The sequence below is a fragment of the Marivirga arenosa genome, from assembly GCF_030503875.2.
Taxonomy (GTDB): domain Bacteria; phylum Bacteroidota; class Bacteroidia; order Cytophagales; family Cyclobacteriaceae; genus Marivirga; species Marivirga arenosa.
Genome location: NZ_CP129968.2, coordinates 692,059 through 749,729 on the forward strand (window position 1 = coordinate 692,059; position 57,671 = coordinate 749,729).

Consider the following 57,671-nt stretch of genomic DNA (forward strand, 5'->3'; position numbering starts at 1 on the left):
ATTATTACCCAGATACTCTAGGTCCACAATTAAAAGGAGTTCCTTTAATTATTGGTATAAATTGGTTTATCATCACTTTTTGTGTTGGAGCAGTGATATTTAGATTGTCAAAAATCCCTTTGGTAGTTAAAGTTTTATTGGCTACAGTTTTAACTGTTTTAATAGATGTTTTGATAGAACCGGTTGCCATGAAAATTGATTTTTGGAATTGGAGTAATAATGAGGTGCCTTTTCAGAATTATTTAGGTTGGGCCGTTATTTCCTTGCTGATTTTTTCTTTTTATGCCTTAATTAAAATTCCATTTAAGAACATTGTGGCAGTTGTTTTACTTATTTGGCAGATTTTATTTTTTGGTGTGTTAAATCTGTTTCTAGATGTAATTTGAGAGAATAAAAAAGCCGACACATGGTCGGCTAATATTATTATGCTGAAGTTTTAACGTATTGATTTTCTTGAACTAACTCAAAATATTCGTCAAACAAGGATTTTGAGATTAATTTACTGTCCGTTCCTGAACCCCATTTGGCATTAATTTCAAATAAGCCGTTAAATGACCTACCTTCATAATTTTCGCCAATTCTAAAACCCTCCAATCCAGTTTTTTGGTCAGGCAATTTATTACATACGAAATTTATTCTGTACCTATCCATGTTTAAAAAGTTTACATAAAACTATAAACTATAGACCAAGATGCGTGCCAAAAGGTTGGTATTTTTAAATTAATTATCGACCAATCCTATATATTTTAAGACGAGTGCAATGAGAATCATATCATTTAAGGATTCAAAACTATTTCCATTATATGGTAGGTAATTTCTTTATTTTGTAATGGATTTAAGTTTTGAAAATATCCTATAAATCTTCTAAAATAGATCAATTTCGGACTTGGATAGCTTTATAATTATTTACCTTTGCAAACATGAAATTTAAATCACTCTTACTTAAGTTTCTTATTTGGCGTGTAAAACACGTAAGTACCACAAACTTTGTGATTTTCACCAGTGGTATAATTGGTATTATTGCTGGTTTAGCCGCAGTAAGCTTAAAGGAGAGTGTTCATGTCATTCAAAATTTCCTAACTAGAGATTTCCAACAAGAATTTGGTAACTATTTATACTTAAGTTATCCTCTAATTGGTATAATTCTTACTCTATTGTTGTCTAAATATATTTTGAAGGAAAAGTTAGGGCATGGCATTACGGACATACTGTATACAATTTCAAAGAAATCAAGTATTGTTAAAAGAACCAAAACCTTCTCTAGAATGCTTACCAGTTCCTTGACGGTTGGTTTTGGAGGTTCTGTAGGATTGGAGGCACCTATTGTGGTAACGGGTTCGGCAATTGGTTCTAATATTGGAAGGTTAGTTCACTTAAATTATAAGCAAAGAACTCTTTTGATTGGTTGTGGTTCTGCTGGAGCTATTTCAGCAATATTTAATTCGCCTATAGCAGGAGTAATTTTTAGTATAGAAGTGATTTTAGCGGAGGTAACAATTAATACCTTTATACCACTATTGATAGCCTCAGTTTGCGGGGCTCTAGTTTCTTTAACTTTGTTAGGCGATGACGTATTATTTTCATTTAACCTGACTGATGATTTTGTAGCTGCAGATACTCCCTTTTATATCTTTTTAGGAATTTTTACCGGTTTAGTTGCTCTTTATTTTACAAGAGTAGTTAGTAAAGTTGAAGGATTAATTCATAATGTAAAGGGAGATTTAAATAGAGCAATTCTTGGAGGTGTTGCACTGGGTTTCTTAGTTTTTATTTTGCCACCACTATACGGTGAGGGTTATGATACTATTACAAAGTTATTGGAAGGGAATGCTCAAAAGATATTGAATAATAGCCTTTTCTTTGATGAAATAGAGTCATTTTTCTTAATTGTTTTATTTGCTGCTGGTATAATATTAGTGAAGCCAGTTGCTACAGCCCTAACTATTGGTGCTGGAGGTAGTGGTGGTATATTTGCCCCTTCTTTGTTTTTGGGAGGCGTCACTGGATTTTTGTTTGCTTATCTGGTTAATAAATTAGGAATTACAGCACCTATAAGTTTAAGTAATTTTACTTTGGTAGGAATGAGCGGAGTTATGAGTGGAGTATTACATGCACCTCTAACAGCTATTTTCTTAATTGCAGAGATCACTAGTGGTTACACTTTATTCGTGCCGCTCATGATTGTATCAGCAATTTCCTATAGTACCATATCTTATTTCGAAAAATATTCAATGTACACTAAGCCACTTGTTGAAAAAGGTGACTTAATCTATCATGATAAAGACCGACAAGTTTTAAGCTTAATCGATTTAAAAAAAGTTATTGAAACGGATTTATTAACCATAGATCCAGATGCAACTTTGGGAGAATTAGTTGATTTAGTAAGATTTTCCAAAAGGAATATTTTTCCAGTAGTGAATCAGGATAAAGAATTAATGGGAATAGTAACATTGGATGATATTCGTGAAATTATGTTCGATGAAGAATCCCGAAAAAATATTATTGTTAATACTTTAATGCATACCCCACCTACAAACGTTACTGGTAAAGAAAATATGAGATCCGTGATGATGAAGTTCGAAAAAACAGGTGCATGGAACTTGCCAGTGTTAGAAGATGGTAAATATGTTGGCTTTGTTTCTAAGTCAAGAATTTTCAATGCTTACCGTAAAAAATTGATCAGACAGCAAATCGAATAGGTTTACATTTTTGCAAACCTTACATTCTTTACTTCTGTAAGAAAAAGTAGTGTGTTTTGGCTTAAATGCTTGATCTTCTGAGGATTGTCCACATTTGTAAATTATTAAAAATATATATAACATACTGATTAACAGTCTCTTGAAATTTATGTGTGGATAAGTGTGGATAAGTATAGCTATTTGTGGATAAAAAATTGTTTGATAACTTGAATCTTTATTTTGTTAAAATACACTGCTAAAAGTGTGGTTATATGTAAGGTTTCATTTGAGTAGTAAAGTGTTTTACAAATTGTACTAATTATTAAACAAAATAGGTCTAAGTAATATTACGTAGATTAATATTAATTGATTATTAACTGTATAAGTTGAATGTATACTTTAAGTTAACTTGAGGATTCAATAATTATTCAGGAAGGATCATTTATTTTTTAATAATTCAACTTTAGCCTGTTGATTTTAGTTTATTAGAATAATACAATTTAGTTATTCTTTATAAAATTAATTGCAGCTTCAATCATGCTGTCTTTTCCATTAGCAAGATCAATTGAATCTAGAGCTACTTCAACATCTGGTTTAACCCCAAATTCAATATTATTCCCATTTGCATCTATTGTTCTTGTAGAAGAAAAACGATAACGCCAACCATTAGGTAATTCATCATTAATTGGCAATCCACCACCCCCGCCAGTTTGATCTCCAATTAAAGTAACGTTAGGTAAGAAACTCATCATGCTAGCAAAGAAGTTTGCTGAACTGTAACTGCTTCTATTTATTAAAACAACGATTGGCTTGTTGAATTTATAATCATCATCTCCGTCAAACTCAATGAATTTCTCTTCAGCTATGGAAAAATCTTTATGGCCAGGCCCTGTTTTATAATACCAGTCTGCCACTTTTATTTTATCATCTGCAAAGCGATTGGCTATAGTGAATGCATTACTAATACTTCCACCTCCATTATTTCTGATGTCAATGATAAGACCAGCAACAGGACCATCAAGGCTATTAATTTCAAACCCACCTTTTCGTTCGTTAATTAGGAATTTCTGAACGATATAATTCATTAGTGAAGTGCTTACATTGTCTGAGAAGCTTTCATAATACATATAACCGACTGAATCAATAATGGTATTATGTATTGGGCCTGAGATTTGATAATCCTCACTTGGAACTAAGTAATTTCTTTCAATTATATCGAAATTAAAATTGCTTGGGTATTCTAAAAACCATTCCCAGTTTCGGGAAAAATCTATACCTGCTGATATGTTAACATGTCCATCTTCAAGAATAAATAAAAGCTCGGATAGTACCTCAAATAGCTCAATGCTATTTCTAGCCGCAATAGCTTTAGGTCTATAAATGCTTCTTGCAGAATCCCAATCAATATTTTTATCATCAAAAAACGAATATTTTTCATCTACAGTAGTCCATAAATGATCAAATACTTCAGCGTTTTCAGGCTCTGGATTTTCTTCAATAAATAATCTTTCACATGAAAGATTAAAAAATGCTAATAATATGATGATTAGGCGGATTCTCATAATTGAAAAAATGTACTTATCATGATAGCATGCTCTGCTGTTTTGATCGGGTTCTGTGATTGATAGCTTTCAAAACTCCAGAAGTAATCTAGTCTTAAGCCATTACCATTTTTTAAAGGATAGTATAAATACATTTGATTTGACCATTTGAAATACTTGTTAAATGAGATGATATCTCCTTCTAAAATATAATCAAAAAACTCAACCTCTTCTTTATTTATGGATGCTGGAAATTTGGTTGAAGCAAATAGCGGTCTAGTGGCATAGGTAACAACTGGTATATTTACAAACATCCCAATGTCAAATTTTCGCTTCCATAAAGTAAAGCTTTTATCTATTAAAATTGCTGGAGCAACGGATATTCTGGTCTCTATGTGCTGACTATTATTAGTATAACTTAAGTGTTGTCTCAATGCCCACTTTCCTGATAAATCAAAGCCTAAATTTAGATTTATGAATTTATCATTTTCATTAAAAACATTCCAATATTGCTGATAATGTCCTTCTAATCTGAAAGTGTACATTTCAGCATTGCTAATACTGCTGTTAGGATTATTAAAATCAAACTTTAAATGTGATGTATTAAGTTTGCTGTCCTTCTCAGTCAAATGGCCTAAGATTACACTTCCACCAATTCCATTGTATAATAATGGTGAAATGCCTTCATCCAGAACATTTACATAACTACCTCCAACACCGGTTATAAAGTGAGAGATAGGCTTTTCAGTTTCACTAATTATTTCTTGAGCTACATTTTTATTGAGTAACCCTAAGCATAATATGGCAAGTATGAAGTATGCTTTATTCAAAATCAACAATGACTTGGTTTCTTAGAAGGTCATCTAAGGACTCTCTTTTTCTTATTAATTGATCTTTTCCTTCATGTACTAATACTTCTGCAGGTCTATAGCGTGAATTATAATTCGAGGCCATAGAAAACCCATAAGCTCCAGCATTTTTGATTGCAATTATATCACCTTGTCTAACCTCAGAAAGTCTTCTGTCAGTACCAAAAGTGTCTGTTTCACAAATATATCCAACAACCGTGTATACTCTTTGTGTATCAGATGGATTTGATATATTTTCAATTTGATGGTAAGCATCATACATCATAGGTCTAAGCAGATGGTTCATTCCTGTATCTAAACCTACAAATACTGTGGCAGGGGTAGTTTTGATTACATTTACTTTAGATAAGAAATAACCTGCTTCGGAAACTAAGAATTTTCCAGGTTCGAACCATAATTCTAAATCCTTGCCTCTGGATTTGCAGAAATCCTTAAATCTTTTGCTTACTTCTTTTCCTAATTCCTCAATGTCAGTTGTTACATCGCCTTCTTTATAAGCTACTTTAAATCCACTTCCAAAATCAATAAAATCTATATCAGGGAAGTCTTCAGCAGCTTCAAAGATTATTTCAGTTCCTCTTAAAAAGACTTCTGAATCTAAAATATCTGAACCAGTATGAATGTGAAGTCCAATTACATTAATGTTATAATTTTCAATCACCCTTAACAAGTGCCTCATTTGTAGAATAGAAATCCCAAATTTTGAGTCGATATGACCGGTTGATATTTTTGAGTTTCCACCCGCCATTATGTGTGGGTTTAATCTGATACAAACCGGAACACTGTTATGATATTTGTGACCAAATTGCTCCAAAATTGAAATATTATCAATATTGATCATCAGCCCTAAATCAACAGCTTCAACGATTTCATCTATAGAAACACAATTAGGAGTATATAAAATATCCTTTGGTTCAAATCCAGCTTTTAATCCTAAATAAGCTTCTTGTATAGAAACTACATCAAGGCCAGTTCCGTGCTTTTTCATCCATTTCAAAACTGAAATATTGCTTAAAGCTTTGGTAGCATATTTTAGCTTCAGATTAATGCCAGAAAAGGCATCATTTAAACGTTTGATTTGAGAAGCTATTTTGTCGGCATCATAAACATATAATGGAGTGCCGTATTTTTCAGTTAATGAGGTTAAGAATTTATTATCCACTCGATTGTTATATTAAAATTTAAAAGCGATTATTGAATGCTAATTTTTTCGTAAAAATGTTCCAAATCTTCGGGTTTACCAAATACAAAAATAACATCTCCTAATATAGGTGTGGTTTCTGGTCCAATTTGAGTATTAAGTTCACCATCTCGTTTAATTCCAATTACGGTAACACCAAAATTATGACGAATGTTAGTTTCTGCTATAGGTTTTCCTGTTATTTGGCTGTTTTCACGCTCAATTTCATAACAAGCAGTCGTAAGATTTGGAAATTCTTCTGTCAGCTTCATCATTGGGTTTCTTTTAATGACACCCCTAAGCATTTCGTAATTATCTGCTCTAATGTTTCTAACAAACTCTTTTATTCTTTTTTGAGGAATAAAATACTGATTTAGTACTCTTGTGAATATTTCAACAGAAGTTTCAAATTCTTCAGGTATTACTTCGTCTGCCCCAAGTCTAAGATTTTCTTCTGTTTCCGTAATAAAGCGAGTTCTAACTATAACATGAATAGTATTACTTATCACTCTAATTTGAGTAACAATTCTCTTAGTAGCCAATGGATCAGAAATTGCAATTACTACCACCTTAGCTTTATGAACCCCTAGTGATTTCAAAACTTCAGCCTGAATAGCATCTCCAAAATGGATAGGCTCGCCTAAAGCTTTATATTTTTTTATGGTATCTGGATTCATTTCACAAATCACATAAGGAATACCAGCACTTTTTGCTGCTTTAGCCACATTTTGACCATTCAAACCAAAACCAATAATAATAATATGATTCTCTAATTCTTTATCGGCTAATTCCTCACTTTCTTCCACGTTTTCAGGAAATGAAAAGAACATTTTTTGAGTGTGATTGCCAATAGTTGTTGCGAGTTTATTACTAGAGAGAAAATCAGCTAATTTTGGAGATATACTTATAATATAGGGAGTAAAGCCCATTGTGAATAGTGAAACAGATAAAAAATATTGGTAAGTCAAATCTGATATGAGACCATAAGTAATGCCTACAGTTGATAGAATAAAGGCAAATTCACCTACTTGAAATAAAGAGAATCCTATTCTGTATGATGTCCTTCCAGGATAACCTAAAACAGCCCCAGAAAAAGTAGCGATTATAGTTTTTGCTACCATGGTAGCTACCATTAATCCTAATATGATAAGGAAGTGATCTGCTACAAAAAATATATCCAATAACATCCCAATTGAGACGAAGAAGAATGAAGTGAATAACTCATGAAACGGTAGAATATTACTTGCTGCCTGATGACTATATTCTGATTCGGAAACAATTAATCCCGCTAGAAAGGCTCCTAGAGCCAATGAAAGTCCTAAAGATGAACTTAACCATGCTATTGAGAAGCAGATTAAAACAATGACTAAAATGAATAATTCTTTACTCTTTGTTTTAGCAATTTGATAGAATAACCAAGGCACTATGTAGCGGGCACTTACTAAAACAAATGCAATTAATAATGCCGCCTTTAAAAGCATCATTAGTATTTCAGTCCAAATATTTTCTCCTTGTCCAGCTAGTAAAGGCGTAAATAACATCATTGGAACTACAATAATATCTTGAAATATCAGTATAGCTAATATAGTTTTACCATGTGGTGTGGTGGTTTCACCTTTGTCCTGAATTAATTTGAGAACAATAGCCGTACTACTTAATGAAAATAAGAAACCCAGGAATATTGCAGCATTTAAATCAAAACCCGTGTTAAGAGCAATCAAACTTACTAATAAGATAGTGCCGATTACTTGTACTGACCCCCCTAAAAAAACTGCTTTTTTTATTGATATTAAACTTTTAATTGAGAATTCAATACCAATAATAAATAACAATAAGATAACACCGATCTCAGCAAATACTTTAACGCCTTCAGTCGCATCTATTAGTTGAAAACCGTATGGGCCTGCAATAATTCCGGTAATTAAGAACCCGATAATTGGAGGTACTTTTAGCTTTCTAAATAATAAAATAACAAAAATGGATAGACCTAATATGATAACTATATCACTTAAAATGGGTATATCAACGCTCGCGGCTAGTATCATGCACAATTTACTTTAAATCAAAATTAATCATATATGACAACTATTTATCTTGATTTAATAAATCTATTATAATTATTTTTAAATAAGGGTTTTGTAGTGTTTTACATTACTAATTCGCTATGGATGTTTAGTAAAAAGTAAAAGCCAGTACAAGGGAATGATCTGTCATAAAAAAGTATTCTCTAACCTTATGGGGTCTTTACAAAATATACTGGCTATTAATTATCAAGCTGTCATACCACCATCTACAGGGTTAACAGTTCCAGTGATGAAGCTGCTTTCATCACTTCCTAAAAACAACATGAGCTTTGCCACATCTTCGTTTGTTGCATATCGCTGAAGTGGAATACTTTGCTCAAATCCTTTTTTAGCTTCAGCTCCTGCTCCTGGTGCAAATCCTTCTTCTAAAGAGCGCATCATTCTATTATCCACCGGTGATGGGTTAACAGTATTAACTCTAATTTTATGAGGAGCTCCTTCCAATGCAGCAGATTTCATCATTCCTATAACAGCATGTTTACTTGTTACATATGGCAGTACATTAGGCGTACCCATAAGCCCAGCCACTGATGAAGTAATGATAATGCTTCCACCCTCTTTGTTTTGTTTCATAATAGGGAAAACATGTCTTAATCCATAATAAACCCCTTTAATATTTACATTTATCAGCTGGTCAAACACTTCTAAGGGATATTCATCCAAAGGAGCTACCTTTCCCTCTATACCTGCATTATTATAAAATATATCTATCCCTCCTAATTTGTCTTTTGCGAAGGCAACATATTTTTCTACTTCCTTTTCATTACTTACGTCAGCTGCGAAAGTAAACAGATTGTCTGATTTTAATTCTTCTTTCGTTTTTTGTAACTCACTATCTTTTAAATCAGTTATTAACACTTTTGCACCCTTTTCTAATAAAAATTTAGCTAAGGTTTTTCCAATTGCTCCAGCACCTCCAGTGATTATAATTCTTTTATTTTTCATGATATTAGGTTTTAGCTTTTCTCTATTTTAACGTAAGCTGTATTTGGAAGTTGGTGATATAAGTTACTCTATAAGATGATTTAAATTTAGAATGTGACTAATATTCATCATGTTACTAATACTTAATTACTTAATTTTGAATTTATAATCTAAGACTTCCAATAGCCCAAATTCATTTTAAATGCAGGATAAATACTTTAATAATTTTCAAACAGATGTCTCAGAAATTGTATTGCCAAAGAAATTCACTTTTCCTTTTTCTTACGAACCTCATTCTTTAACAAAAATTGCTGCAAAGGAACTGCAACAACTACTAAGTAAAAAATCACTGGAAAAAGAAATCAGTGGTAAGATGTATGGTGTTTTGGTAGTTAAAAACAAGAATAATGAATTAGGCTTTTTAGCTTCTTTTTCTGGTCAAGATTACGAAGGAGAGGAGCCAGCTAATTTTGTGCCGCCTATTTTCAATAGGCTAAATAAAGAAGGGTTCTTTAAAAAAGGAGAGGAAGAATTAAGACAAATAAATTCCAGAATTGAAAATATAGAGAAGGATACTGAGTTTATAACCTTAAGAGAAAAATTAAAAGACCAGAGTAAAAAGGCTGATTCAGAAATTAAAAATAGACAACTCGCTAAGCATAAATCCAAAGCAAAAAGAAAGGAACAAAGAGAAGAAGCAATGATTAGCTTAAGCCCTGCAGCATATGATCATCTTAATGAAAAACTAAGTAAAGAAAGTAGGAAGGAGGATTTTAACTATAAAAAGTTCACAAAGGATTGGAAGAGAAAAATTGCTACTATCCAGAAAGAGCTATCTGTTTATGAATCTAAAATTCAAAAATTAAAAAAAGATAGAAAACAAAAGTCTATTCTATTACAGAAAAAGATTTTTGATCAATATCAGTTCTTAAATATCAAGACTGAAAAGAAAGGACTTGAGACCATATTTGAACCAATAGGCAATCCGCCATCTGGAGCTGGTGATTGTGCATTACCGAAGTTACTTCAATATGCATTTCAGAATAATTATGAGCCAATTTCAATGGGAGAGTTTTGGTGGGGTAAAGCGCCAAAGTCAGAATTACGTAAAGAGGGTAGGTTTTATCCAGCCTGCAGTGGCAAATGTAAGCCTATTTTGGGTCATATGTTAGAAGGTCTGAATTTGGAAGATGATCCCTTGAAGCAGTATACGGCTAAAGATAAAGTAATTAAAACCTTATATGAAGATGATTTTATAGCAGTGATTGTTAAGCCTGCTGGTTTGTTAAGTATCCCTTCGAAGGAAATTAAAGATTCTGTTTTATTAAGGATGCAAAAAAAGTATCCCAAAGCTACAGGGCCACTGTTAGCTCACCGATTAGATAAGATGACTTCAGGGATTATGCTAATAAGTAAAGATTTGGAAAGTCATAAATACCTACAAAAGCAATTCATGGATAAAAGTATTTCAAAGCGTTACTATGCAATACTTGCTGGAGAATTAAAAAGTAATAGTGGGGAAGTAAATCTGCCTTTGACTGTAGATGAAGATAATAGGCCTATGCAAAAAGTATCATTTGAAGATGGGCGAAAAGCTAAAACCAAATGGGAAGTTATTGATTGTAAAAATGATAGAACATTAGTCAAGTTCACACCGATTACAGGAAGAACACACCAATTAAGGGTTCATTCTGCACATCCTGAAGGTTTAAATGCTCCAATTGTGGGAGATACATTATACGGTGAGAAAGATGAGAGATTAATGCTGCATGCGCAATTCATTGAGTTTTATCATCCTAAAACTGAAGAGAAATTGAGCTTTGAGGTTGATCCAGATTTTACACTATAGAAAAGCCCTATGGATTTCCATAGGGCTTAATCAATGGGTTATTCAATAATTATTTTTCTTTGTGCTTGTTGATCCCCACTAAGAATTTTGATGAAATATAATCCACTTTCAATTCCTTTTAAATCAATAGACTTTTTCTCATGATATCTATTTTTTTTGAATCTTTTAGATAGAATTTTTTTTCCGTCTATAGAATGAATTGTAACTAAATAACTACCGAAGATTTTATTTTCAAAAGAGTAATTTAATTCTTTAGCACCATCAATAGGATTTGGGAAAGCTATAAAACTTGTATTTAATGGTGAGTCATTTGATAACACAGTTATATTTTCAGAAACGCCTTCGCAACCATTAATTAAAACTGAAACTTTATAGTCGCCACTATTCTGAACCATAATAGATTGACTCGTGGCATCCGGTAATATTGCGTCTTTATAAAACCATTGGTATGCATCACCTTCAGTGGAGGTCAAAGTAAAATTGCCATTTTCATCAGGATCGCTTACTGTAACAACAGGAGTATGATTTTCTTGAATGATTATATACGAAAATTTTTCTTCTACTACTAAATCTTCATTAATATCAGTTGCAGTAAGTTTTACATTATATTCTCCAGCAGTATTATAAACCACTTGGTGTGGACCTACACCTAATGCTGTTCTTGGTTCAGCACCTTCTCCAAAATCCCATTCTAAGGCAGTAATTGAGCCAGATGATTCATTAATAAAGGTTATGGTAGTTTGCTCACAACCTTCCTGAATATTAGAAATAAAATTAGGAAAAGCAGGGCCGGGCTCTGGTCCAGATATTTCAAAATTATCAAAGGCCATACCAGCATCAATTTCTGCAGCATCAGTTAAAAACTTGACTCTGAATCCAACTGTTTCATTTCCACCTAAGAAGGAAATATCAGTAAATTTTCTTTCGAATGAATTATTTGTGTTACCGCTAAAAATTGGAACTTGGGCTCCAAATACTGATAAAGGATCACTAATCTGATTGTACCAACCTTCAGCCTGTTCTGGGTTTAGTTTTGTCCAGTTTTCTCCCCTATCGGTAGTATACTCCACTATAAAACCATCCCAATTTGGCTCAAAGCTATAATTAGTTTCAAAGGAAAGCTCATAATTACCTAAACTTGCGAAATTAAATTCCGGACTATAAATATAAGCTTCAGAATCATTTTCATATTGGCTTTGATTTATACCTGTAACAATTGCATTACTGCCACTCGCAGTACCAGCTTTTCCTGGAATAGAACTTTCGCCAACTTGAAAGCCAGTTCCAGCTATGTTTTCTATTATAAAATCTATGTCTGTACCTTCTAAGTCTCCACCATCAGATAGGGTATAAGGTATATCTTTGGGCTTTATTACTGTCAAATAATTTTCTTTAACTACTTCTGCTTCACCATCAGCTGAAGTAATAGTTAAACGTACATCATAAATTCCTCCTTGTGAATAAATGTGGCTTGGGTTTTCTAAGGTTGAAGTGCTGCCATCTCCAAAATCCCAGCTGTAGGTACTAGCTCCAGTTGATAAATATTGAAATTGAACTTCATCACCTACAAATATAAATCTTGAATCAGCTGTAGTAAAATCGGCAGTAGGGCTACTTTTTAATATCTCAAAATCATCTATCAACACACCATCAGCATTGTATCCTTCTGCTCTAAATCCTCTTTTAGCATAAAATACTAATCTGAAATTAACTTGGCTATTTCCAGTTAAAAAGCTAACGTTATATTTAGCTTTTACAGGTATGAAGGTAGTATCTCCATCAATTACTTCAATGGTTTGTTGTATCCAACCTGCATTAGCTTCTTCTGGAAAAATTTGAGGGGAATCTTCTGATACATTATACCAGTTGCTACCTGCCTCATCTCTTATATCTCCTAATAGTTGCCAATTTTTACCGTTATCTATACTATATTGAACATGGAAACCGAAGGGGCCGGTTCTAAATAACCCTATTGATTGAGTGAAGGCGTTTTCCATGCTGAAATTGAATGATAATTCATGGTTTTTATTTACATCAGAAAAATCAAAAGTAGGGCTTAAAAGTGCGCCACTGATATTTTGGTCTAAAACTCCAATGTCGCTATTTAAATTAGTTTTCCATACATTACTCCCAGATGGCGCTTGATTTAATCTATTTCCCGGAGTCCCTAATTCCCAAATTTCATTATTTCCATCTATGGGAATAGCTTGAAAATCGTCAGGATTTGACTCGAAGTCACCGCCATCCAAAACTGAATACGGAACAGGTTTAGATTTTAAGTTAACTATGTTAATTTGGTAGGTATTATTTGGTGAATTGACAGGTAATCTATACTCTCTACCTGCTTGATCAATTATATTTCCAAAATAATACTTGATACTCAAAAATGTACCAGGGTTTGGGATTTTAGCTGTAAAGGTTATTCCATCACCACTATCTGTCATATTAATGGTTTCAGTAGTTTGAAAACCATCTGTAGAATAAACAACCACTGGTGATAAACTCTCAAATGTAGTATCACTATTAATACTTAATTCCAAAGAAAAAGGATCTGCGATGTTGTCTGTAAGTTGATTATTGTTGGTATGATCCAAATAGGTATGAACCCATCCCATATCTGCAAATATTTCATAAGTTATACCAGGATCATGGATGGCTTCGCCAGATCCAAATTGTGGAGACATTAGTGAATTTGGATTTCCTGCTCTGTAAGTATTTTCATCTAAATGAGAATAACTAGAACCTTGATTCCAAGTTGAAGGTGCAAATAATTTCGGCCTAGTTCTCAGTGCTGAGACAGCATTAGTTCCGTTAAAAAATAAATCATCACTTGTTAAAGCATCAGCTGTTTCTGGTGAATTATCTGGTAATGAAATAATGGGGCTATTATCACCTAATTCAACAAATTGAGTAAATACAGATGGATATACTGTATTAAATAATGTCCATGAACCGGATTGTTGCTCAAAAGATACTCCACCCGTAAAGCCAAGGCCATGTCCAAGTTCATGTAAAACAATTGACACAAAATCATATTGGTTTGCAGGAGGATCACCGTCCAAACCGAAATAGAAGTCGAAATCACTATTGAAACTTGAAGAGATATCTGCATCACCTGAGCCATTTAAATTCTTTCTTGCCAATTTTTCGGCTAAAGCAATTGGGTAAAAAGTTCCTTTTTTTGGGGCTCCTTCAAAATCACGGAAATAATTAGTAGGGCCAGCTTGTCCTAAAACACCCTCTCCTAAAGCTTCAAAATTCGCATCAATAATAATTTGCACAGGACTTTTTATTAATGAAGCCCAAATATCTACAGCATATTGATAGGCTGTTTTAGCCTGTTCAGTAAAACCATTATAGTTTACAATAATATTTACAGACTTAGCTTTTCTAAAATTTTTAGATTCAATAAAGGCTTTTGGAGGGGGAACAAAAGTATCATAACTATTATGATCAACTGGACAAATTATAGGTTCACCCTTTATAGATACCTGACCATTGATATTTTCAACACTTATAAAAATTAAAAGAGTAAAAAATATTGCGAACGCATTTTTCATATTTGATGTATTGATATTATGAACTTTAAATTTAATTATTCTACTTTGAAATAATATCTTTTTAATCACATTGTTATAAAAATAATACAAAAAATTTATGAAAACTTTTCAATCTATAATATTACTGGTTTTTTGTTCTACATTACTATTTACATCATGTAAGTCAAATCAAACTAGCTCTGCTACTGAAATAGAGGAAATATTTAGCTTAAATACTACTTCTTGTATGGGGCCGTGCCCAGTATTTAATTTGACCCTTTACGGAGACAAAAGGTTGGTTTTCGAAGGAAAACAAAATACTGATTTAGCAGGTGAATATGAAAAGCAACTATCTGAGGAGCAGTTTGATGCTTTAATGGCAATAGTTGAATCTGCTGATTGGGCAAATTTAGAGGAAGAATATAGATCAGACATGACAGATTTGCCTACACAAAATTTCATGTATAACAGAAATGGAGTAATTAAAAAAGTTATGAGATATGGTGCTGGACCAGAATCCATTTCTAATTTGAGCGACACCATACTTACTTTTGTTGAGGAACAAATCTTTTCAGAGAAAACAAATGATTAATATCGAGAAGTGAGATCTTTCTCACTTCTTGTTTTTAGGTAAATATTTTGAGGTGAGATTATCGTTTTCAGATTCATTGCTCCAGAACACATTCATAATATAATATCTATCCTTATCTCTTAGTATTTGAATGCTATTAATCCCTCTTCTTTGGACAGGTCCATTCTTTTCAGTTCTCACTGCATAGGTACTAAAGCAATGAACAATGTTTCCAAACTCTTCAGTAATTCTATTTAACTCCTGTTCGTAAAAGGCAGTACCCTCTCGATATTTTTTGTACATATCAATATATTCTTGAGGTGTCCAATAATTATAGCTGATTTCTCCTTCTTCATTTATTAGAGTGGGAATTAATTTAGCATCTTCAGAAAAAAGAAATTTAAACCTCTCCCAGTCACGTTCTTGGTCGGCAGGGCCTGAAATAACTTCTGTCAAAGCTGACATTATATTCTCTACAGATTGAACGTCTTTCAGATAATTCTGCGAGAATAAATTTTGATTAAAAGAAAATAGGATGAATGTAATGAGGATGTAGTATAGTTTATTCATTATGCTTATCAATTATTTTTATCAAATCAGTATTACTTTGAAGAACTGTTTGTAATATATCTAATAAATTGGAGTAATCAGTAGATAACTTTTGATTTAAATCTTCATGATTGAGATTTGAATTCATCCTCATTTTATGAAAAGCTCTGAAGCCATCCACCATTTTTTGGATGTCCTTATTCTGTTCTTTTAGATGTTTTAATTTATTTCCGTTATTCCCTTTTAAGGCATTCACTTTATTTTTCAAACCTTGAAAAGGGAAATTGTCTTCAATTATTTTGAATGGATTTTTATCTAGAATAGGTTTTTCAGCCTCAAGTTTTAAATCTTCATTTACGATTTGATGAATATCAATGTTAAAAAAATCAGCAATTTTAACTAAGTTTTCAATGCTGGGTTGCGCAAGCTCCTTTTCATAAGATGCTATATTACCTCTTTTTAATCCAACAGATTCAGCCATAGCGGTTTGGCTAAGGCCTCTTTCCTTTCTTAAGAATTTTATATTTTCAGATATTTTAGTCATTTGTTAACAATATTAACAAAAAATAAGATAAAATGTCAAAATATGTAACATTATTAGACTGATAGAGTTATTAATAAGTGTAGATTATTAGAAACTAAAATAAATATCACTATGAATAATGGAGTAAAAATATTGACAGGTTTTAGCTTAGGATTGTTAACAGGTGCTGTTGCAGGTTTATTGTATGCACCAGAAAAAGGAGATAAGACCAGAAAAAAATTGAAAAAGAATGTGGATAAATCTTATAAAGATTCTATGAAAAAGATTGATGAATTGAAATCCACATTAAATCAAGAAATTGATAATGTTTCATCTAAAGGAAAAGAAACTTTAAGTCAATTGAAAGAATCTGTAAACTATAAAAACTAGGATTGTAATTTATTGATTTAAGGTTCAAATATTTTTGAGTTTAAAAATAGATTAATAAATGAATACTGTAACAGAAAAAAGATATAGAAAATTAGGATTTGACAAGTCTGAAACCGAAAGATTGGTGGAAGTGATGAATGCATTATTGGCAAATTACCATATGCATTATCAAAAACTTAGAAACTTTCACTGGAATGTAAAAGGAGCTGATTTCTTTGATTTGCATGAGCAATTTGAGGAAAGATATGATATTGCAAAAGAAAGTATTGATGAAATTGCTGAACGAATTCGAGTATTCGGGCACACACCGCTTAGTAATTTGAGTGATTACATGGAGAATTCTGATATTAAAGAATCTCCAACTAACTTACCAGCAGAGGAAATGGTACAAGAAATCTTAAATGATTATCAAATATTATTATCGTTTCTGACTGATGCCATGAATGCTGCGATTGATATAGGAGATGTTGGTACTGAGGATATGTTAAATACATTTATCCAAGACATGGAGAAACACCACTGGATGCTAAGTTCTTTCTTAGGAAAATAAATTGATAGTAGTAAAGTTGAAAGCTGAATCAAGTAAAGGTTCAGCTTTTTTTATGCCCTACTTAAAATCCTAAAAATTGAATAGAATTCATATCCTTTTTTTAGCTTTGTAGCTAGAAATGAAAACAATAAACCTAGACATAACAGAATCTAAGAAATTATATTTCGCCTCAGATTTTCATTTAGGAGCACCCAATAAACTAGAAAGCTATAAACGAGAAAAGTTAATCGTCAGATGGATGGACAGTATAAAAGAAGATGCTTCAGCCTTATTTTTAGTTGGCGATTTATTTGATTTTTGGCATGAATATAAGCGAGTTATTCCTAAAGGGTTTATTCGGTTTCAAGGAAAATTAGCCGAGTTAGCCGATTCTGGTTTACCCATCTATATATTTACAGGAAATCATGATATGTGGATGTTTGGCTATTTCACGGATGAATTAGGAATAGAAATTCTTAAGTCTCCAATTTCATTAAATGTGGATAAAACTAAAATATTAATTGGTCATGGTGATGGTTTAGGGCCTGGTGATAAAAAGTACAAGGTACTCAAAAAGATTTTCGCGAATAAAATATGCCAGTGGTTCTTCAGACAAATTCATCCGGATTTAGGAATCAAAATAGCTAATGCATGGTCTGCAAGCAGTAGAATAAGTAGCACTACATCTGATACTGAAAAATTTTTGGGTAATGGCGAATGGTTATGGACCTATGCAAAGGAGATGGAGAAGAAGGAACATTTTGATTATTATGTGTTTGGGCACAGACATTTACCATTAGATCTAGAGGTTGGAGAAAATTCTCGCTACATAAATTTAGGGGAGTGGGTGAATTATAATACATTTGCATCTTTTGATGGCAAAGAATTTGTACTCAAAAAATTTGATGAAGAATAATTTCTGTCTTTACTATATGAAAAGAGTATTACTCATACTTATTATTTCCATTTTAACTGTCTCGCTTTCATTTGCTCAGAAGAGTAGTTCTAAAGACAGTGTGGAAATTGAAAGTATAGAAAAAGATGGCCGTGTAAATTATCCAAAGAAAATTCTAGTAAATCCTGAATTTGATTTTAAACTTAAGAAAACAGAAAAAGGGAAGTTTAGCCTAAGCTTCTATAATGAGAATAATAAGGCTGTCACCATTAAGATTTATGACCTTATAGGTAATTTGATTATGCAAGAAACCGTATCTAATAAGGGGCCTTTTAATAAGGAATATGATCTTAGTTATTATAACCCCAAGTTCTTTATCGTAGAAGCAGGCAGTTCCCAATACAACAAAACCAAATCAATAATTGTAGAGTAAGATTGTAAATCAAGTAATGGATTCATACAAAAAAGCCTTTCATTTTTTAAAATGAAAGGCTTTTAAGGTATATATATTTGAAATTAAACCGCTAACTCCGCTTTGTTTTCTTCATATTCTGATACTGGAATACAGCTACACATCAAGTTTCTGTCACCATAAGCAGAATCTATTCTACTTACACTTGGCCAGAATTTATTCATTCGAACTGATTCTAATGGGAATACAGCTTTTTCTCTTGAATAAGGTAACTCCCATTTTTCAGCCAAAGCAACAGACATAGTATGAGGCGCATTTTTCAATACATTGTTTTGCTGATCTGCTTTTCCATCTGCTATTTCCTGAATTTCTTCTCTGATTGAAATCATGGCAGTACAGAATTTATCTAGTTCCATTTTACTTTCACTCTCTGTTGGCTCTATCATCATAGTACCAGGAACAGGGAAAGAAACTGTAGGAGAATGGTATCCATAGTCCATTAGTCTTTTTGCAATATCTTCCACTTCAATTCCAAACTCTTTGAAAGCTCTGCAATCAATAATCATTTCATGTGCTGCTCTACCTTTTTGATTTGTATACAACACAGGGTAATGACCATCTAATCTTTCTTTAATATAATTTGCATTAAGGATAGCAATTTGAGTGGCTGCTTTTAATCCTTTTGCACCCATCATGCAGATGTAAGCATAACTAATGGATAAAATACTAGCACTACCCCATGGCGCAGCTGAAATAGCTGAAATAGCCTGATTTCCACCAGTTGGTACCAATGGATTACCAGGAAGAAAGTCTTCCAAATGTTCTGCCACACAAATTGGTCCCATTCCAGGGCCACCACCACCATGAGGAATACAGAATGTTTTATGAAGATTCAGGTGACAAACATCAGCTCCAATATTTGCTGGAGAAGTTAGTCCAACCTGTGCATTCATGTTAGCACCATCCATATAAACTTGCCCACCATTATCATGAATGATCTGACAAATTTCTTGAATACTTTCCTCAAAAACACCGTGAGTTGAAGGATAAGTTACCATTAATGCAGCTAAATTATTTTTATACTCTTCAGCCTTAGCTCTTAAATCATCAAGATCTATATTTCCTTGATCATCACATTTGGTAATCACCACTTTCATTCCTGCCATAACAGCACTAGCTGGGTTTGTACCATGTGCCGATGAAGGAACAATGGTAACATTTCTATGACCTTCTCCTCTGCTTTGATGATAGGCTCTAATCACCATTAGACCAGCATATTCACCTTGTGCACCTGAATTAGGCTGTAATGAAGTTGCAGCAAAACCCGTGATTTCAGTTAGCATATTTTCCAGCTTAATGAACATTTCTCTATATCCTAAAGCTTGTTCTTTCGGAGCATATGGGTGAATGTATGCTAATTTAGGCCATGTTACTGGGATCATCTCTGCTGTTGCATTTAGTTTCATTGTGCATGACCCTAAAGAAATCATAGAATGAACTAATGATAAATCTTTATTCTCAAGCCTTTTGATGTAACGTAACATCTCGTGCTCAGCATGATACTGATTGAAAACAGGATGTTCTAAATAATGACTTTCACGAATGAATTGTTTTGGCCAATCTAATTCTAAATCATTTACTTTTTCTTCAACTGTAAATTTAGATTCATCTTCATCTACTACTAAAGCGAAAATCTCAATTAACTCTTTAATATCATGAATTCTAGTGGTCTCATTTAAAGAAATAGAAACCGTATGCGTCCCGCTTAAATTCAAGTTAATTTTTCTCTCATATAATAATGAGTGAAGTTTCTCCCTTAATTTTTCCGATTCTAGTTGTACGGTAATAGTATCGAAGAAATGCTTGTTAGAAACTTCATATCCTAAAACTGTTAAGCCATTAGCTAATAATTTTGTTAAGGAATGAGTACGGATAGCAATTTTTCTTAAACCAATTGGCCCATGATAAACAGCATACATACCTGACATAATCGCTAATAATACTTGAGCTGTACAGATATTTGAAGTCGCTTTTTCCTTTTTGATGTGCTGCTCTCTGGTTTGAAGCGCCATTCTATAGGCTTTGTTTCCTTCTTTATCGATTGATACTCCAATGATTCTACCAGGAATCTGTCTTTTATATTTTTCTTTAGTCGCGAAATATGCTGCATGTGGCCCACCGTATCCTAATGGAATTCCAAATCTTTGTGAAGTCCCTACTACACAGTCAGCTCCCATTTCACCTGGAGGTGTTAAGATTGCTAAAGATAGTAAATCTGCACCGATAGCGGAATAAATATCGTTTTCAGCAGCCGCCTCAATGTAAGGCTTAAGATCTAATATTTCTCCTTTTAAGTTTATTTGCTGAGTATAAAATCCAAATATTTCAGGATCCGTAACATCCAATTGTGTTAAGTCAGCAAATCTTAATTCAATTCCAAGAGGATTTGCTCTGGTTTTAAGAATATCTATGGTTTGTGGGAAAGTATTTTCATCTACAAAGAAAACATTAGCAGACTTCTTTTTTCCTTTTCTTAAACCATAGAACATACTCATGGCTTCAGCAGCAGCAGTACCCTCATCTAATAATGAAGCATTAGCGATTTCCATCCCAGTTAAATCAATAACCATAGTTTGAAAATTAACCAGCGCTTCTAATCTTCCTTGTGCTATTTCAGCCTGGTATGGAGTATAAGCAGTATACCAGCCTGGATTTTCTAAAATATTTCTTTGAATCACTCCAGGTGTGTGGGTATTGTAATACCCTAAACCGATATAGGATCTAAAGATCTGATTTTTATCAGCGATATCTCTAAAAGATTCTAAAAATTCAAACTCGGTTTCAGCTTCTGGAAGATTTAAATCCTTCTTAAGCTGAATGGCTTTCGGGATTGTTTCATCGATAAGTTGCTCTAAAGAATCGGCCTTTACCGTTTTCAGCATCTCTGATATTTGCTGATTATCCGGTGCATTATGCCTCACATCAAATCTTTCTTGGTATAGAGGGTTTAATTTCATAATATTTGAAAGTATCTTTAATAAATATTTTAGATATTCACGGACTGTTTCGTGCCACAAAAGTACAATATATTATTTAGGATTTTTGTTCACTTAACAGTAAAAATTTTAAATAAATTTACCTTAAACCCTTAATTATGAAGACATTTTTCTCAAGCTTGTTGATGAGTATCCTTGCTTTTAATATTCTTTCAGCTCAAGTAATGGAGAAGCAAGCAAGAAAGTATGCAAGTACTATAACTGATGCAGATTTAAGAGAACATTTAAGCTTATTAGCTTCTGATTCCTTAGAAGGAAGAGAAACTGGTAAAAAAGGTCAAAAGATGGCTGCCGAGTATATTAAAAATGAGTTTGAATCTTTGGGCCTAAAGGCTCCAGTTGATGGATCTTATTTTCAAAAGTTTAATTTATATCAAACTTACAGAGGAGACTCTGAACTAACTTTTAATGGACAAACCATTAAAAATTTGGACCAAATGGTTTATTGGGCGAATGTTCCATTCGAAAAATCACAAATAGAAATTGTCTATGTAAATAAAGCTCAAGAAGAAGATTTATCAGAAGTTGACGCGGAAGGCAAGTTTTTAGCTTTTAAAGCTGAAGGACAATTCACTCCTGTTCTGCAAACGATCGAAGATTTAGGCGCTAAAGGTGCTATTGTATTCGCAGAAGATAGTAGTAGAATGGGAATGGTGTTGAGATATGGTAGATATTACTCAACTCATGGTTCTCTTTCTAGAAAAAAACCGACTGAAGAAGGTTTAGCTAGTGTAGTTCTGTATCAAGAATTAGCTGAAGATTTATTCGGAAAGCCATTAGAGGAATTAAAAATTGGTGATGAAGCAAAAGCTGAATTATTTGCTGAGATCAATACAGAAACTGTAGAGACTGAGAATGTATTAGGCTACCTTGAAGGCACTGAAAAGAAAGATGAATTAATTATAATTACTGCCCATTATGACCATGTAGGTGTACAAGATGGTAAAGTATATAATGGTGCGGATGATGACGCTTCTGGTACTACTGCTGTTTTAGAAATTGCTGAGGCATTTGTAGAGGCAAAGAAAGATGGTAAAGGGCCTAAAAGAAGCATTCTGTTTATGCCGGTAACAGGTGAGGAAAAAGGCTTGTTAGGTTCAGCTCATTATTCTGAGAACCCTGTTTTCCCATTAGAAAATACGGTAACCAATCTTAATATTGATATGATTGGTCGAGTTGATTCTATCCATAAGGATAATAGAGAATTTGTTTATCTGATTGGATCAAATAGAATCTCAACTGAATTACATGAAGTAAGTGAAATGATTAACGCTAATTATACAAAGCTTGATCTTGATTATACTTACAATGCAGAAGATCATCCTGATAGAATTTATTACAGATCAGATCACTGGAATTTTGCGAAGAATGGTGTTCCAATCATATTCTACTTCAATGGTACTCACCCAGATTATCACCAGCACACTGATACAGTAGATAAAATTGAATTTGATTTGTTAAAGAAAAGAGCGGATTTAGTTTTTTATACTGCTTGGGAAATAGCCAACAGAGAAAATCGTTTATCTATTGATGAAGTAGAGGAAACTGAAGAAGAATAATCATGAAAAAGCTATTAACCTTTGTAACCATTTTAATGATTTCTGCCTGCGGACTAGTCGAAGTTTGTGTAGTCTGTACAGAGCTTAATACAGGAATTGAAGAAGATTATTGTGGATCACCAGATCAAGTTCAAGAATGGGAAGATGATTTAGAGGAAACAGGAAATCAATACGGACAAGATTGGAGCTGTGTAGGTTCTTAAAAATATTAAAAAAGTCAGATAATCTATCTGACTTTTTTAATTTCTATCTGTTTGTTTGCCATCGATTTTGAATCAAACTGATTAGTTCTTTGTAAATATCTGGAGAGCAAGATAATATCTCTCTTCCAAATATAAAATCACTATCTCCATTAAAACGAGAAACCTGCCCCCCGGCTTGTTCAACAATAAAGGCTCCGGCTGCTACATCCCAAGCATTAAGATTATATTCAAAATAACCTTCATATCGACCGCAAGCAACATAGGATAAATCAACTGCAGCACTCCCTAATCTTCGTACTCCGTGACTGTTTTGCATTAAGTATTTTAGAATGGATAAATAGTCATCCATTTTATCAAAATCATAATAGGGGAAACCTGTAGCAATTAAACTTTGGGATAAAGAAGAATTTTTAGAGACTGAAATAGACTTTCCATTTAGACGAGATTGCGAACCTTTAATAGCTTCAAAGCATTCATCTTTATTTATTTCCAATACAATACCAGAAACTATTTCATTATCCTGCTGTAAGGCTACACTTATGGAATATACTGGTAGTCCATGAACAAAATTCGTAGTTCCATCTAATGGATCAATAATCCAATTGTAGGTTTCACCCGTTTTGGTGGAAGTCCCTTCTTCTGCTATGAAACCAGACTCAGGTAAAATTCTTCCCAAACCTTCCACAAGTCTTTTTTCTGCTTCCTTATCTACATAGCTCACGAGATCATTAAATCCCTTATGTTCTACTTTATCAGAATTAAAGTTCTGTGATTCTATCTTGATGAATTCACCAACTTCCTTTATTAATTTAATGGCCTCTTCGTGGATTGTATTTAATTCCATTACACATTCATTTTTTTGGTTCTATACAGTAAGTTGAAAGACTTAAAGGCAAAATATAATACAATTGGTAAAACTGCTGCGTGTAAAGCTTGAGGAAGTGTGTAGAAAAAACCTAATACTAAAAATTGAGCTATTCCGAAAACAGCATAATAGATGGTATGCCATTTTTTTGCAGGTTTTTTAAATAGTAAAAATGCAAATACAATATTCAGTGGAAATGCCCAGATCATGTTCCAGTTATCTACCGTAGCCACATGATCTGATAAAAACCATAAAAAGAAAATTAAGCAACCTATTAAGCCCGTGATAATAAATAAAAGCTTGTTGTACCATATATCACTAGTTTTAGATTTATGATGTCTTACACTTAAGATTATACCGATCAAACAAAGTAGCCATGTTAAATGCTGGGGAAGAATTTGGAAAGATGAGCTTTCCTGTTTTTCGGGAGCTTCATAAATAACTAATTTATCCTTTACTATAGGCTTACCTTCATAGGTAGCTTTGTCGTAATGATACATTAGCATATCAGGAAGAAACATTTCATTCCTTTTATCAGCAATTTGGTCAGTAGGTTGCCCTAAAACCAAATCAATACCGAAATCTTGCCAAGGTTTATCCTCTAAATAAATATCTAAGAATTCCCTGAAAGTGTAGCCTTCAGCTTGTTTATTCCAACTTAATCCAGAGCCTAATACTTCCTCTAATAAGTCTCTAAAACGAGTGGAACAATTGTCGAAGAAGAAATCATATTGATAAAATTTATTTTCAGGCCTAATGTTATTTAGGAGATAATCATAAATCTGATTTTTCTGACTTAAGCTTAAATCTAATTTTTGCTGAATTACTGATCTGTTTTCAGCTTTCGCAGAACGTATTAAATAGGAAATTCTTCCAGCAGAAAGCATATAATTAAGCTTTCCGCGTACAAATTTCATATAGAAACCAGGTGTGTCGAAATCAAAAGTTCCGTAGTTAAACACTACGCTAATTCCTTTAGCTTCATCTTCAACCCAAAGTGCAGAATGGCCAAAGCCAGAATAAAGTTCATCACCTGGCGCTACAGTGATCAAACTAATTTCTGATTCTTCAGATAAACTATTTTGAGCGTAGGTATTTAATGTTGCACTTAAAGAGAGTGCGAAAATCAATAATAATGTCCTCATCATGATTGAGCGTTTAATACTAATACAATTTCACCTTTAGGAGCTGTTTTTTCGAAGTGCTCTATTAAATTGCTTAAGGTATCGGTTAAAGTTTCTTCGTATAATTTTGTGAGTTCTCGTGATACGGAAGCCATTTTTTCCCCTCCTAATACTTCCGCTAATTGTTTAAGAGTTTTTAGCAAACGGTGAGGAGATTCATAGAAAATTATAGTGCGGTCTTCTTCTTTTAATTTTTCTATTCTAGTTTTTCTTCCCTTTTTATGAGGTAGAAAACCTTCGAAGCTAAACCTATCATTTGGGAAACCTGATTTTATCAAGGCTGGTATTAAGGCAGTAGCACCAGGAAGCGATTCTAGCTTTATATCATTATTGAGGGCTTCTCTAGCCAATAAAAAACCCGGATCTGATATTCCGGGTGTACCTGCATCAGAAATCAAAGCCATTTTTTTTCCTGATTTTAAATCATCAATAACACGCTTCAATTTCTGGTGCTCATTATGAATATGAAAGCTTTGCAATGGCTTTTTTATATCATAATGTTTTAACAGCTTTCCTGAAGTTCGAGTGTCTTCTGCTAAAATGATATCAACTTCATTGAGGACCTTTACAGCCCTATACGTCATATCATCTAAATTGCCAATGGGAGTGGGCACTAAGTATAATTGAGTTTCTACTTGCTCCATGCCCAAAATTACAGATTTTATTAAACTAATTTGTCAATTTCTTCAGCTAGCTTTTTATCTTTTTCGGTCACAGTATTGCCTTCATCATGTGTAGTCAATTCAAAACTAACTTTATTATATACATTCGACCAATTAGGGTGATGGCCCATCTTTTCAGCAATAATGGCAACTTTAGCCATGAAGCCGAAAGCTTCAGTAAAATCTTTAAATTCAAATGTTCTTTTTAGCGTATTATTTTCTTCTTTCCACATAATTCTAGTTTTTTATATTATTCTAACCGCTATAAAATTCATTTGTTACGATAAAAGCTTATAATGCTATAACACCTTTCACTTTATTGGTCTCCATATATTTTTCAATGATTTGCTCGGCTGAACCAGCAAGCATTTTAATAGTAAGGCTCACATATTTCCCTTTACTTGAAGGCTTTACTATTACTTCATGATTCTCAAATATTTCTTTTATCTCATCTTGGTTTTCAGCCAAAACGATAAATTTAAACATATATAAGCTTGGCCATTCTGAAACGGCCTCCAACTTTTCTCTGAAAGATTGAATTTCTTTTTCTGTACTCATAACTCACAATCCTTTTTTCTTATTCATAAAAAAAGGGGCTTTTTAGCCCCTTAAAATATTAAGTATTTAATAAATTAATAGAACTTATATCTTAGGTCTACTATATCTGCTTTTTCTTCAATTGCTGATTTGATCTCAAAAGAAACTGCATTAGATCTTCTTTGAGCTAACTGTTCTTTGTAAGTGTTATAATCTGCAATCTCAGGAGCTGGTGTTCTATTTGTAACACTTAAGACTACTATACCATTATTTGCCTCTAAAGGTTTCGATTGCTTGTTTAATTCTATTCCGAAAATAGTACCAATAACCTCTGGCGCTTGTCCTACATTAGGTAAAGAACCTGAAGATATTTTAACATCAGTAGTAGAGAAAACATTGGCATCATCACCATAAGCAGCAGCCATCTCATTTAAAGTTCCTGATAAACCAGATACTTTTTCTTTAATGATATCTGCTTTCATTTTTTGTCTCAATTCTCTTGAAACGATTGCTCTAACAGCGTCAAAATCAGCCTCACCTTTTTCAGTTTCATTAGTTAAAACCGCAACTACGAAATAATTGTCAGTTTCAAAAACTTCTGAAACTTGCCCTACTGAAGCATCAGTGAATGCCCATCTTACGATTGGTCTAGAAGATCCTAAAGTACCAATGGTAGTTTGATTAGGTGACATTTTACCAGAACTTCTAACTCTGTATCCTTCTTTGTTTGCTGAAGCAGTAAATTCAGAGTAATTAACGTTTGATGCAGCAAATAAATCTGCTTGTCTGTATAAATTATCTCTTGTACTTTCTGAAGGAAGGATATCTCTGTAGATAGTCGCTATTTTGTAAGTTTTAGCTGTTTTCTCTTCAGTAACATTAATGATGTGGTAACCATACTGAGTTTTTACAACTCTATTGATAACACCAGTTCCATTTTTAGCAAAAACAGCTGCGTTGAATTCATCAACCATAGCTCCTTCTTTGAACCATCCTAAGTCACCACCTCTAGTAGCAGAAGGGCCATCACTATATTCTTTAGCTAATTCAGCGAAATCTTGTCCGCTTCTAGCTTTTTGTAATACCTCTTGAGCTTCTTGCTTCGCTTTAGCATCAGCCTCATCAGAATCATCCTCAGCTTCAATTAAGATATGGCTAGCCTTCACTGAAGCTACAGTGTCATCATAAATTTTAGAAGTTTTATATAAGATGTAAGCACCATCTTCAATATACGGTCCGATCACATCACCTTCTTTTAAAATATTAGTGTTAGAAGCTAATATTCTTGGAAGTTGAGCAATTGGGTAAGTTCTGAATGAGTTACTTCTATCAGAATTGATTCTTGCATAAGCTGAATCATCTTCAACAGTTTGAAACTCCTTTTTAAGCTCCTCAACTTCTTCTCTGATGTAAGTTGAATCCTCACCAGAAGGTAGTAATTCAAAACCTACATAACTGATAGTTCTAGATGCATCAGTTTCATATTTCTCAATATTATCGTTGAAATATTTTTTTAATTCAGAATCTGAAGGAGACACTAAAGAGTCTTGTACTGAGTAAAAAGGAATATATAAGTATTCAACCTCAGCTGATTCAGTTTGATCCTGGTAAGCTCTTTGTGCTTCAGCTGTTGTAATATAAGTCGAACCAATCATCAACTCATCATATTTCGTTCTTGCTCTAGCAGGAACTAGTGATGATTCAAATGAATACCATTGCGCTTGTTGCTCAGCAGGAGCTTGTGCAATGTTTCTGATGATATTAACAACTTGTTCTTTGTTAAATTCTCCAGTTTCAGGATTTGTAAAGTTTTGTCTTACAATTGGGCTGATGTTATCACCCTGTACCATGTCTACTAATTCCGCATCAGTTACAACAAGACCTAATTCGTCATATTGCTTTTGAAAAGCTTTTTCAACGATTAGATAGTCCCATGCTCTCTGACGAATAGATGACATTTCTTGATCAGAAGGTGCTCTACCATTACCCGCTCTAAAGTTATTTTTGAATTCTTCCACTTTTTGCTGATACTCAGGCAGATTGATGGTTTCACCAGCAATTTCACCAACATCATTTGATCTGCCTCCACCTAATAGCATTGAGTCAGGCCCAAGCAAATCAGTTAGCAAGAAAGCTAAAATGGATAATCCAATTAGGGCGATCAATACCGACCCCATTTTTACTCTTAGTGTATTAAATACTCCCATGTTTGTTTATTTCAAAGAACCGCAAAATAATAGTATAAATGATTAATATCAAAGTGATTCCATTTATTACTTTTTGCTTATTCTGGGTTAATGATGATTAGTTTTACAAGATTAATTCTGTTTTCTTCCATACTTTCGATTATAAATCGAAAAGGAGGGCTGCTAACTTCTTCTTTTAGGATAGGGAAATTCTCTGTAATTGATAAAATAAAGCCACCTAAAGTATCATAGTCACCTTCTGGAATGCCTAATGCATATTTATCATTTATGTAGTCAATTTCTAGGCGGGCACTGAAAATGAAGGTGTTCGCGGATACTTTTTCTTCCACTAGATCTTCGTCATCATGCTCATCTTGTATTTCACCAAAAATTTCTTCAATGATGTCTTCCAAACTTACGATACCCGAAGTTCCACCAAATTCATCCACTACCAATGCTAAGCTTTTGTGTTCCTGGATAAATTGAATCATTAATTCATTTGCTGGCATAGTTTCAGGTACAATAATAATTGGAGTTAGAATCTCCTTTATATCACCTGGTTTTTTGAATAACGCTAAGGAGTGGCAGTATCCAATTACATCGTCAATCGATTCTTTATAAATCAATACTTTTGAATGCCCGCTTTCGGTAAATGCCTCTTTTAATTCTTCAATAGAGTCTTCAATATCAACAGCAACCACCTCAGTTCTAGGAATCATACACTCTCTGACCTTTATGGTTTTAAATTCTAAGGCATTATTAAAAATTTTCTTATCAAGCTCAACTTTACTTTCCTGATGGTCGAGCTGAACAGTATTTTTAACGAAATGATCTAAATCAGTAAGTCCGAATACAGGTTTGTCTTCTTCGTATTTTAATCTTAAAACATATTTTATAAAGATCTTTGATAGGTTTACTATGAAAAATACAATAGGGTAAGTGATGTAGTAAATCAACCATAATGGCAAAGCAAAAAAGGATAATAAGCCATTGGGGTTTAATAAGAATATGCTTTTAGGCGTAAATTCAGCTACAAATAGTACAAAGATTGTAGATATAACAGTTTGAGCTAGAAGAATGAAAACATCATTTTGAAAAAATAGTGGCAGATTGCCTACTAAAAAAGGTTCAATCATTTTAGCCATATAAATACCATATACAACCAATGAAATGGTGTTTCCGATTAAGGTAGTTCCTATAAATGAGGAAGGCCTTTCAATAAATTTCGATAATATTTTACCGGAAATTATTCCTTGCTGGCTCTGTAATTCAATATGCAGTTTATTGGAAGAAATGAAAGCTATTTCAATTCCGGAAAAAAATGCAGAAAAGAGTAATGAAATAATGATGTAAATAAGATAACTGCTCTCCATATTAAATTAGAACTAACCCTCAGTTTTCTTTTTTTGTCTGAGGTATCTTTGTAAAAGTAACAGACTTATGGATAACATAAAAATCCAATAGGAATATTCAAAGCCTACGGTTAAAGATTGATGAATACCAATAACAAAAAGTGCAAAAGCTAATCCCACAATAATGAAATTTGGCTTTGGTCCTTTATTTTCAGTTTCTTGTTTATTTTGCTTTGGACTCATAGATTTTTCTTTTTCGGAAGTGGTTGAGAATCATCTAGCTGTTTATTTGAACTTGCCTCAGTTTTAACTTCTTCTTGATTGTCATTGTCTATCGAATCCGTTTCTTGTTCGTCTAAGTAGATAGTACCACTAGGATTTAAAATACGATAACTTGAGAAATCTTGTTTAGCTCTTAAACCAGTACCGGTTGAAATTTGATCTTCAGACTGAATTCTTACAAACTTTTCAGTATAAATTTCTTCCTTTTGCGGCTCCCAGAATAATTCTTCAGAATTTAACTTTCGAGGCTCAATATACCCTATAACTTCAACGTCTCCTTCTGCTTTATAGATATCAGTCTCTTTTGTATGATAGGCAGAATTTGCTTCAAGAGTTGAGGATAAGGTCCCATCTGGCTCATAAAATTCAATAAAAATATCATTAGGGAATTCTCGGTCCCCATTTTCATAATCATATTGCTTAGAAGCTTTTACAATTACTCTTACTTTAGCAGAATCGGAATATAATATTTCCACTGAGTCAGCTTCCATGATAGGTCCAGAGTATTCTTCAAAGCTTTTATTCTCTTGAAGCCCTGATCCGCAGGCAAAACTCAATAAAATTAATAATAAAATGAAAAAATGTTTCATAGGGCAAAAATAAAAAAAGCGGTCATGATTTAGAATTCAAGACCGCTTTTAATGATTTTATTTATGTATTAGTCTCTGGTTTGAACTTGAACAGTTTCACCTATCCAACATCCAACAGACACTTCTTGTCCAACTGAATAATTATAGTTAAATATATCTTCTTTTGATGGAAATTGCTCTTTGGCAACATTCATTCTATTTGCATCTCCACCCAATTGATACATTTTGTAAGCTGCAATATATACCGCTCTATCTTTCACTACATCCTGTCCACCTTTACAATCAGTGAAACTTTTTAAATAAAGGTCACCGATTAATGTGTAGGCTTCTTTTCTTGAAGGATCAGCATCTAATGCATCATAAGCGTAGCTTCTTGCTTTTGATTTATTACCACTTTTAGAAGCTAAATCTGATAATTCAAGATATACATCAGCTTTTTTGATGTTGTCTTCTGAATATTTCAAAGCCTCTTGGAAGTATTTTTCAGCTTCTTCCATATCACCACTAGCTTTAGATTTTAAAGCAATCATTCTAGATAATCCGAATTCAGGAGTATTTGCTTGAACAATTTTTGCTGCATCAATAAAAGAATCAGAACTGGTACATCCACCTGCTAAGGCAAATTTTACAATTCTCTCAGCATCTTCTAACTGCTTACCATCTTCAACAAACTTAGGATAAAGCTTAGTGTCTATGATGTTACAATCGATAGTGACAGATGCGTTGAATAGTTTTTCAATATAGTCTCTAGCTTTTTGGATTTTTTGCGCGCTCTCACCATCCGCTAACATCTGATCTAAGATATCTTGAACTTGATCATATATTGCAATAATATCCAAGTCAGTAAGATCACCACCAGTTAGCTTATATCTTCTGGCTGCATCCATATAGTATATAGTGTTAGAAGAGAAACTTTTTGCTCCTAACATTTCGATTGCTTCTTTCTCGATTTTGTAAAGCTCTTCGTATTTATCTTTTCTATCTTTCCATACATTATAAGCATCATTCGCTTTTCTGTTGGTAACATTTTCAACATCGTTGAAATACTTCATCCTTAAATCATAAAGTAATACAACAGAATCCTGAATGTTCTTTTGTCTTTGACCCGTTGTGGTTTCAGCTAAGTTCTCATAAACTTTAACTCCCTGAATGTAAATAGAAGGGTTGAGGTCTGGAGTTTCTTTTAATAACCAATCTAAAGGTGCTTTAGCAGCTTCATATTTTTCTGCTGTTAACATATCAGAATAAAGCGCATTTTTCTCCATTGCTTTATTTTTCTTGTCTGGGTCCTCAGGCCAATTCCAACCGTCCTGTCCAAGCATAACTGCTTGCGCACCTATTAAAAATGCTAATGTTAATAGAATTCTTTTCATCTTTCTTAAAATTTAATCAAACTGTCTTCTTAAAAACCATCTATCGTTAAAAGTAAAACTCAAATTTAAATTCAAATAATTCTCTTGAACTAAGTTGTTCAAAAGTGTTCCTCTTTGTCCTACTTCAAACGCTAGATTTACGTTTGAAAGATTGTTTATAGGTAATGAGGAACCAAAAGTTATGCCAAATGAATTAATTGAAGTGTTGTTTATAACTAGCGGACCATTAGAAATGTTAAGACCTGCCCTGTAAGTTACTCTTTCATAATACTTTGTGCCAGATTTCACATCAGGGGTGAACTCACCACCAATTTTTAATTCCATTTGCTCGCCAAAGTTGTTGTCAGCTATACCAAAACTGCTGTAGTCAGACCAATCTTGATAAGAGAAATCAGCTGATATAGCCCATGCTGTTAACTTAATATAGCTTAAACCTACCCCTATTTTTTGAGGTAATACAGTAGTACCTTCAATATCATTTTCTAAAAATGCGTTTTCATTTTCTTCATTCCGTAATGGAACCTCTTGCAGGCTTAATATCTGTAAAAATGTATTTCTATTTGTATTTAAGTTAGCTTGCACATCATAAGTAGCCCCAAATGATAAATAGTTCTCACCAATTTTGGTTCTAAAGTTAGTTCCTAATGTAAATGAGAAATCAGAGAAATTATCGGTGTATTCAGCTGATACTAAATAGGGAACCCTTAAGGTATCACCTTCATTTATGATATCTTGATAAATGGTTCTGTCTGTTAACTTTCCAAAATTATAGTTGGCCTCAGCACCAATCGCAATATTTTTAGTTATGTTCCACCCATTAGCTAGACTCAATTGTGATATTGTACCCTCACCTTTAAATCTTGAAAGGCTTGCTTGAGGATCAGTAATTTGGTTAGAACTATTCCTTTTAATCTCATAGTTTTTGGATGAAAGAGGTCTTAAAGCTACTGAAACTGCATATTTACCTGGTATAATAGGAAAAGCCAATGTAGCATATTTTAATCCACCATTGATTTGGGTAAATCTTGTAGCTTCATCACTTATATTATTTTGAGAGATATTTAATCCAGCTTCAAATGAGGTGAATTGTTGCCCTCCTAATAGTGCTGGGTTTAACACTGGGATAAACCAAGGGCTTTGATATGCAATTCCTGCATTGCCCATTCCATTGTTAGCAACATATCCTTTTTCAGAAACCAGACCCACACCATAAGCCGAATATGGTGAAACCAAATCCTGAGAAAATGATGATGATACAAATATTACGGAAAAAATACTGGCTAATAAACCGGTTTTAAATTGACGCATTATATCTTAAAATTGCATTTAAACCCACTAAAACTAATTCAGGGATTGCAAAGATGGGCTCTTTTAATTTAGTTTCAAAGAATTTTGCATCTCCACCGGTAATTATTGACGTAAGCGGTGAATATTTTCTTTTAACTTCTTGAATGTAAGTGTCTATCTCTGCCTGAATTCCGAAAGCAACTCCACTTTGCATGGCCTCAATAGTATTGTCGGCTATGAAGTTGAAATTGCTTTCAGGCTTTACCAACGGTAAACGTGCTGTAAAATTATGCATACTCTGAAATCTCATGAATAATCCTGGCGAAATAGCACCTCCGTAATATTTTTTTCCATTTTCCAGAACTTCATAGGTTATGCAAGTACCTAAGTCGATTACTATAATATTATGATCAGGATACAATGCTTGAGCACCAGCAACTGCTGCAATTCTATCTAAACCAATGGTTTCGGATTTATATAGATTTTCAAAAGGTAAAGCCGTTATATAATCAAGTAAAATAGGGTTTTGATTGATTTCAATTTCATTCAAAATTTCTTCATATGAGATTCTTACACTTGAAATGATGACATTTTCTAGCGAATAAGTTTTTATAAAAGTTTTAACATCTGACAGTTGATCAAAAATTTTAACTTCTTTTAACTTCTCTTCATTAAAAAAACCTAACTTGATTTTAGTATTACCTACGTCAATGACTAAGTTCATAAATTCGTTTTTCAGTTCTAAAATTAATTAAAATTACTCAAATGCATACTTATAAAGTGGTTGGCTTAATGTCTGGAACTTCTCTTGATGGATTGGATATTGCTTTTTGTCAATTTGATATTTCTGATGCTGGCAAATGGAACTGGTCAATAATTGATTGTGAAACTGTAGGTTATCCTATTGAACTTAAAAATAAATTAAAAAATTCAATCGAAATGTCAGCTTTAGATCTACATTATTTAGATGTTGAATTAGGGAAATATTTCGGTGATACTGTTCATAGCTTTATAAATAGAAATAATCATCAGGTTGACTTTATTGCTTCTCATGGTCATACTGTTTTTCATGACCCAGCAAATGACCTAACAGTTCAAATTGGGAATGCGAATTTTCTACATAGCATTACTAAACTTCCTGTTATTTCTGATTTTAGAACATTAGATATTGCAAATGGCGGGCAAGGGGCGCCACTAGTACCTATAGGAGACCAATTATTATTTTCAGATTATGAAATTTGTATCAATTTAGGTGGGATAGCGAATTTATCCTTTGAAGATTCGAATGGTGATAGAATTGCCTATGATATATGCATTTGTAATATTTTACTGAACCGCTTAGCTCAGTTAAAAAACTTAGAATTTGATAAGGACGGTGCTCTAGCTCAAAAAGGTGAATTAAAAAAGACTCTTTTGAACCAATGGAATAGTTTTAGTTTTCTGAATCAGAAGCCACCAAAAAGCCTAGGCATTGAGCAGTTGGAACCAGAGATTTTAAGTAAAATCGACTCGAATCGGTATTCAATTGAGGATATGTTAGCAACTGCAGTTGAACATATTGCTTTTCAGATTAGCAAATCTGTTAAACAAAGTAAGAAAGAAGGGGCTATTCTTTTTACCGGAGGTGGGGCTTTTAATCAATATCTAATCAAAAGTTTAACTGAAAAATTGGGGAGTGAATATAGAATCGAATTGACCACTACTGAAATCAAAAATTATAAGGAAGCATTGATTTTTGCATTTTTAGGAGTTTTAAATGTGAGAAATGAATACAATACTTTTTCCTCAGTTACCGGTGCTCACATTAATAGTATATCTGGTCAAAAGCTAGGCCGTTTTTGAAATTAATTTTTGTAGTTTTGGCCTTTTAGATACTCAGATGAATAATTTCATCTTATTTTTTACGGAACGACTAAAATTGAAAAAATATGAAAGAACTCTTAGAGAAATTTGAGAATAAACGACCTGAAGTAGTATTTGAATGGAAAGATTCTGAAACTGAAGCAGAGGGTTGGGTTGTAATCAATTCACTTAGAGGTGGTGCTGCCGGAGGAGGAACAAGAATGCGTCCTGGACTGGATAAACATGAGGTGGAATCATTAGCCAAAACTATGGAAGTGAAATTTACTGTTTCAGGTCCAGAAATAGGTGGTGCAAAATCAGGTATCAATTTTGACCCATCTGACCCGCGTAAAAAAGGAGTATTAGAAAGATGGTATAAAGCAGTTTATCCATTATTAAAAAATTACTACGGTACAGGGGGTGATTTGAATGTTGATGAAATTCATGAAGTAATTCCAATCACAGAGGAATATGGTTTGTGGCACCCTCAAGAAGGGGTTGTAAATGGTCATTACAACGCTACTGAACCCGAAAAAATAAAGAAGTTAGGTCAGTTGAGACAAGGAGTAATCAAGGTGATTGAAGCACCTAATTATAGTCCTGATATCAAAAGAAAATACACCGTAGCCGATATGGTAACGGGTTTTGGTGTTGCAAAATCAGTTGAGCACTATTATAATATTTGGGGAGGTAAACTTCATAAGAAAAGAGCAGTTATTCAAGGTTGGGGTAATGTTGGAGCTTCTGCAGCTTATTTCTTAGCACAAGCTGGAGTTAAAATTGTAGGTATAATTGATCGAAATGGTGGATTAATTAATCAAGATGGATTCACACTTGAAGAGTTAACCGATTTATTTATTAATCGAAATGGAAATGAACTAATATCTGAGGATATTATTCCATTTGATGAGATCAATAAAAAGATTTGGTCGCTTGAAGCAGAAGTTTTTATTCCTGCAGCAGCTTCTCGTTTGATAAGTAAAGAGCAAGTGGAGGAGATGATTGCTTCGAAATTAGAAGTAATTGCAGCTGGGGCTAATGTTCCATTTGCAGACAAAGAAATTTTCTTTGGTCCTATTGCAGAGTTTACCGATAGTAAAGTGGCTGTAATTCCTGATTTTATAGCGAATTGTGGTATGGCTCGAGTATTTGCATATTTAATGACTGCAGACGCTGAAATTACAGATGAGGCAATATTTGAGGATACTTCCAGAACAATTGAGAAAGCTCTCCGTAAAACCTTTGAGGCAAGTAACTCAAGCGTTAATATTTCAAAAACTTCATTTGAAATAGCATTAAGTCAGCTAATTTAATACATTATTAATCTTTCCAGCTAAGCTTTTTAGTTGGAAACTTCCTAAATTGAGGATTCTTGAAAAATCATTTGCATGAGAACATCGAAATTTTCTATTTCAGCAATATTTTTAATTCTATTTTTCACGGTATTATTTGTTCCAAATACCACAATCGCTTCTGAAAATAATTCAAAAGCAGCAGTTGAGGTACAAAGCCAAGATCATGATGAGCAAGAAAATCATTCTGAAAATGTAGAAAATGAAGAAGGCGAACATCATTCAGCTCCAGCATGGACGGTTATTCCATTTGTGTTATTGCTATTAATGATTGCTACAGGACCCTTATTTTACGAACATTTTTGGCATAAAAATTATCCTAAAATTGCCGTTCTTTTAGCCGTTTTGGTAGTGAGTTATTATTTATTTATTCTTCATAATTATCACAGTCCTGTTCATGCTGCATTTGAATATTTTCAATTCATATCCTTATTAGCATCACTTTACATTGCATCTGGTGGAATTGTAATCAAAGTAAATAAGAAGTCAACCCCAATTGTGAATATTGTTATGCTGCTAATTGGTGCTGTGGTAGCTAATTTAATTGGAACTACCGGTGCTTCTATGTTGCTTGTAAGACCGTTCATTAGGTTGAATAAAAATAGAATTAAAGCTTACCATATTATTTTCTTTATCTTCATGGTAAGTAATATAGGTGGTTCTTTAACTCCAATTGGTGACCCACCACTTTTCTTAGGGTTCTTAAAAGGAGTGCCATTTTTCTGGACTTTAGAGCATAACTGGCCAGCTTGGGTATTTGCATTATCTATTCTTGCTATAGCATTTTATTTCCTTGATAAAAGGAATAAATCAGGTCAGGATGAAGATGAGGCAGAAGTATTCGATAATAAAATTACCATTAACGGGAAAAGAAACTTTATTTGGTTAGCAGTAATTATTGTTTCTGTATTTATTGATCCTAATGTATTTTCCTGGGTGCCGGGTATTACTTATGAAGGGCAGGAATTTTCTTATATAAGAGAAGTGATTATGCTGAGCGTAACATATCTATCTTATAAATTCGCCAAAGATAAAGTCCATGATTTAAACGAATTTAGCTTTGAACCTATCAGAGAAGTCGCATTCATATTCATCGGAATATTTGGAACGATGATGCCTGCGTTAGATTTGGTAGGCAATTTTGCTAAGTCAGAAGCTGGTGCTTCTTTAATTACGCATAACACGCTTTATTGGGGTACAGGATTACTTTCTGGCTTCTTGGATAACGCTCCAACATATTTAAACTTTCTAGCAGCAGCAATGGCCTCTCAAGGAGGAAGTATTTCTGTATTAGCAGAGGTTACTCAATTTGCAAATGGTGGAGTTTATTATGATTCTGTAATGGATTTAACTGCTATTTCAATAGCTGCGGTATTCTTTGGAGCTATGACCTATATTGGAAATGGACCCAACTTTATGGTGAAGTCAATAGCAGAACAAGTGGGTATCAAAATGCCATCTTTCTTTGGCTATATCATCAGATATTCAATCCCTTTCCTACTACCATTATTACTATTAGTCTGGTTGTTATTCATCAGATAATTAAAAAGGCGAGAAAAATTATTTCTCGCCTTTTTAATTTATTGAACTCGTCAAGTTTTATTTAACCCCAAATTCTTTCACTGCTTCTATGAAGTATTTCACATGATCTGGATTAATATCAGGATAAACGCCATGACCTAAGTTGGCAATATGCCTTCCTTCGCCAAATTGGGAAAGCATATTTTTAGTATGCTTTCTGATCGTTTCTTTATCAGCATAAAGCACACAAGGATCAAGATTTCCTTGTAGAGTTCGATCATCTCCAACAATTTTTCTTACTTCAATAGGGCTCATAGTCCAATCGAGTCCAATAGTATTATAATCTAATTGGCTTAAATCAGCAAATGCAGCGTGTGCATCTTTAGCGAAAATAGTTTTAGGAACATTTTGTATTTCATCTGCTATTCTTTTTAAATAAGGAATGGCAAATTCCTGATATTGAGCGTGAGAAAGTATGCCTGCCCAGCTATCAAAAACCTGAACTAAATCTGCTCCACTAGAAATTTGTGCTTTTAAATAAGCTATCGTGCTATCGGTGATTTTATCTAATAATTGATGAGAAAGTTCTGGCTCTGTGTAAAGCATAGCCTTAGCCTTAGAGAATGTTTTGCTTCCACCCCCTTCCACCATATAAGCGAAAATTGTCCATGGTGCACCAGCAAAACCAATTAAGGGAACTCTTCCATTTAAATCATTCTTTGTTATTTCTATAGCTTTTGTAACGTAAGAAAGACTTTCTTCTACATTGGCAACTCTTAATTTTTCAACATCACTTTTAGATTTGATGGTGTCAGGGAAATGAGGTCCTCTTTTCTCCACCATTTCATATGGTAAGCCCATGGCTTCAGGTATAACTAAAATATCAGAAAAAATAATAGCTGCATCAACTCCTAATAGATCAACGGGTTGAATGGTTACTTCAGCCGCTAACTCTGGAGTTTGCGCCAATTCAATAAAACCACTTACACTTGCTCTAACTTTTCTATATTCTGGAAGAATTCTACCAGCCTGGCGCATTAGCCAAACAGGTGTTCTTTCTACCTTTTCGCCTTTGGCTGCTCTTAATAGCAGATCATTTTTTAATTCCATGCTGCAAATATACATTCATATTATGCTTCTGAATTATAATATTGCTAAACTTTTCTTTTTCTTTGCCGATATATTCAAAAGGCTAAAACAATACTGTCATGTCAATACTTTTTAGTGAATTTAAGGAATGGAAAGAATACTGTGAGAAGAAGGGTACGAAGCTTTACGAACCAGTGTTGGAATATGAAAAAGATCAGAAGGGGAAAGATGAAGATTTCGTTTGGGAAAACTTACAAACGGCCTATGATGTAATGAAGGATGCTGTTAAAACGGGCTTGGAAGAAGATATGCATTCACGATCCGGAATGATAAATAATGGAGCTAAAAAAGTATATCATAACCCAATAACAGTATTAGATCCTAATTTTCAAAAACTTATATCTAGAGCTCTAGCAGCAAAAGAAGTGAATTCCTGTATGGGCCGGGTTGTTGCTGCTCCAACTGCAGGAGCTAGTGGTATTTTGCCAGGCACAATGTTTACTTTGCAAGAAATTCACGGTTTAGATGATCGGAAAATATTAGAAGGCTTATTAGTAGGGGCTGGGATTGCGTTAATAATTGAGCAAAAAGCTTCTTTGGCAGGAGCTGTTGGTGGATGTCAGGCTGAAACAGGTAGTGCTGCTGCGATGGCGTCTGGAGCTATAGTGTATTGTTTAGGAGGAGATATCGATCAAGTTTTTAATGCGGTAGCGATTACAATACAGTGCATGCTAGGGTTGGTTTGTGATCCAGTTGCAGGTTTAGTTGAAGTTCCTTGTGTGGTCAGAAATGCTAGTGCTGCTGCAATTGCAAATTCTTCTGCACAAATTGCTTTATCCAATGTAAGTGGTGTAATTCCAGTTGATGAATGTGTTGATGCTTTAGGAGAAGTAGGGCAAAGCATGGAAACGAAATATAAAGAAACAGCTATGGGAGGTTTAGCTGCCACATTAACAGGACAGAGCATTTCTAAAAAAGTATTGATTCAGGATATTGAAATGCTGCCAGATGAAGAAAATTAATTGATTCAGGATATTACATTAATCGTATAATAAATATATATCCCTAATAAAATTAAACCTTCATAACGGTCTACAATTTTATTTATAGCCATAAACGGTAGAATGAGTAATGTGATACCCAACATCCAAATGATATCAGAATTCAGTATTATCTCACTTACTTGAATTTCTGATATCAAACTGGTGATACCTAATATGGATAAGATATTAAATATATTTGACCCCATTAGGTTGCCTAATGCCATATCAGTTTCCTTTTTAAAAGCAGCTACTACTGAGGTAACAAGCTCAGGTAAACTAGTTCCTAAAGCTACTACTGTTATTCCCACTATTCGCTCACTAATACCCATGAAAAGAGCTAAATCTTTCGCACTATTTACAAACCAATCAGATCCAAAATATAAGCCTGCTCCACCAATTAAGATTAGGCTTCCGTCTTTAATGATATTCTTTCTAGTAGCAGGACTTTTCGGTGTTTCTATCTCTAATCCAAGATCTTCTGGGTTAATATGATTTTTTCGTGATCTGCGAATGATAAAAAACAAATACAATGCAAGGAGTAATACAAAGCCTAGACCTTCATAATCATCAACATATCCTTCTTGAACTAAAAAGTAAAGTAACAATGAACAGCCCATTGTCATGGGCCAGTCAATTTTAATAGTGTCACTATTTACAGGAATGGGTGCAATAAGTGAGGTGATTCCTAAGACGAGGGCAATATTGCAGATATTTGATCCTATAACATTTCCCATCGTAATGTCTGGGCTCCCTGCTATTGCTGCTTGTATACTTATCAATAATTCTGGTGCGGATGTACCAAAAGCTACAATTGTAATCCCCACTACTAAAGGAGACATTTTTAGCCTTAAGGCAATTCTTGAAGCACCACGAACTAATAATTCTCCACCGAGGATTAATACCGCTAAGCCAACAAATAATAATATAGTATTGCTGAGAGGCATCGCTAATGAGTGTTTTTAGGACCAAAACTTAAATCTCCAGCATCACCTAATCCAGGTAGGATGTACGACTTTTCATTCAATTCCCTGTCTAGTGAACCTAAATAGATTTCATAATTGCCATCTAGATGGTCATCTATGTATTGAATACCTTCTGGTGTACCAATTGCAGAAGCAATAATTATTTTCTCAGGAGAACCGTTTTTTCTAATATGATGAACAGCTTTTAACATCGATCTTCCTGTTGCTAACATGGGATCAGCTAAAACTACAAACCTTCCGTTTACAGGAGGAAGTGCTTCGTAACCCATCTCTATTTCAAACTCATCACTATTTATATGTTTTCTAAAAGCACCTATGAATCCCGAATCGGAATGATCAAATACATTTAAAAACCCTTGGTGAAAAGGCAATCCAGCTCTTAAAACGCTGATAATAACAGGAAAATCATGCATTAATGAAACTGAGGTAGTTTCAAGAGGAGTTTGGATTTCTTTTTGCTGATAATATAAAGATTTAGAAATTTCATAAGCTAAGATCTCAGCTAGCCTTTCTAAATTTCTCCTAAATCTATAGCGGTCTTTTTGAATGTCGATTTCTCTCAATTCGGCTATGAAGTGGTTCGCAATGCTATTTTCTTTATCTAAAATATACATTAGTGGAATTAAGGTTGACATTAAAAGCTGTCAAAACCTAAATATAATTTTATTTTTTAAGAAAAAAATTAAAAAAATGAAATATCCAGTTCCGAATTTTATTTCTACTATTAAAAGATTTTAACTTTGCAGCACTTATGGATTATAATTTACTTAAAGAACTCTGCAGTATTCACGCTCCTTCTGGAGAAGAATACACAATGAAAAATTATCTGCTTCAATACATAAAAAAGAACCAAGCGAATTGGAAAGTACAACCTAAGCTGTATCATGGTGAAGAATTTCAGGATTGCTTAATATTAGTATTTGGTGAGCCGAGGACTGCAGTTTTTGCCCATATGGATTCTATTGGGTTTACGGTTAGGTATGAAAATCAATTGGTTCCTATTGGGGGGCCAGATGCTAAAACAGGATATAGGTTAAAAGGTGAAGATTCACTAGGGCCTATTGCTTGTGAGTTGGAGGTCAATAAAGAGAATCAGACATTCTACAAATTTGGAAGAGGGATTGACAGAGGAGCTAGTTTAACTTTTGAATGTGATTTTAGAGAGTCTGATGAATACATACAATCATGCTATTTAGATAATCGACTTGGTGTATTCAACTGTCTACAATTGGCAGAAACTTTGGAAGATGGAATGATTATTTTTTCTACCTATGAAGAGCATGGAGGTGGTTCTGTTCCATTCCTTGCCAAATTTATGGTAGAGAAATATGGCGTTTATCAAGCATTAATTTCTGACATAACATGGGTAACGGAAGGTGTAAAACATGCTGAAGGCGTTGCTATTTCGATGCGTGATAAAAGTGTTCCAAGGCAATCGTTCATTCAAATGATTCAAAACCTAGCAGAAAATTCAAACATACCCTATCAGTTAGAAGTTGAGGCAAGTGGCTCAAGCGATGGAGGGTATCTGCAAGAAACACCCTATCCTATTGACTGGTGCTTTATTGGTGCTCCTGAAGATAATGTGCATTCACCGGATGAGAAAGTTCATAAAAAGGACATCCAATCAATGGTGGAAATGTATAAATATTTAATGAGTGAATTATAAATGGTGAAGATTTTAGATAAAGAATTCATTCCATTCATCTCTGCTGATGAAATCAGTAAAAGAATCAGTGAATTAGCAGGTGAAATCAATAATTACTATCAGGATAAAGAGCCTTTGGTAGTTAGCGTTTTGAATGGTTCATTTATTTTTACTGCAGATTTAATTAGATCAATGGATATTCCAGTTGAACTTACTTTTATAAGAGTAGCTTCTTATGAAGCTTTAAAAACCACTGGTAAGGTTAGAGAAATATTAGGCCTTAAGGAAAATGTTTTTGGACGAGATTTACTGATACTAGAGGATATAGTGGATACAGGAAATACTTTAGAACATTTACTCGATGCTTTTAAGGATTTAGGAACAAAATCCATTAAAGTAGCTAGCTTACTTCATAAACCAGATGCTCAAGAAAAAGGGAATAAACCAGATTTTGTTGGTTTTGAAATTCCTAATAAGTTTGTTGTAGGATATGGGCTAGATTATGAAGGAAAAGGTAGAGAACTAAAAGAGATTTATCAATTGGCATGATAAAGCTTATGTATAAGTTGGTAACATTTATTACCTATAGGCTTGATTTAAACTATTAGCTTCAAATTCAATAAAACACCTATGGAGGTTCCAATATTCTCTACAAAGAGGAGCCTTTATTGGCAATTTTAATCATAAAACTTTTATATTTGATTTTCTTATAAATTACAATCATGTTAAATATTATACTATTTGGACCTCCTGGTGCAGGTAAAGGTACCCAAAGTGAAAAAATAATCGACAAATATAAATTAACACACATTGCAACCGGTGACTTATTCCGTAAGCATTTGGGAGAAGGGACTGACTTAGGAAAGTTAGCTCAAAAGTATATGGACGAAGGTAATTTGGTGCCTGATGAGGTGGTGATTGGAATGGTAGATGAGAAAATAAAAGAAACTCAAGCCTCAAGTGATGGCTATATTTTCGATGGTTTTCCAAGAACTGTACCTCAAGCAAAAGCATTAGATACTCTTTTAGAAGAAAAGGGAGAAAAAATTGCGGGAATGATTGCTTTAGATGTTCCTGAAGAAGAATTGAAAAAAAGAATTCAAGAAAGAGGTAAAACATCAGGAAGAGCTGATGATCAAGATATAACTAAAATTGAAAATAGAATAAAGGTTTATCTTGCGGAAACTTTACCTGTTGCAAATTACTACGATGCTGAAGGAAAGTATGTAAAGATTCATGGTGTGGGTAGCATCGAGGAGATTTTTAATAATATTTCAACTGAAATTGATAAATTGAAGTAGTTGATTTCAGTCTCGAAAAGAGCCGACTCATTCAAAATGGGTCGGCTTTTTTATTTACTGCCGAATTTAACCTAAATTTGCGCCTTAAAAATTAGTCCAATGGCCAATCCAAACTTTATTGATTATGTGAAATTCTGCTCTCGCTCAGGAAAAGGTGGTGCAGGTGCTGTTTCTATGCGTAGAGAGAAACACGTTCCAAAAGGTGGGCCAGATGGAGGAAATGGTGGCCGAGGAGGAAATATTATTCTTAGAGGTAACACTCAATTATGGACATTACTCCATTTGAAATATAAGAAACATGTGATTGCAGATGCTGGGGCACCTGGAGCAGGAGCAAGAAGTTCTGGTGCTGATGGCAAAGATGTGATCTTAGAAGTTCCCTTAGGGACTATAGCTAAAGATGCTGAGACAGGTGAAGTAAGATTTGAAATCACTGAAGAGGGAGAGGAAAAGATTTTGACCCAAGGAGGAAGAGGAGGATTAGGTAATGCTAATTTTAAAACGTCTACCAACCAGACACCACGCTATGCCCAACCTGGTGAAGATGGTATTGAAGAATGGATTATTCTTGAATTAAAGCTATTAGCAGATGTTGGTTTAGTGGGATTTCCTAATGCTGGTAAAAGCACCTTGCTTTCTGTAGTTTCTGCTGCAAAGCCAGAAATTGCTGATTATGCTTTCACAACCCTAACTCCAAATTTAGGGGTAATTCCTTACCGAGATCATAAGTCATTTGTTATGGCGGACATCCCTGGAATAATTGAGGGTGCCGCGGCAGGTAAAGGATTAGGGACTCGATTTTTAAGACATATCGAAAGAAATTCTATACTACTTTTTATGATTCCTGCAGATAGTAAGGATGTAAAGAAAGAGTATGAAATACTAATAAATGAGCTAAAAGAATATAATCCTGAGCTGCTGGATAAGAATAGACTTTTAGCGATTACAAAAGCTGATTTATTGGATGAAGAGCTAATGGAAGAGCTTAAAGTAGAAATTCCTAAAGAGCTTCCTTATGTTTTTATTTCTTCATTAACACAATTTAATATTGATCAGCTGAAAGATATGATTTGGAAGGCTTTAACCGCCTAATGTCATCTTGTCAGCTAATCTTGGCTTGGCAAAATCCTTGTTAAATATTGCTTAAAATAAGTTTAATAACATCATACAGTTATGGCTAAAGAAGAATTAGACGAAAAAGATTTGAATAAAACAGCTGAAAATGCTGAAGATATAAAAGATGAGCAGAATTCTGATGAGGAAGTAAAAGACGAGTTGACGGAAGAGGAAAAAAAAGCAGCGGCTGAAGCTCAAGCAAAGGATGAAGAATTGTCAGATTTTGAGAAGTTAGAAATAGAACTGGCAGAGTCTAAGGATAAATTCTTACGTCTTTATTCTGAATTTGAAAATTTCAGAAGAAGAAATGCAAAAGAGAGATTAGAATTAGTAAAAACTGCTTCAGAAGAGTTGATTTCTGAATTATTACCCGTTATGGATGATTTTGAACGCGCTGAGAAGTCTTTTGATGACCAATCAGAAAATGATTCTTTAAAGGAAGGGTTTACGCTTATCAAAAATAAATTCGAGAAAACATTAACCAATAAAGGCTTAAAAGCTATGGATAGTGATGCAGGCATTGAATTTGATCCTGAAATCCATGAAGCAATTACCAAAATACCTGCACCTGATGAAAAATTAAAGGGTAAAGTGGTTGATGTAGTTGAAAAAGGGTACCTGTTGAATGACAAGGTTATCCGTTTTGCAAAAGTTGTTATAGGAGAATAAAAAGATTAAGATGGCGAAGAGAGACTATTATGATATTCTTGGTGTTAGCAAGGGGGCTTCGGATGATGAGATTAAGAAGGCTTATAGAAAAGTAGCCATCAAATTTCATCCTGATAAAAATCCTGATAACCCAGAAGCAGAGGAGAAATTTAAGGAAGCAGCGGAAGCATATGAAGTTTTAAGAGATCCACAAAAACGCCAACGATATGATCAATTTGGTCATGATGGTATGAAAGGAGGCCCTGGTGGCTTCGGTGGAGGAGGTATGAATATGGAAGATATCTTCTCTCAATTTGGTGACATCTTCGGTGGTGGCGGAGGTGGTGGCTTCGAAAGCTTCTTTGGCGGAGGCGGTGGCCGTAGAAGTAGAGGTAGAAGAGGCTCTAACCTAAGAATTAAGTTGAAACTTAATTTAAAAGAGATTGCTCATGGTTGTGAAAAGAAGATTAAGGTAAACCGTCTAGTTTCTGCTGATGGTGTTACCTACAAAACTTGTGAAACCTGTGGAGGTTCTGGCCAGGTAAGAAGAGTAACGAATACTATGTTAGGACAAATGGTTTCAGCTAGTACTTGCCCTACTTGTCATGGGTCAGGTAAATTTATTGATAAAAAACCACCTCATGTAGATAATACAGGTCTTCAGTCAAAAGAAGAGGTTATCAATGTAAAAATTCCTGCTGGAGTTTCAGATGGGATGCAATTATCAATGTCAGGAAAAGGAAATGAGGCACCAATGGGTGGGCCAGCCGGTGATTTGATGATCTTGATTGAGGAGTTGGAGCATGATGTATTGAAGCGTGATGGGAATAACATCATCTACGATCTTTATCTAAACTTTGTTGATGCTGTTTTAGGTACTTCTGTTGAGGTTCCAACAATTGATGGTAAAGTAAAGATTAAGATAGAAACTGGTACGCAGTCAGGTAAAATCTTAAGGTTAAGAGGCAAAGGGGTAGGAGATGTAAATGGTTACGGTAGAGGTGATCAATTAATACATGTAAATGTTTGGACTCCTAAAAAAGTCTCTGATGATGAAAAGCAAATGCTTGAAAGCATGAGAGGTTCAGATAACTTTAAACCAAATCCTACTAAAGCGGATAAAGGATTTTTTGATAGAGTAAAAGAGTTTTTTAATTGATTTGCACTCTGAGCAGAATTTGATATAGAAGCACTTTTTTAAGTTAAATTGTTAAAAAGCCACTGTTTAAATATAAATAGTGGCTTTTTAAGTTTAATTAGAAAACTAAAAGATTCATGTTACCGTATTACCTCATCATGAATAGGGTATTTCAATTTTTGATGTCATTTTTATTAATGGCATTGTTTTCTATTAATCTATTAGGGCAAGAGCTGCACAAGTACTTTGAAATTAAGCACGCTAAAGCAATTGATAAAATAGATTTAAATGTATCAACCAAGGCAGGTAAGTCTTTTTTAAATTCAGTTGATTCTGATGCCCCTTTATTAATTTTAGGAGCAAGTGAGAATGATGTTGCTGCTAGTACATTTAAAATTGAGGAAATACAAAACACTCAAAAAGTTGATGCTGACCTAACTTGCAAAAGCCATATGGGCTTAAATTTTACTGAATCTGTAGCAGGCAGTATTTTTTCTTCGGATGAGAAGCCAAGCGATATGTGGCAGCTCAATCTTTCAGAACACATAACATTTAATTTATCTTTAAATTATCTTATGGGAGAAGCCAATGTTGATTTAAGTAGATTGGCTATTGAAAGATTAAAAATAAAATCGGGCAGTGCAGATGTAAGACTTAGGTATTCTGATAAAATGATGAATAGCGTTGCTATGGATACCTTTTTCGTAAAGGTGAATTTTGGAAATATCTATGTTGAGGACTTAAATTATTCAATGGCAAAAGATGTAATTGCAGAAGTTGGTTTTGGTAATTTATCAATAGATTGCGGAAAAGACTGGAAAATAAATAGTAGAATAAATGCTTCAGTAGGAGCTGGTAATTTAAATATAATTTTACCTCCAGATGAGTTACCTGTTATCATTCGCATTCATGATTCTCCTTTATGTAATATCAAAATGGCCGATAATTTCAAAAAGATAGGTCATAATGCATTTAGTAATCAAGCTTACATAGATAATCCTGAAAATAGCATGGAGTTTATTTTAGATGTAGGAATGGGAAGCATTGCTTTTAAAACAAAGTAATTAACAATTACAAAACTTGAAATTAAGTACTTTTACCATTAGCATTTCATAAATGCTACCACCTCCAAAAGATATAAAGGAGTACTTTACCTTATAAATTGTTAATAATACAAGCTATAAGAATATTTTTTTGAATTCTTATGGCTATTTGATGAACACTCATATAATGGAAGGGGGATAATTATTTGTACTACACTCCTTTTAAAAAATTAATAAAATGCAGTTCAAAAATTTTTAGTTTAATTTTTATCGGGCCAAAGGTTATAATATCTCAACGCCTATAGCAAATAAAGTCTAATTCAGAAATCTTTCGCTAGGTGGGTTTATTTTACAAATTCGTAGTATAGTACTAGAAACCGGACTGTTAGTCTCTATTTTTCACTATTTTGAGCATTTTTTTTAATACTTTTTATTAAAATTACAGATAGTTAATTTTTATCTGACCTAGTTGTGAAATTTTTTAAAATACTTTTCAAATTAATATCAGGGATATTACTACTCCTTCTAATTGCAATTTCATTTATTTTTTTAGTTGAGAATTACAATAGCAACTATTTAGAGATAGATGATCATAATTCAACCAATGATCTGATTATATCTAATGTGAATGTAATCCCTATGACTGCTGATACTATTTATAAAAATCAAACTGTCATTATTAAAGATGGTATAATCAATAGCATTCAAAGTAAAACTCAATTACAAGAAGGTATAGAAGTAATAGATGGTTCTAATAAATTTTTAGCTCCTGGATTAATTGATATGCATGTTCACGTATGGGATGAATATGAATTGGGGCTTTATTTGGCAAATGGGGTTACAGCAGTCAGAAATGTATGGGGGTTACCCATGCATTTAAGATTAAAAGAGTCAATAAATGCTGAAGAAATCTATTCACCTAATTTTTATACTTCAGGCCCTAAGTTAACAGGTCCAGAATTTATAGGTGATGATAATTTGAATCTTACTAACCCAAAAGAGGCTGCAAATAAAATTATTGATTACAAAAAAAGAGGCTATGATTTTATAAAAACTTACTATGGTTTAACTCCTGAGATTTACGATGCCATAATTGATCAGGCCAAAAGTTCTAATATAGATATCATTGCTCACCCTTCTCAGAAAGTCCCGTATTCCTATCATTTTAATAATCAAATTAAGTCGATTGAACATGCAGAGGATATCGTTCAACAACCACTAAATTATTCATTGGATACTTTAAAACTTAAAGAAGTAGTCTCTGATTTTGCAGATTATGGTAAAGCCAATTTCTGTCCCACTTTAGTTGTTTATAATAATATTTACCAAATGCTAATTGATGATAACATACTGCAAGAGGACAGAATGAATTATATGAATCCATTGATAAAAATGGTGGATAGTGAAGCGCAATTTAACAGATGGCAAAACTCAAAATCAATTGATAGTTCAGTAGTCTCAAATATTAAAGCTCAACATGATTTTCATTTAAAAATTGTAAAAGATTTACATGATGCGGGTGTAAATATAATATGCGGAACGGATGCAGGAATCGGAGTTACAATGCCTGGTAAATCAATTCATAAAGAGCTCCAATTTTATTCCGAAGCAGGCTTATCAAATTTTGAGGTGCTGAAAACAGCAACTATAAATGCTGCTAATACACATGAGTTAATGTCCAATATGGGTACTATCGAAAAGGGTAAAATTGCTAATCTCATTTTATTAAATGATAATCCATTAGAAGATCTTTCAACCCTCCAAAATCCTGCTGCGGTTATCATAAATGGGCACTATCTTTCTCAAGAATTTTTAGAAGTACTAAAACAAGAAGCACTTGAAAGAAATAACTTACTGTACACTGCCCTTTTTTATTTAGAGAATTTGTTAGTTGAGAAGTAATGTTTCAAGCCAGCAATTTCAATTTCAATTTCAATATTGAAATCTAAGTTTATTATTCTATTTTTAAATCATGACAGACTTAGATATTGCAAGCCAGTGCAAACTGGAACCCATCACTAAAATAGCAGATAAGCTTGGCCTTAATGCTGAAGAAATTGAAATGTATGGTAAGTATAAAGCCAAGTTACCGCTCAATAAAATTAATGAGGAGAAATTAAATAAAAGCAAGCTAATTTTAGTAACCGCTATTTCGCCCACTCCTGCCGGTGAGGGTAAAACCACCATATCAATAGGCTTATCAGAAGGTCTTAACAAACTAGGGAAGCAAACTACTGTTGTACTTAGGGAACCATCCTTAGGTCCTGTTTTTGGGATAAAAGGAGGTGCTACAGGAGGAGGCTATTCTCAAGTTTTACCTATGGAAGATATTAATCTTCATTTTACTGGAGATTTTTCTGCAATAGAAAAAGCACATAATCTTCTTGCTGCCATCATTGATAATAATCTTCAAAGCAAAACCAATTCTTTAGGAATTGATCCACGTACCGTTGTATGGAAGCGAGTTATGGATTTAAATGACAGAGCCTTACGAAATGTAGTGATTGGTTTAGGAGGCACCACCTCTGGAGTGCCTAGAGAAACAGGCTTCGATATTACAGCCGCTTCGGAGATAATGGCTATTCTTTGTTTGTCAAAAGATTTAGAGAACCTAAAGGAAAGACTAGGTAATATTTTTGTAGGCTATACTTTTGATAAGAAACCTATTTATGCTAGAGACTTAAAAGCAGAAGGAGCAATGACAGCTCTTTTAAAAGATGCCATTAAACCAAATTTAGTACAGACTATTGAAGGAAATCCAGCTATTATACATGGAGGGCCTTTTGCCAACATCGCTCAAGGTACAAACACGGTAATAGCCACCAAAATGGGGATGTCATTATCAGATTATACCGTTACAGAAGCTGGTTTTGGATTTGATTTAGGAGGAGAGAAATTCTTTAATATTAAATGTCAGAGTTCCGGTTTGAAACCAAAGGCAGTGGTACTAACCGCTACAATTCGAGCATTAAAATATCATGGTGGAGCTGATTTACAAGATTTGAAAAACTCTAATGTTGAAGCCGTAAAAAAAGGCTTACCCAACTTAGAAAAGCATCTGGAGAATATTCAGAAGTTTGGCATTACTCCAGTCATTGCGATTAATAAGTTTCAAACGGATGATGAGGAAGAGATAAAAGTTATAACTGATTTTGCATCTAAAAAAGAGCTTCCTGTAGCGGTAGCAGATGTATGGGCAAAAGGAGGTGAAGGGGCTTTAGATCTTGGAAATGAAGTTATAAAAGTGATTGAAAAAAATCATGTAGACTTTAAACCTCTATACGATTGGGATAAATCAGTAGAGGAAAAAATTGCAACTATAGCTACAAAAATATATGGAGCTGAACATGTAGAATACGGTGCAAAAGCAAGAGCTGCTTTAAAAAGAATTTACGATTTAAAATTAGATAAACTGCCGATATGTGTAGCCAAAACACAGAAATCTCTTTCAGATGATCCTAAACTATTAGGAAGACCTAAAGACTTTATTTTAAAAGTAAGAGAAATAGAAATTGCTGCTGGTGCAGGTTTTATTATCCCTATTACAGGTGATATAATGAGAATGCCGGGATTGCCTGCCCATCCTGCATCTGAAAATATTGATGTTAATTCAGAGGGTGAAATTGTAGGCTTATTCTAGTATTAAAGCTGAATAGAAATCTTTTAGGTATATGAAGGTAAATTATTTTAATTTCTGACTTTCAGTTAGGAATTAAAATTACCTTTGCATCAACTTAAAGCAGAAAAATTAAAGGTTTTGCAACAACATTATAGAAGCAATACGAGACATATACTTCAGTCGCTTAAATATTTAAAGAGGAATTTACTTATGCTTCCTCTTTTAATGCTTTTTTCTATTCCTATTGCCTATTATGTTAAGGGATACAGCTGGGAAGAATCATTAATAGTAGGTCCTCTTTTTAATTTTTCAGCTTTTATTTTATTGGGATGTATTCCTACATTTCTTATTCATAGATCCCATTATATCAACAATAAAGATTTTAGTCTTTTTGTAGACAAAATAAGTGGTAAGATCACAATTAATGAAGATAAACAATATGACATTGATTCATTAGAGTTTATTGAACATTTAGCTATTTCCAAAAAAAGACAGGAAGATGGCAAGTTCAGGTTAATAACGCCATGGTCCAATTATTCCTATTTAAAAGTAATCACACCTGATAATAACCAATATAAGATAAGCTCTAATGTAGTTTGCAGTTCAGAGCTACCCATAAGGGTTCATAGTAGGGAATACACGCTTTGGCCATCCATTAGATGATAAAATGACAATATTTAACTGTTTGTTTAGTTAGATAATCATAATATTGTAAATAAACATATTCTATTATGATGAACGTATCATTAAAAATGAAGTCTGCTCCATTTGTATTGTTGGTTATTAGTGTAGTATCCTGTTCAAAATTTAGTAGGGAAATAAAAGAGATTGATTATTCTTCACCTTATCCTTTAAGTTCAACTTTAGAAGATAAACTAGAGCAGGATACTTTGGCTTGGAGATATCAGATTTCTGCAGATGATTTTGCTAGAAATGGTGATTATAGGAATGCTATAGATAAATGGGATTCTGCAAGGCATTCTAGGAAAACAGATGTTTCTAAGGCCGAAATTGATTCAATTAATAATAGATATTCGGTTAAAAACGCTAAAGAATACATTCTTGAAAAGGCAAAAGAAAATCAGATTGTCATTATTAATGAAGCTCATCACAATTCAAGGCACAGAGTCTTTACTAAATCATTACTAAGTGATCTGTATAAATTAGGTTATAGAAATTTAGGATTAGAAGCACTAAACAATGGAAAGGCGCTAGATTCAGCTTTGAATGAGCGGGGTTTTCCTATTCAAGAATCAGGTTATTATGTTCAAGATCCTCAGTTTGGTAATATGGTTCGAACTGCGTTGGAATTAGGTTTTAATGTATTTGCTTATGAAAATTTCAAAGGTGGAGGTCAAATAGATCGTGAGAAGGGACAGGCAAATAATATTGCACAAGTGATAAAAAATAAGCCAAATGAAAAATTTTTAATTCATTGTGGATTTGCTCATGCTCTTGAAGGACCATATCCACATTGGGGTAAGGCTATGGCTCAGCGCGTAAAAGATATTACTGGAATTGATCCTTACACTATTAATCAAACAGCATATAATGAAAAGAGTCATCCAGATTTAAATCCGCCAATTTTAAAAGCGATAGATATAAATGAATCCTCAGTATTAATAGATCAAAATAATGAAGCAATAAAGTATCAAAGAGGACAGGCATATACTGATTTAGTGATTCTACACCCCACAACTGAATTTATAAATAACAGACCGGAATGGCTTTTTGATAATGGAAATCAACAAGTGAATATTCAGTTAGATGAAATTGAACTTGAACCCCCATTTATGATTCTAGCTTATAAGGAAGGGGAGGATATCCATAAAGGTATTCCCATGGATATTTCTGAAGTAAAGAAAGGTAGATCATCTGCAATGCTTGCCTTACCAAAAGGAGAATATACTATGATAGTAACAGATGAAATCAAGTCTTTCAAATTTAACCATAAAGTAAAATAGTTCTTTCAATGATGATGTTAGCTTTAGCTTAATGTTTTAGTTATTTTAACATGGTAGCTATTTAAATTTTATTATCATGAAAGGAATAATTAAAAACTTAGCACCTCATATTTTCCTAATTGATGGTTTAGGTGCATTTTTAACTGCTATCAATACCGGTATAATTTTCATATTAATTCAAGAGTGGATTGGTATGCCATATCAAGTATTGATTCCTTTGGCAATTATTGCAGCGGTGTTTTGTATATATTCCTTAGGGTGTCACTTTTTTTTGAAAAGAAATCGAAGAAACTATTTAAGAGCTATCGCAATAGGAAATTTAATGTACATAAGTTTAACTGCTATTCTGGTTTACCTCCATTTTGATAGACTTGAGCTGTTAGGTATTATTTATTTTGTGAGTGAGATAGTAATTGTTTCAATTTTGATATACATAGAGTTTAGCATTTCAAAAACAATTGATTTAAATAAGTAGCCTTACTTAAATTTTTCCGTAATTATTCTCATAAAATCAATGACATTTTTCATTAAATCTAGCTGTTTTTGATTTCGAATTTTCCCATAGAATGAAAATTGAAAATATTTCTCTTTTGTAATATTCCTGAAATCAAAACCCTGATAAAAACTATCCTCAAGTTTCATTAAAAACTCCTGCAGGGCTTGATCATCTAAAATTAATTTTAGTTTTTCTGCTTCTTTGGAATGACAAAAGAATTTTTTGTCAAACGTTGCATTGCCAATTTCAATATCCTGATAACCTAATGGTTTCATTGCTTGCATAGCCCAATTATCAAGATACACTTCAAAGTCAAAATCAATGGGCGAATTTTTAAAAGTAATTAAAGTCCAATCACCCTTACCTAAGTCTCGAATCTTGAAATCATTTAGTCTATCCTCACTGTATACAACTTCAGATCCGTTAACATTTCCAGAAAGGGTATATTCTTTGTTTGGTCCTTCATCTCGAAATGAAATATTGAATCCTAAATTTTTAGCAAATTGATTAAATAATTCACCTCTTTTTTTCTTCTTATTTAGTGAATAGAAAACACCAAAAATCAACAGTAAAATAAAAATAACAAGTATTATCAATACGGGATGCATGACCTAATATACTATTTTTAATGAAAAGGTCAATTCCCATTGAAAGAGGAAATTGTTATATTGATTGTGTAATCTTAAAAACTCCAGTCATATGAGGTATCTAAATAAATTATTGTGCTTGTTTATACTTTGTGTTAGCACAAATTTATATTCTCAATACTTAATTGGTTCTTGGGAACATACTGAGATTAATTCAAATGGAGATACGATTAAAAGTATAGTAAGCTTTACAGATGGATTTCAATCGTTATGTGTGTTTAATGCTACTGAAGGTGCCTTTATTCATACAAATGGTGGTGCCTGGAGTTTAGAAAATGATAGGCTAACCGAAAAGGTTGAATATCATTCTGACAGTTCTAATTACGTAGGGCAGGAAATAACATTTAAAATCATCTTAACTGATAGTACTTTACAAATAGCAGGAGAGGATGAAGTTTTTAAAAGGCTTGATGATGGAACTCCAGGTGATTTAAATGGTGCTTGGTTAATGTCGGGCAGAAAAAGAAATGGAGAAATTCAGCAAAGAGACACTGATAAACCAAGAAAAACTATGAAGATTTTGTCGGGCACTCGTTTTCAATGGATTGCCTACAATACCGAGACTAAACAGTTTTTGGCTACAGGAGGAGGAACGTATACAACTGATAATGGTGAGTATATTGAAAATATTGAATTTTTCTCCCGTGATGATTCCAGATCAGGCGCTAGCTTAAAGTTTAATTATGAATTAAAAAATGATGATTGGCATCATTCAGGCCTTTCCAGTAAAGGCGATCCTATTTATGAAATATGGACGAGACGCCAATAATATATACTAAGAAGTTCATTTAGGTAGTATGAATAAAATTAGCCGAAAGAGAAATAAAGATTTAGGACTTGGTGAATTAATAGCTATAGCATTAGGAGGTATGGTTGGTGGCGGTATATTTTCTATTTTAGGAATAGCCACTGAAAACATAGGAAACGCAACGCCTATTGCAATTTTAGTAGGTGGAATTTTAGCTTTTTTTGCAGCTTATTCATATGTGAAATTAGCTCTCCTATATAAAGATGAGGGGGCAACTTATTCTTTTTTTAAAAAAACGTTCCCACATAGTAAAGTTGCTTCATCTGCAATAGGTTGGCTCATTGTTTTTGGTTATATCAGTACACTTGCACTGTACGCTTTTACTTTTGCTTCCTATTTCTGTAGTCAGTTTGAATATCTGAATAATGTTATATGGCAGAAATTAATTGCAGCTTTTGTGATCATATCTTTTGCAATTGTGAATTTGGTAAGTGTAAAGGGAATGGGAAAGATAGAAGACATATTAGTTTATTCTAAAATCATTATTCTTCTGTTCATCTCAGGTTTATTGGCAGGTAAAGCGGATATAAAAAACTTACAACCTATCATTGAAACCAATACAACTTTAGGTAGTATTCTACTGGTAGCTGCAATTACATTTGTGGCTTATGAAGGGTTTCAATTGGTAATTCATGCTTATGATGAAATGGATCGTCCTAAAAGAAATATTCCAATTGCCATCTACTCTTCTATCAGCATCGCTACTTTATTATATATATTATTGGCAGTCGCAGCATTAGGCACCATTCCGAAAGAAATAATTATTTCGGATAAAGAATATGCCTTGGCCGCTGGTGCAAAAACTTATCTAGGAAATTTTGGCCAGTTTTTCGTAATCTTCGGTGCCCTATTAGCAACTTCAAGTGCTATAAGTGGGACATTATTCGGCTCCTCTCGACTTATGGCTGTTATTGCAAATGATGGATATTTTCCGAGATTACTGTCTAAAAAAATTAAAAAGCATATACCTCACATCGCAATTATTACGATCAGTTTAATGGCAATATTATTGGTGGTTTCTGGGGGATTACAAGTGATATTAGAATTTGGAAGTATTACATTTATTATAGTTTCATTTTTAATGGCCTATTCTAATTATAAGAAAAGACATAAAACTAATTCATCTTGGTTGCTTACAATCATTGCATTAGTAGGACTATTTTTTGCAGGGGTACTGATTATTTATTTTGAGTTCAGTGAAAACAAAAGCCAATTTATTTTTATAATTGTTATTTACGGATTACTGGCTTTAGGAGCATATTTCTTTTCAAGAAAAAACTAATCACCCCTCATATTCAAACTCCCCATGCTCATTTTTAATAGTGACTTTTTTGCTCTCAGCTGCTTCTACTCGACCGATAACTTGAGCTTCAATGTTAAATGATTTTGAGATATCAATAATCTGTTGAGCATCTGCCTCATCAACATATAATTCCATTCTGTGACCCATATTGAAGACTTTGTAAATCTCCTTTCCATCTATAAATTATTCTCATTGATATCTGTCATTTTATTATATTTCTGGGAGATTTTTTGCGGTTGGATGTATAGTTTTCTTAAAAAAAATATACCTTTAAGGGATATATTTAAAATAGTATATTTTTATATAATAATTAACACCTGCTTTATATTAAATATGTTTAATAGTAAATTTTCTTTCTTACTTTTCTTGTTTATTACAGTTATTGTAAATCAAATAAACGGACAAAGTGTAATCAATTCATCAGGAGAGAATATTTCTGGA

At 33.4% G+C, this 57,671-nt stretch carries 55 protein-coding genes and 1 pseudogene (2 of these 56 only partly in view); 29 read left to right on the forward strand and 27 right to left on the reverse strand.

The window, feature by feature from the left end; translation table 11 throughout:
* A protein-coding gene (locus QYS47_RS02960) for a carotenoid biosynthesis protein (RefSeq protein ID WP_322347672.1) crosses the window boundary here: on the forward strand, window positions 1-386 show its 3' portion. It extends 289 nt beyond the left edge of the window; 386 of the gene's 675 nt are visible here — the last part of the coding sequence; the start codon falls outside the window, past its left edge; its stop codon occupies window positions 384-386.
* A 37-nt stretch (window positions 387-423) separates the two neighbouring features.
* Here QYS47_RS02960 and QYS47_RS02965 read toward each other — a convergent pair whose 3' ends face one another.
* Window positions 424-651: a hypothetical protein gene (locus tag QYS47_RS02965; protein ID WP_322347673.1), complete on the reverse strand. Its 228-nt coding sequence runs from the start codon at window positions 649-651 to the stop codon at window positions 424-426.
* Between the two features lie 269 nt (window positions 652-920).
* Between QYS47_RS02965 and QYS47_RS02970 the strand changes: the two genes are divergently transcribed.
* Window positions 921-2,699 (forward strand): chloride channel protein, encoded by a 1,779-nt coding sequence (locus QYS47_RS02970; RefSeq protein ID WP_322347674.1) that lies wholly within the window; start codon window positions 921-923, stop codon window positions 2,697-2,699.
* Between the two features lie 479 nt (window positions 2,700-3,178).
* On the opposite strand, the gene QYS47_RS02975 is transcribed toward QYS47_RS02970, so the two are convergent.
* The 5 genes from QYS47_RS02975 to QYS47_RS02995 all read right to left on the reverse strand — a co-directional run bounded on the left by QYS47_RS02975 (window position 3,179) and on the right by QYS47_RS02995 (window position 9,297).
* Window positions 3,179-4,240, reverse strand: coding sequence for a S41 family peptidase (locus QYS47_RS02975; protein WP_308357841.1), 1,062 nt, complete (start codon window positions 4,238-4,240; stop codon window positions 3,179-3,181).
* Window positions 4,237-5,049, reverse strand: a complete 813-nt coding sequence (locus QYS47_RS02980) for a hypothetical protein (RefSeq protein WP_322347675.1) — start codon at window positions 5,047-5,049, stop codon at window positions 4,237-4,239. Before QYS47_RS02980 ends, QYS47_RS02975 begins: the two co-directional genes overlap by 4 nt.
* Window positions 5,042-6,250, reverse strand: a complete 1,209-nt coding sequence (lysA, locus tag QYS47_RS02985; protein ID WP_308357839.1) for a diaminopimelate decarboxylase — start codon at window positions 6,248-6,250, stop codon at window positions 5,042-5,044. Before lysA ends, QYS47_RS02980 begins: the two co-directional genes overlap by 8 nt.
* Before the next feature lie 29 nt (window positions 6,251-6,279).
* Complete coding sequence (locus QYS47_RS02990) at window positions 6,280-8,313, reverse strand: cation:proton antiporter domain-containing protein (RefSeq protein WP_322347676.1); 2,034 nt, start codon at window positions 8,311-8,313, stop codon at window positions 6,280-6,282.
* Between the two features lie 225 nt (window positions 8,314-8,538).
* On the reverse strand, window positions 8,539-9,297 hold the full coding sequence (locus QYS47_RS02995) for an SDR family NAD(P)-dependent oxidoreductase (protein WP_302127986.1): 759 nt from the start codon (window positions 9,295-9,297) through the stop codon (window positions 8,539-8,541).
* Window positions 9,298-9,478: 181 nt separating this feature from the next.
* On the opposite strand from QYS47_RS02995, the gene QYS47_RS03000 reads away from it, so the two are divergent.
* A complete protein-coding gene (locus QYS47_RS03000) occupies window positions 9,479-11,125 on the forward strand; it encodes an RluA family pseudouridine synthase (RefSeq protein ID WP_322347677.1) in 1,647 nt (548 codons plus the stop codon).
* A gap of 38 nt (window positions 11,126-11,163) precedes the next feature.
* Here QYS47_RS03000 and QYS47_RS03005 read toward each other — a convergent pair whose 3' ends face one another.
* Entirely contained in the window at window positions 11,164-14,685 is a 3,522-nt protein-coding gene (locus tag QYS47_RS03005) for a PKD domain-containing protein (RefSeq protein ID WP_322347678.1), read from the reverse strand.
* A 97-nt stretch (window positions 14,686-14,782) separates the two neighbouring features.
* Here QYS47_RS03005 and QYS47_RS03010 point away from each other — a divergent pair, with 97 nt between their 5' ends.
* A complete protein-coding gene (locus QYS47_RS03010) occupies window positions 14,783-15,256 on the forward strand; it encodes a DUF6438 domain-containing protein (protein WP_302127976.1) in 474 nt (157 codons plus the stop codon).
* A 21-nt stretch (window positions 15,257-15,277) separates the two neighbouring features.
* Here the strand turns inward: QYS47_RS03010 and QYS47_RS03015 are convergent, their stop codons facing one another.
* Window positions 15,278-15,805, reverse strand: a complete 528-nt coding sequence (locus QYS47_RS03015; protein ID WP_322347679.1) for a hypothetical protein — start codon at window positions 15,803-15,805, stop codon at window positions 15,278-15,280.
* On the reverse strand, window positions 15,798-16,328 hold the full coding sequence (locus QYS47_RS03020) for a helix-turn-helix domain-containing protein (RefSeq protein WP_322347680.1): 531 nt from the start codon (window positions 16,326-16,328) through the stop codon (window positions 15,798-15,800). The genes QYS47_RS03015 and QYS47_RS03020 overlap by 8 nt, the downstream gene beginning before the upstream one ends.
* 111 nt (window positions 16,329-16,439) lie before the next feature.
* On the opposite strand from QYS47_RS03020, the gene QYS47_RS03025 reads away from it, so the two are divergent.
* The 4 genes from QYS47_RS03025 to QYS47_RS03040 all read left to right on the forward strand — a co-directional run bounded on the left by QYS47_RS03025 (window position 16,440) and on the right by QYS47_RS03040 (window position 18,554).
* The gene (locus QYS47_RS03025; protein ID WP_302127973.1) at window positions 16,440-16,697 is read left to right on the forward strand and encodes a YtxH domain-containing protein; all 258 of its coding nucleotides are present in this window, start codon (window positions 16,440-16,442) and stop codon (window positions 16,695-16,697) included.
* A gap of 58 nt (window positions 16,698-16,755) precedes the next feature.
* Complete coding sequence (locus QYS47_RS03030) at window positions 16,756-17,247, forward strand: Dps family protein (RefSeq protein WP_302103244.1); 492 nt, start codon at window positions 16,756-16,758, stop codon at window positions 17,245-17,247.
* Between the two features lie 118 nt (window positions 17,248-17,365).
* Complete coding sequence (locus QYS47_RS03035; protein WP_322347681.1) at window positions 17,366-18,142, forward strand: UDP-2,3-diacylglucosamine diphosphatase; 777 nt, start codon at window positions 17,366-17,368, stop codon at window positions 18,140-18,142.
* Between the two features lie 16 nt (window positions 18,143-18,158).
* A complete protein-coding gene (locus QYS47_RS03040; RefSeq protein WP_322347682.1) occupies window positions 18,159-18,554 on the forward strand; it encodes a hypothetical protein in 396 nt (131 codons plus the stop codon).
* A gap of 83 nt (window positions 18,555-18,637) precedes the next feature.
* Here the strand turns inward: QYS47_RS03040 and gcvP are convergent, their stop codons facing one another.
* Complete coding sequence (gene gcvP / locus QYS47_RS03045) at window positions 18,638-21,550, reverse strand: aminomethyl-transferring glycine dehydrogenase (protein WP_308357832.1); 2,913 nt, start codon at window positions 21,548-21,550, stop codon at window positions 18,638-18,640.
* A gap of 137 nt (window positions 21,551-21,687) precedes the next feature.
* On the opposite strand from gcvP, the gene QYS47_RS03050 reads away from it, so the two are divergent.
* Window positions 21,688-23,148 carry a M28 family peptidase gene (locus QYS47_RS03050; protein ID WP_322347683.1) on the forward strand — a complete coding sequence of 487 codons (1,461 nt, stop codon included), beginning with the start codon at window positions 21,688-21,690 and terminating at the stop codon, window positions 23,146-23,148.
* Between the two features lie 2 nt (window positions 23,149-23,150).
* Window positions 23,151-23,351 (forward strand): hypothetical protein, encoded by a 201-nt coding sequence (locus QYS47_RS03055; protein WP_302103247.1) that lies wholly within the window; start codon window positions 23,151-23,153, stop codon window positions 23,349-23,351.
* A 43-nt stretch (window positions 23,352-23,394) separates the two neighbouring features.
* On the opposite strand, the gene QYS47_RS03060 is transcribed toward QYS47_RS03055, so the two are convergent.
* The 12 genes from QYS47_RS03060 to QYS47_RS03115 form a co-directional block, all read right to left on the reverse strand.
* Entirely contained in the window at window positions 23,395-24,195 is an 801-nt protein-coding gene (locus QYS47_RS03060) for an inositol monophosphatase family protein (RefSeq protein ID WP_322347684.1), read from the reverse strand.
* Window positions 24,195-25,364, reverse strand: coding sequence for a lipoprotein N-acyltransferase Lnb domain-containing protein (locus QYS47_RS03065; RefSeq protein WP_322347685.1), 1,170 nt, complete (start codon window positions 25,362-25,364; stop codon window positions 24,195-24,197). The genes QYS47_RS03060 and QYS47_RS03065 overlap by 1 nt, the downstream gene beginning before the upstream one ends.
* Entirely contained in the window at window positions 25,361-26,044 is a 684-nt protein-coding gene (gene rsmI, locus QYS47_RS03070; protein ID WP_302127967.1) for a 16S rRNA (cytidine(1402)-2'-O)-methyltransferase, read from the reverse strand. Before rsmI ends, QYS47_RS03065 begins: the two co-directional genes overlap by 4 nt.
* Before the next feature lie 20 nt (window positions 26,045-26,064).
* Window positions 26,065-26,295 (reverse strand): 4a-hydroxytetrahydrobiopterin dehydratase, encoded by a 231-nt coding sequence (locus QYS47_RS03075; RefSeq protein ID WP_302103252.1) that lies wholly within the window; start codon window positions 26,293-26,295, stop codon window positions 26,065-26,067.
* Between the two features lie 58 nt (window positions 26,296-26,353).
* Window positions 26,354-26,620, reverse strand: a complete 267-nt coding sequence (locus QYS47_RS03080) for a DUF493 domain-containing protein (protein ID WP_302127965.1) — start codon at window positions 26,618-26,620, stop codon at window positions 26,354-26,356.
* Between the two features lie 74 nt (window positions 26,621-26,694).
* Window positions 26,695-28,806, reverse strand: coding sequence for a peptidylprolyl isomerase (locus tag QYS47_RS03085; RefSeq protein ID WP_322347686.1), 2,112 nt, complete (start codon window positions 28,804-28,806; stop codon window positions 26,695-26,697).
* A 77-nt stretch (window positions 28,807-28,883) separates the two neighbouring features.
* Complete coding sequence (locus QYS47_RS03090) at window positions 28,884-30,158, reverse strand: hemolysin family protein (RefSeq protein WP_308357825.1); 1,275 nt, start codon at window positions 30,156-30,158, stop codon at window positions 28,884-28,886.
* Between the two features lie 12 nt (window positions 30,159-30,170).
* A complete protein-coding gene (locus QYS47_RS03095; RefSeq protein ID WP_302127962.1) occupies window positions 30,171-30,380 on the reverse strand; it encodes a hypothetical protein in 210 nt (69 codons plus the stop codon).
* Window positions 30,377-31,009: an LPS export ABC transporter periplasmic protein LptC gene (gene lptC, locus QYS47_RS03100; RefSeq protein ID WP_322347687.1), complete on the reverse strand. Its 633-nt coding sequence runs from the start codon at window positions 31,007-31,009 to the stop codon at window positions 30,377-30,379. The genes QYS47_RS03095 and lptC overlap by 4 nt, the downstream gene beginning before the upstream one ends.
* A gap of 68 nt (window positions 31,010-31,077) precedes the next feature.
* Complete coding sequence (locus QYS47_RS03105; RefSeq protein WP_322347688.1) at window positions 31,078-32,382, reverse strand: tetratricopeptide repeat protein; 1,305 nt, start codon at window positions 32,380-32,382, stop codon at window positions 31,078-31,080.
* 12 nt (window positions 32,383-32,394) lie between these two features.
* Window positions 32,395-33,690 (reverse strand): hypothetical protein, encoded by a 1,296-nt coding sequence (locus tag QYS47_RS03110; RefSeq protein WP_322347689.1) that lies wholly within the window; start codon window positions 33,688-33,690, stop codon window positions 32,395-32,397.
* Window positions 33,677-34,393, reverse strand: coding sequence for a type III pantothenate kinase (locus tag QYS47_RS03115; RefSeq protein ID WP_322347690.1), 717 nt, complete (start codon window positions 34,391-34,393; stop codon window positions 33,677-33,679). The genes QYS47_RS03110 and QYS47_RS03115 overlap by 14 nt, the downstream gene beginning before the upstream one ends.
* A 41-nt stretch (window positions 34,394-34,434) precedes the next feature.
* Here QYS47_RS03115 and QYS47_RS03120 point away from each other — a divergent pair, with 41 nt between their 5' ends.
* The 3 genes from QYS47_RS03120 to QYS47_RS03130 all read left to right on the forward strand — a co-directional run bounded on the left by QYS47_RS03120 (window position 34,435) and on the right by QYS47_RS03130 (window position 38,405).
* Entirely contained in the window at window positions 34,435-35,511 is a 1,077-nt protein-coding gene (locus QYS47_RS03120; protein ID WP_302127955.1) for an anhydro-N-acetylmuramic acid kinase, read from the forward strand.
* A gap of 86 nt (window positions 35,512-35,597) precedes the next feature.
* Window positions 35,598-36,824 (forward strand): Glu/Leu/Phe/Val dehydrogenase dimerization domain-containing protein, encoded by a 1,227-nt coding sequence (locus QYS47_RS03125; RefSeq protein ID WP_308357819.1) that lies wholly within the window; start codon window positions 35,598-35,600, stop codon window positions 36,822-36,824.
* Between the two features lie 75 nt (window positions 36,825-36,899).
* Window positions 36,900-38,405: a sodium:proton antiporter gene (locus QYS47_RS03130; protein WP_322347691.1), complete on the forward strand. Its 1,506-nt coding sequence runs from the start codon at window positions 36,900-36,902 to the stop codon at window positions 38,403-38,405.
* A gap of 57 nt (window positions 38,406-38,462) precedes the next feature.
* On the opposite strand, the gene hemE is transcribed toward QYS47_RS03130, so the two are convergent.
* Window positions 38,463-39,494 (reverse strand): uroporphyrinogen decarboxylase, encoded by a 1,032-nt coding sequence (gene hemE / locus QYS47_RS03135; RefSeq protein ID WP_308357817.1) that lies wholly within the window; start codon window positions 39,492-39,494, stop codon window positions 38,463-38,465.
* 98 nt (window positions 39,495-39,592) lie between these two features.
* Between hemE and sdaAA the strand changes: the two genes are divergently transcribed.
* Window positions 39,593-40,495, forward strand: coding sequence for an L-serine ammonia-lyase, iron-sulfur-dependent, subunit alpha (gene sdaAA, locus QYS47_RS03140; RefSeq protein WP_322347692.1), 903 nt, complete (start codon window positions 39,593-39,595; stop codon window positions 40,493-40,495).
* A 5-nt stretch (window positions 40,496-40,500) separates the two neighbouring features.
* On the opposite strand, the gene QYS47_RS03145 is transcribed toward sdaAA, so the two are convergent.
* Both QYS47_RS03145 and upp read right to left on the reverse strand, forming a co-directional pair.
* Entirely contained in the window at window positions 40,501-41,460 is a 960-nt protein-coding gene (locus QYS47_RS03145; RefSeq protein ID WP_302128763.1) for a calcium/sodium antiporter, read from the reverse strand.
* A 2-nt stretch (window positions 41,461-41,462) separates the two neighbouring features.
* On the reverse strand, window positions 41,463-42,134 hold the full coding sequence (gene upp, locus QYS47_RS03150) for a uracil phosphoribosyltransferase (RefSeq protein WP_322347693.1): 672 nt from the start codon (window positions 42,132-42,134) through the stop codon (window positions 41,463-41,465).
* Window positions 42,135-42,250: 116 nt separating this feature from the next.
* On the opposite strand from upp, the gene QYS47_RS03155 reads away from it, so the two are divergent.
* From QYS47_RS03155 to QYS47_RS03210, 12 genes are all read left to right on the forward strand, one after another.
* Window positions 42,251-43,168 carry a M20/M25/M40 family metallo-hydrolase gene (locus tag QYS47_RS03155; RefSeq protein WP_308357815.1) on the forward strand — a complete coding sequence of 306 codons (918 nt, stop codon included), beginning with the start codon at window positions 42,251-42,253 and terminating at the stop codon, window positions 43,166-43,168.
* Entirely contained in the window at window positions 43,169-43,696 is a 528-nt protein-coding gene (hpt, locus tag QYS47_RS03160; protein ID WP_308357814.1) for a hypoxanthine phosphoribosyltransferase, read from the forward strand.
* 173 nt (window positions 43,697-43,869) lie between these two features.
* The gene (locus tag QYS47_RS03165) at window positions 43,870-44,448 is read left to right on the forward strand and encodes an adenylate kinase (protein WP_322347694.1); all 579 of its coding nucleotides are present in this window, start codon (window positions 43,870-43,872) and stop codon (window positions 44,446-44,448) included.
* 99 nt (window positions 44,449-44,547) lie between these two features.
* Entirely contained in the window at window positions 44,548-45,540 is a 993-nt protein-coding gene (obgE, locus tag QYS47_RS03170; RefSeq protein WP_322347695.1) for a GTPase ObgE, read from the forward strand.
* 81 nt (window positions 45,541-45,621) lie between these two features.
* A complete protein-coding gene (locus QYS47_RS03175) occupies window positions 45,622-46,233 on the forward strand; it encodes a nucleotide exchange factor GrpE (RefSeq protein ID WP_308357811.1) in 612 nt (203 codons plus the stop codon).
* Between the two features lie 10 nt (window positions 46,234-46,243).
* A complete protein-coding gene (dnaJ, locus tag QYS47_RS03180) occupies window positions 46,244-47,371 on the forward strand; it encodes a molecular chaperone DnaJ (protein ID WP_308357810.1) in 1,128 nt (375 codons plus the stop codon).
* A gap of 116 nt (window positions 47,372-47,487) precedes the next feature.
* Complete coding sequence (locus tag QYS47_RS03185) at window positions 47,488-48,414, forward strand: DUF4097 family beta strand repeat-containing protein (protein ID WP_322347696.1); 927 nt, start codon at window positions 47,488-47,490, stop codon at window positions 48,412-48,414.
* 450 nt (window positions 48,415-48,864) lie between these two features.
* The gene (locus QYS47_RS03190; RefSeq protein WP_322347697.1) at window positions 48,865-50,295 is read left to right on the forward strand and encodes an amidohydrolase family protein; all 1,431 of its coding nucleotides are present in this window, start codon (window positions 48,865-48,867) and stop codon (window positions 50,293-50,295) included.
* Window positions 50,296-50,365: 70 nt separating this feature from the next.
* On the forward strand, window positions 50,366-52,033 hold the full coding sequence (locus QYS47_RS03195; protein ID WP_308357807.1) for a formate--tetrahydrofolate ligase: 1,668 nt from the start codon (window positions 50,366-50,368) through the stop codon (window positions 52,031-52,033).
* Between the two features lie 189 nt (window positions 52,034-52,222).
* On the forward strand, window positions 52,223-52,675 hold the full coding sequence (locus QYS47_RS03200; RefSeq protein WP_322347698.1) for a hypothetical protein: 453 nt from the start codon (window positions 52,223-52,225) through the stop codon (window positions 52,673-52,675).
* A 68-nt stretch (window positions 52,676-52,743) separates the two neighbouring features.
* Entirely contained in the window at window positions 52,744-53,976 is a 1,233-nt protein-coding gene (locus QYS47_RS03205) for a hypothetical protein (RefSeq protein ID WP_322347699.1), read from the forward strand.
* Window positions 53,977-54,052: 76 nt separating this feature from the next.
* Window positions 54,053-54,451, forward strand: coding sequence for a hypothetical protein (locus tag QYS47_RS03210; RefSeq protein ID WP_322347700.1), 399 nt, complete (start codon window positions 54,053-54,055; stop codon window positions 54,449-54,451).
* A 2-nt stretch (window positions 54,452-54,453) separates the two neighbouring features.
* Here QYS47_RS03210 and QYS47_RS03215 read toward each other — a convergent pair whose 3' ends face one another.
* Window positions 54,454-55,080 carry a hypothetical protein gene (locus tag QYS47_RS03215; protein ID WP_322347701.1) on the reverse strand — a complete coding sequence of 209 codons (627 nt, stop codon included), beginning with the start codon at window positions 55,078-55,080 and terminating at the stop codon, window positions 54,454-54,456.
* A 91-nt stretch (window positions 55,081-55,171) separates the two neighbouring features.
* Here QYS47_RS03215 and QYS47_RS03220 point away from each other — a divergent pair, with 91 nt between their 5' ends.
* Window positions 55,172-55,888 carry a hypothetical protein gene (locus QYS47_RS03220; protein ID WP_322347702.1) on the forward strand — a complete coding sequence of 239 codons (717 nt, stop codon included), beginning with the start codon at window positions 55,172-55,174 and terminating at the stop codon, window positions 55,886-55,888.
* A gap of 28 nt (window positions 55,889-55,916) precedes the next feature.
* Window positions 55,917-57,209, forward strand: coding sequence for an APC family permease (locus tag QYS47_RS03225; RefSeq protein ID WP_322347703.1), 1,293 nt, complete (start codon window positions 55,917-55,919; stop codon window positions 57,207-57,209).
* Here QYS47_RS03225 and QYS47_RS03230 read toward each other — a convergent pair.
* A pseudogene (locus tag QYS47_RS03230) lies at window positions 57,210-57,407 on the reverse strand (AIR synthase-related protein); the annotation flags it as partial.
* 156 nt (window positions 57,408-57,563) lie between these two features.
* Here QYS47_RS03230 and QYS47_RS03235 point away from each other — a divergent pair.
* On the forward strand, window positions 57,564-57,671 hold the 5' end (the start) of the coding sequence (locus tag QYS47_RS03235; protein ID WP_322347704.1) for a T9SS type A sorting domain-containing protein. 378 nt of this gene lie beyond the right edge of the window; the window shows 108 of its 486 coding nt (coding positions 1-108); its start codon is at window positions 57,564-57,566; the stop codon falls past the right edge of the window.

Coding starts and splice junctions, on each gene's coding strand:
- hpt (WP_308357814.1), top strand. CDS start 43,169: ATGGTGAAGATTTTAGATAAAGAATTCATTCCATTCATCTCTGCTGAT.
- QYS47_RS03105 (WP_322347688.1), bottom strand. CDS start 32,382: ATGAAAAGAATTCTATTAACATTAGCATTTTTAATAGGTGCGCAAGCA.
- QYS47_RS03090 (WP_308357825.1), bottom strand. CDS start 30,158: ATGGAGAGCAGTTATCTTATTTACATCATTATTTCATTACTCTTTTCT.
- QYS47_RS03065 (WP_322347685.1), bottom strand. CDS start 25,364: ATGATGAGGACATTATTATTGATTTTCGCACTCTCTTTAAGTGCAACA.
- obgE (WP_322347695.1), top strand. CDS start 44,548: ATGGCCAATCCAAACTTTATTGATTATGTGAAATTCTGCTCTCGCTCA.
- QYS47_RS03055 (WP_302103247.1), top strand. CDS start 23,151: ATGAAAAAGCTATTAACCTTTGTAACCATTTTAATGATTTCTGCCTGC.
- rsmI (WP_302127967.1), bottom strand. CDS start 26,044: ATGGAGCAAGTAGAAACTCAATTATACTTAGTGCCCACTCCCATTGGC.
- QYS47_RS03165 (WP_322347694.1), top strand. CDS start 43,870: ATGTTAAATATTATACTATTTGGACCTCCTGGTGCAGGTAAAGGTACC.
- sdaAA (WP_322347692.1), top strand. CDS start 39,593: ATGTCAATACTTTTTAGTGAATTTAAGGAATGGAAAGAATACTGTGAG.
- QYS47_RS03025 (WP_302127973.1), top strand. CDS start 16,440: ATGAATAATGGAGTAAAAATATTGACAGGTTTTAGCTTAGGATTGTTA.
- QYS47_RS03085 (WP_322347686.1), bottom strand. CDS start 28,806: ATGGGAGTATTTAATACACTAAGAGTAAAAATGGGGTCGGTATTGATC.
- QYS47_RS03040 (WP_322347682.1), top strand. CDS start 18,159: ATGAAAAGAGTATTACTCATACTTATTATTTCCATTTTAACTGTCTCG.
- QYS47_RS02995 (WP_302127986.1), bottom strand. CDS start 9,297: ATGAAAAATAAAAGAATTATAATCACTGGAGGTGCTGGAGCAATTGGA.
- QYS47_RS03120 (WP_302127955.1), top strand. CDS start 34,435: ATGCATACTTATAAAGTGGTTGGCTTAATGTCTGGAACTTCTCTTGAT.
- QYS47_RS03095 (WP_302127962.1), bottom strand. CDS start 30,380: ATGAGTCCAAAGCAAAATAAACAAGAAACTGAAAATAAAGGACCAAAG.
- QYS47_RS03030 (WP_302103244.1), top strand. CDS start 16,756: ATGAATACTGTAACAGAAAAAAGATATAGAAAATTAGGATTTGACAAG.
- QYS47_RS03015 (WP_322347679.1), bottom strand. CDS start 15,805: ATGAATAAACTATACTACATCCTCATTACATTCATCCTATTTTCTTTT.
- QYS47_RS03210 (WP_322347700.1), top strand. CDS start 54,053: ATGAAAGGAATAATTAAAAACTTAGCACCTCATATTTTCCTAATTGAT.
- upp (WP_322347693.1), bottom strand. CDS start 42,134: ATGTCAACCTTAATTCCACTAATGTATATTTTAGATAAAGAAAATAGC.
- QYS47_RS03130 (WP_322347691.1), top strand. CDS start 36,900: ATGAGAACATCGAAATTTTCTATTTCAGCAATATTTTTAATTCTATTT.
- QYS47_RS03110 (WP_322347689.1), bottom strand. CDS start 33,690: ATGCGTCAATTTAAAACCGGTTTATTAGCCAGTATTTTTTCCGTAATA.
- dnaJ (WP_308357810.1), top strand. CDS start 46,244: ATGGCGAAGAGAGACTATTATGATATTCTTGGTGTTAGCAAGGGGGCT.
- QYS47_RS03185 (WP_322347696.1), top strand. CDS start 47,488: ATGTTACCGTATTACCTCATCATGAATAGGGTATTTCAATTTTTGATG.
- QYS47_RS03060 (WP_322347684.1), bottom strand. CDS start 24,195: ATGGAATTAAATACAATCCACGAAGAGGCCATTAAATTAATAAAGGAA.
- QYS47_RS03200 (WP_322347698.1), top strand. CDS start 52,223: ATGCTTCCTCTTTTAATGCTTTTTTCTATTCCTATTGCCTATTATGTT.
- QYS47_RS03125 (WP_308357819.1), top strand. CDS start 35,598: ATGAAAGAACTCTTAGAGAAATTTGAGAATAAACGACCTGAAGTAGTA.
- lptC (WP_322347687.1), bottom strand. CDS start 31,009: ATGAAACATTTTTTCATTTTATTATTAATTTTATTGAGTTTTGCCTGC.
- QYS47_RS03155 (WP_308357815.1), top strand. CDS start 42,251: ATGGATTATAATTTACTTAAAGAACTCTGCAGTATTCACGCTCCTTCT.
- QYS47_RS03225 (WP_322347703.1), top strand. CDS start 55,917: ATGAATAAAATTAGCCGAAAGAGAAATAAAGATTTAGGACTTGGTGAA.
- QYS47_RS03205 (WP_322347699.1), top strand. CDS start 52,744: ATGATGAACGTATCATTAAAAATGAAGTCTGCTCCATTTGTATTGTTG.
- hemE (WP_308357817.1), bottom strand. CDS start 39,494: ATGGAATTAAAAAATGATCTGCTATTAAGAGCAGCCAAAGGCGAAAAG.
- QYS47_RS03145 (WP_302128763.1), bottom strand. CDS start 41,460: ATGCCTCTCAGCAATACTATATTATTATTTGTTGGCTTAGCGGTATTA.
- QYS47_RS02970 (WP_322347674.1), top strand. CDS start 921: ATGAAATTTAAATCACTCTTACTTAAGTTTCTTATTTGGCGTGTAAAA.
- QYS47_RS03010 (WP_302127976.1), top strand. CDS start 14,783: ATGAAAACTTTTCAATCTATAATATTACTGGTTTTTTGTTCTACATTA.
- QYS47_RS03175 (WP_308357811.1), top strand. CDS start 45,622: ATGGCTAAAGAAGAATTAGACGAAAAAGATTTGAATAAAACAGCTGAA.
- QYS47_RS03075 (WP_302103252.1), bottom strand. CDS start 26,295: ATGTGGAAAGAAGAAAATAATACGCTAAAAAGAACATTTGAATTTAAA.
- QYS47_RS02975 (WP_308357841.1), bottom strand. CDS start 4,240: ATGAGAATCCGCCTAATCATCATATTATTAGCATTTTTTAATCTTTCA.
- QYS47_RS03020 (WP_322347680.1), bottom strand. CDS start 16,328: ATGACTAAAATATCTGAAAATATAAAATTCTTAAGAAAGGAAAGAGGC.
- QYS47_RS03035 (WP_322347681.1), top strand. CDS start 17,366: ATGAAAACAATAAACCTAGACATAACAGAATCTAAGAAATTATATTTC.
- QYS47_RS03215 (WP_322347701.1), bottom strand. CDS start 55,080: ATGCATCCCGTATTGATAATACTTGTTATTTTTATTTTACTGTTGATT.
- QYS47_RS03000 (WP_322347677.1), top strand. CDS start 9,479: ATGCAGGATAAATACTTTAATAATTTTCAAACAGATGTCTCAGAAATT.
- QYS47_RS02965 (WP_322347673.1), bottom strand. CDS start 651: ATGGATAGGTACAGAATAAATTTCGTATGTAATAAATTGCCTGACCAA.
- QYS47_RS03050 (WP_322347683.1), top strand. CDS start 21,688: ATGAAGACATTTTTCTCAAGCTTGTTGATGAGTATCCTTGCTTTTAAT.
- gcvP (WP_308357832.1), bottom strand. CDS start 21,550: ATGAAATTAAACCCTCTATACCAAGAAAGATTTGATGTGAGGCATAAT.
- QYS47_RS03115 (WP_322347690.1), bottom strand. CDS start 34,393: ATGAACTTAGTCATTGACGTAGGTAATACTAAAATCAAGTTAGGTTTT.
- QYS47_RS03005 (WP_322347678.1), bottom strand. CDS start 14,685: ATGAAAAATGCGTTCGCAATATTTTTTACTCTTTTAATTTTTATAAGT.
- QYS47_RS02990 (WP_322347676.1), bottom strand. CDS start 8,313: ATGATACTAGCCGCGAGCGTTGATATACCCATTTTAAGTGATATAGTT.
- QYS47_RS03195 (WP_308357807.1), top strand. CDS start 50,366: ATGACAGACTTAGATATTGCAAGCCAGTGCAAACTGGAACCCATCACT.
- QYS47_RS03220 (WP_322347702.1), top strand. CDS start 55,172: ATGAGGTATCTAAATAAATTATTGTGCTTGTTTATACTTTGTGTTAGC.
- QYS47_RS03080 (WP_302127965.1), bottom strand. CDS start 26,620: ATGAGTACAGAAAAAGAAATTCAATCTTTCAGAGAAAAGTTGGAGGCC.